We start from the raw sequence: 56,961 nt of genomic DNA, 5'->3' as shown, positions 1-56,961 counted from the left end.
TTTTTCTTGAAGACGATGTTCTTGTCCCGGCCGGGGGAGAAGTTCTTGATGTCCTCAAAATTCACGCCATAGGCATTCCCGACGGCACCCGCCAACATGAGGCCCACCGCCCAGCATGTGACCACACACGTAGCAATACCGCTCATGGACATTCGCTCCATCCGGTTCAAGGTTGGCATACAGATAACAACCTTACCACGAATGACGCATGCCCGCAGACATGTCAATAAAAACGGCCACTACGTAGAAGCGGTCTGACTGGCGACGTATTTGGATGGGATGATTTGCGCTCGCGCCTGCCGAATGGCAACAAGCACAGCACGTTCCTGAAGCGCTTCGCACACGCACCAATAGAAAAAGGGCCTAGATTCTTGTTGAATCTAGGCCCCTAATCTTCTGGTAGCGGGGACCGGATTTGAACCGATGACCTTCGGGTTATGAGCCCGACGAGCTACCGAGCTGCTCCACCCCGCGTCAAGGAAGATTGTTTCTATGTGTTTCCTGTCAGATCGTCAACAACTATTTTCGACATTCTGAAAAAAGTTTCTCAGCTCGCCTTGCTGCCCGTGGGCACCGGGCCGCTGGCCGTCAGCAGCTCCATGCCTTCGGGGGTGCGCACGGCCACGATCATGCCGTGGGAGGTGTGCCCGCGCAGTTCCCGGGGCTTCAGGTTGGCCACCACCACCACCTGCCGGCCAATCAGGGCATCCGGCGCAAAGAACGCCGCAATGCCGGCCACCACCTGCCGGGGGGCCGCTTCGCCCAGATCCACCTGCACCAACAGCAGCTTGTCGGCGTCGGGGTGCTTGTCCACGGCCAGCACCGTGCCCACGCGCAGGTCCAGCTTCTGGAAGTCCTCGAACTCGATCTCGGCCGGCGGCGGGGCGGGTTCCTTTTTCTTGGCGGCCTTCTTGTCCTTGGGGGGGGCCTTGGACGCTGCCGGCGCTGCCTCGGCCGGCTCGGGCGCCGTCGGCGGCTCCACCCGCGGGAAGAGCGTGGAGACAGCGGCCAGGGCCGTGCCGGCAGTCAGGCCATTCCAGCCGCGGACCTCGTCCTGCAGGGGGGGCAGGCGGTCGGGATCGCAGCCCAGCTGGGTCAGGAGCGTCGCGGCGGCGGTGGGCATGACCGGCAGCAGATGGCGGGCCACCTTGCGCAGGGCCTCCAGGAGCACGTAGAGCACGGTATCCAGGCGCTGCTGATCCCCGGCCTTGGCCAGGGCCCAGGGCTTGGCCTGATCCACGAACTTGTTGCAGGCGCGCACCAGCTCCCAGAGGGCTTCCAGGGCCTTGGAGAACTCCATCTGCCCGAAGAGCTGCTGAAAGTTGGTGGCGGCGTTCAGGCCCAGTTCCACCAGGGCGTCATCCTCTTCCGTGAACGGGCCGCACACGGGCACCACGCCGCCGCAGAACTTCTGCGTCATGGAGAGGACGCGATTGCAGCAGTTGCCCAGATCGTTGGCCAGATCCGCATTGATGCGCGCCACCAGGGCCTCTTCGGAGAAGCTGGCGTCGCTGCCGAAATGCATTTCGCGGTAGATGAAGTAGCGGAAGGCATCCAGCCCATACTTGGCGGCCATGTCCAGGGGGGCGACGACGTTGCCCAGGCTCTTGGACATCTTGGTGTCCTGCACCAGCCAGTAGCCATGCACATTCAGATGCCTGTACACGGGCATGCCCGCGGCATGCAGCATGGTGGGCCAGAAAATGGCGTGGGGCTTGAGGATGTCCTTGGCGATGAGATGCTGGGCGGCGTTCCAGTAGCGCATGCGCTCGCCGGCCGGCCATTCCAGGGCCGTGAGGTAGTTCAGCAGCGCATCGAACCAGACGTAGCAGACGTAGTTGGTGTCGAAGGGCAGCTCAATGCCCCAGGTCAGGCGCGATTTTGGCCGGGAGATGCACAGATCCTCCAGCGCGCCGGATTCCAGCAGGCTCAGCACCTCGTTGCGGTAGCGGCGGGGGCGGATGAAGTCCGGATTCTTCTTGATGTGCTCGATGAGCCAGGCCTGATGCCGGCTCATGCGGAAGAACCAGTTCTTTTCCTGGATGAAGGTGGGCGCGGTGAGGTGCTGCGGGCACTTGCCGTCCACCAGTTCCTTTTCCGTATAGAACCGCTCGCAGCCGGTGCAGTAGTGGCCGCCGTATTCGCCGAAATACAGGTCGCCGGCGTCGTGAATCTTCTGCAAAAAAGCCTGCACCACCGCGATGTGCCGCGGCTCCGTGGTGCGGATGAAGGCATCGTTGCTGATGCCGAGCTGCGGCCAGAGGCCCTGGAAGAGACCGCTGATCTCGTCCACGTATTCCCGGGGCGACTGGCCGGCCTTTTCCGCCGCTTCCACGATCTTGTCGCCGTGTTCGTCGGTGCCGGTGAGAAAGTACGTATCCTTGCCCAGGGCGCGCTGATAGCGGGCCATGGCATCCGCCACCAGGGTGGTGTAGGCGTGGCCCAGGTGCGGCCTGGCATTCACATAATAAATGGGTGTGGTAATGTAGAAGCAATCGGCCATGGTGCAATCCGGAGGCAGAAGGTGGACGGAAGGCGGCTGTGCAGACCGTTACGACTCGTTCGATGCCGGGGACGGGGCCTCGCCCGCCCCGCGCTTGTTCCGGGGCTTGCGCTTGCGCCGCCGGTTGCGCGAGGACTTGCGGGGCTGGCCCTCGCCTGCAACATGCTCAGTTGACGGGCTTTCCTCGGGCGGGCCGGCCTGGGCGGCACCGTGCTCCCGCACCTCGGACTCGACGACCGGGAGCGCCTCGGCCTGGGCGGCGGGCAGCGCGTCCCCGGCGTCCTGGGGCACGGCTGCGGCAGCCACCACCGCAGGCAGATGCTCCGCGCGCAGGGCGGGGCGCGTCTCGGCCTGGGGCCGATCCGGCCGGTCTGGGCGGTCTGGGCGGTCTGGGCGGTCTGGGCGGTCTGGCCGGTCTGGGCGGTCTGGCCGGTCCGGCCGGTCTGGCTGTTCCGGCTGGGGCTGCTGCCCCTGCTGCCCCTGGCGACGCTCCTCGCGGGCGCGTTCCTTGCGGGGCTTGTCCGGCCGGGGCCTCTCTGCCCGCTCGGGCCGCTCGGCGCGGTCTGGCCGTGCGGTCTTCTCTCCGCGCTCCGCCCGCTCCTGCCTGACAGCCCTGGCCTGCTCCTGCTGCTGTTGCTGCTGCTGGTTGGGGTCTGGACGTCGGGGGTCCATGGCTTCCCAGTCTTCCAGGGTCACCTCCCGTTCCTCCTCGCCCTCCACATACACGCTCAGGGAGTTGCGGAAGAAGTTGGCCCGCAGCACCTTCACCGACCCCATGCTGGTGAGATATTTCTTGCCGATCTTGGGGCACTGCTTGTGGAAGTGCTCGTAATTCTCCTGCTCGAAGGACAGGCAGCACAGCAGCCGGCCGCACATGCCGGAAATCTTGGTGGGGTTGAGGAACAGATTCTGTTCCTTGGCCATTTTGATGGTCACGGGCGCGAACTTGCGCAGGAACTGCCGGCAGCAGCACACCAGGCCGCAGTTGCCGATGGCGCCGATCATCTGCGTTTCGTGACGCACGCCGATCTGCCGCAGCTCGATGCGGGTGTGGAATTCCTTGACCAGATCCTTGACCAGTTCGCGGAAGTCAATGCGGTTGGGCGCGGTGAAATAGAAGAGGATTTTGGACTGGTCGTGCAGCACTTCCACGTCCACCAGCTTCATCTCAAGGTCATGCTCGCGCACCAGACGGCGGCAGACGTGCCAGGCGTCCCGGCCACGGTCCAGATTCTGGGCGTGACGGTCCAAGTCTGCGGCGTCCGCGATGCGCAGGACGGGCTTGAGCTCCTGGCCGACAAGATCCTTGGCGTAGTCCGGCGGAATCCGGTCGCGGCTGTCCAGGGCCAGCACCACCTGCCCCATGGAAAGCCCCTGCTCGGTCTCCACCACCACATGCTCGCCGGGGCGCAGCTCAAAGCCGGCGGCATTGAAGAAATACAGCTGCCCATGCTCGCGAAATTTGATGCCCAGCACCCGGTTGACCACAGGAGCAGCTCCTGTCGGGGCATCCGAACCTGTCTCCTGCTCGATGGAGAGGGGATCCGGCTCCACGTCTGGCTGGACGTCTGGCTGAATGTCGGGCTGCACGTCTGGCTGGACGTCAGGCGAGACGTCGGGCTGGATGTCTGGCTGAATGTCGGGCTGGACGTCAGGCTGGACGTCAGGCTGGACGTCTGGCTGGACGTCCGATTGCACGTCGGGCGAGACGTCGTCGGCCGCACGCGCATCCGTCGCGTTGGGCGAGGGCTCCGCCTCGGCTGGCAGTGCCTGAGCGGGCGATGCGGGATGCAGGGCCGAATCTGGAATGGGGGTGTGCGTCTCGTCTGGAACCATCTGCCGCGAGTACTGCATTTCCGCCAAAACGGCAAGCCGGCCTGCGCGGGGATGGCCTGCACGGCGTGCATCGTCCCGCTTGCATTTTTTTGCAGCCTGACACAAGAAAGACGCCACGGAGAACTCCCATGCTCAGTCGAGACGACGCCCTGCACCTGCTCAAGGCCCAGGATCCGGATCAGTCCCTGCTCAACCACGCCCAGGCCAGCGAAGCCGTCATGGCCGCCCTGGCTGCGCGTCTGGCTCCCGGCGACGAGGATCTCTGGTCCCGCACCGGGCTGCTGCACGATCTGGATTTTCCCCACACCAAAAGCTCCCCGGCCCAGCACGGTCCCATGGCCGTGCAGTTGCTGGAGAATGCCCTGCCCCCCCACGCCCTGCACGCCATCCTGGCCCACAACCAGGAGCACACCGGGGTGGCCTGCGAAGCGCCCATCGATTACGCCCTGCGCTGCGCCGAATCCGTGACCGGGCTTGTGTTCGCCACAGCGCTGGTCAGGCCCCAGGGTTTCGACGGCATGAAGGCGTCCTCCCTCAAAAAGAAAATGAAGGACAAAGCCTTTGCCGCCAATGTGGACCGGGAGCGCATCCGGGAGTGCGAACGGCTGGGGCTCTCCCTGGATGAGTTCCTGGCCATTTCCATTGATGCCATGCGCGGGGTGGCCTGCCGCGTGGGCATCGGCGTGGACCCCTAGCCATGGAGGCCTGCGTCTTCCTCGCACCGCGTCTGCCCCTGCCGCCTGCCATGGGTCGGCAATCCCCTTTCTGGTTGTTGCCCCTGGCCAATCGCCCCCTGCTGCTGCGCATGCTGGAGGGGCTGACCGCCGGCGGCATCACCCGCTGCCATCTGCTGCATGACCCCGGCGACCTGGAAGCCATCGAGCTGGTGCGCGGCCGTCTGCCTGAGGACCTGACCGTGGAGTGGATGCCCCGCGGCGAAGGCACCCTCATGGAAACCCTGACCCGTCTGCGCGGGCACCTGGGCGAAGATTTTCTGGTACTGCCGTTCCCGCATCTCACGGGTCCGTCCTTGCGGCGGCTCCTGGACGAACACCACCGCCAGCGCAATGCCTGCACTGTGGTGGCCGGAGAGTCCAACCACAAGCCGCCCGCCTCCGCCCCCAAGCTGTTCTGCTGCAACCAGGCCGTGCTTGGCCTGCCGGCCACCCTGGGCTGCGACGACTTCACCTCCCTGGCCAAGGCGCTGGTGGATGCCGGGGCCCGCGTGGGTGTGTGCGAGGCAGGCGTTGCCGTGGCGCCCCTGGAAGGCCTGGTGGATTTTCACAAGTGCGTGCAGCGGATCCTGCGCAAGGAGCTGGAAGGCGCAGATCGTCCCGGTGTGCGGCTGGAAGCCGGCGTGTTCGTGGGCCGGCATTGCACCATTCATCCCACGGCCCGCCTGCGCGCCCCGGTGCTGCTGGGGGATGGCTGCCGCATCGGCCGCGATGCGGAGATCGGCCCGGGGGCCTGTCTGGCTCCGGGCACGGTGGTGGAACGGGCCTCGGCCCTGCGCGACACCGTGGTCCTGGGCGATTGCGTCATCGGGCCTCGGCACCACGTGGACCGGGCCGTCATCCAGGCCGGACTGCTCATCCGCATGCCGGATCTGGCCATGGCCCTGGCGGCAGACCCGCACTTTCTTGGTGCGCAGCCGGCGAATCCGCCCCTGGACATCCTGAACGTCCTGCTGCAGCGCGTGCTGGCTGCGGCGCTGCTGGTCCTGTGTTCGCCCCTGCTGCTGGTCATGTATGCCCTGCATCTGGCCCAGCCCCGCAAGCGGCTCATCTGCATGGCCACCGTATCCGGGGAAGCGCGGGAAGGAGCGGACGGCAAGCTGCGGCTACGGCGCTTCCGCATGCGCACCTTCAGTTCCCAGCGGCTGTTTCTGCGACATTTGCCGTCCCTGTGGGACGTGGTGATGGGCCAGCTGCGGCTGGTGGGCACGGAACCGCTGCCGCCGCGTTCCGCCGGGCTGCTGCGCGAACCCTGGCAGCGGGTGCGCTTCCTGGCCCCGGTGGGCCTGGTGCCGCCCTGGGCCAGGCTGCGGGGCATCCCCCTCACCTTTACCCAAAAGCGCGTCATGGAGCAGGAATACACCCTGTGCCGCACCGTGCGCGGGGATCTGCGCATCCTGTGCGCCGCCCTGCTTCAGGGGCTGCCCCGGCAACCTGAGACAAAACCCGCCGCAAGGCGCGCCACGAATGTGCTCTGCCCGGAACACGGCGTGCAGAGAAGCTCCCGCCTTGGGAGTTTGCTTTGACCGCCCCCAAAAAAACAGGCATATCTGAACTGATGCAAACACGTCACGGTCATATAGAACGCAACACGCGGGAGACGCAGATTGCCCTGCGCCTGGTCCTGGACGGGACCGGCACGGCCAGCGTCTCCACCGGCTGGGGTTTTGCCGATCACATGCTTACCCTGCTCTCCTTCTGGGCCGGGTTCGATCTTGAAATCACCTGCACCGGCGACCTGGAAGTGGACGCCCACCACACCCTTGAGGATGTGGGCATCTGCCTGGGGCAGGCGTTCCTCCAGGCCCTGGGAGACCGCGCCGGCATCCGCCGCGTGGGCCACGCCAAGGTGCCCATGGACGAGGCCATTGCCGATGTGGCGGTGGACCTCTCCGGCCGGCCCTGGCTGGTGTACGAGGACACGCCCCTGCCGCCGGCCATTGCCGGAGAAGAGAAGGATGTCTGGCGCGAATTCTTCAAATCCTTCGCCTTTGCCGGCAAATTCAACCTGCATCTGCATTTCTGTTACGGTCAGAACGGCCATCACCTGCTGGAATCCGCCTGCAAGGGGCTGGGGTTGGCCCTCAAGGAAGCCGTCCGCATCGAGCGCAGCGGCGTCTCCAGCACCAAAGGGAGTCTGGATTGATGGAAACCATCGCCCGCATCCGCACTGTGTGTCTCGTCTGCTGCCTGGGCGCTTTGCTGGCCCTTGGCTGCAAGGCCAAACCTGCCGACCCCGCCGCCGTCGAACCCGCGGCCCAGGCCGCCCCGCTGGCGGAGATGGGCGTGGTCGCCGTGGCGGTGGCGCCGTTCACCCAGGTCTTTTCCGAAACGGAACTGCTGTTCGGCGAGGTGCCTCCCGGCAGCGAAACCGCCCCGGCGGCATCCCTGCACGCCCTGGATACCAACCTGCGCGCCGCCATGCGCAGCCCGGCCCCCAGCGACCGCGTGCCCGTGTGCATGGCCTCCGTCCCCGTCACTGGCACACGCGCCCTGGACCGCTGGGTGCAGATTGGCAGTTGCGCCGGCGTGCGGCACCTGCTGGTGCCCCAGGTGGCCTACTGGGCGGAACGCCACGGCGGCCCCATGGGTTCGGATCGCCCGGCCGGCGTGGTGCTGGACTTCTTTGTGGTGGACGTGCAGGAGCATTCCATCGTCGGGCATTATCGCTATGCCGAATCCCAGGTGCCCCTGTCCGCCAACCTGCTGACCATGGACAAGTTCCTCGCCCGCAAGGGGCAGTTTGTCCTGGCCACGGACCTTGGCCGCGAAGGCGTGCAACAGGCCATGAAGCGGATGGGGCTCTAGACGATGCAACTCTTTCCCGCCATCGATCTCAAGGACGGCCGCTGCGTGCGGCTCAAGCAGGGACTCAAGGATCAGGTCACCGTCTTTTCCGACGATCCCGTGGCCATGGCCCGGCACTGGATCAGCCTGGGCGTCTCCTGGCTGCATCTGGTGGATCTGGATGGCGCCTTTGACGGCGCCCCCCGCAACCGCGGCATCATCGAGGCCATCTGCGCCCTGCCCGGCGCGCCCAGGCTCCAGCTGGGCGGCGGCATCCGCGACCTGGCCACCGCCGCGGCCTATCTGGATGCCGGCGTCACCCGGCTCATCATCGGCACCATGGCCCTCAAGGAACCCGAGGCCTTCAAGGCCCTGTGCCAGGCTTTCCCCGGCAAGATCGGCGTGTCCCTGGATGCCGCAGACGGCCGCCTGAAAACCAAAGGCTGGGTGGAAGACGCCGGCCTGACGGTGATGGACGTCTTGCCCCGGCTGGAAGCCGACGGCGCGGCGTTTGTCATCTATACCGACATCAGCCGCGACGGCATGCACAGCGGCGTGAACTTCCCGGCCATGGCCGCCCTGGTGGACGCCACCTCCCTGCCCGTGCTCGCCGCCGGGGGCGTCTCCACCATGGACGACCTCAAGACCCTGGCCCCCCTGGCCCCGCGCGGGCTGGAAGGCGTCATCTCCGGCCGGGCCATCTACGAAGGCACCCTGGACGTGGCCGAGGCCCTGGCCTGGCTGGCCGCGCACGAATAGAGCAGCGTATCTTTGAAACAAGGACCTTGCGAGAGGGGAAACCTTTTAAAAAAGGTTCTCCCCTCTCGNTTGTAATTATACCAAAAAAATTCTTTGAAGAGGGGGTTCGGGGGAAAACCTTTCTTCAGAAAAGTTTGCCCCCGAGCCCGCCGCCTCACAGCACGCCCAGCACCAGCCCTGCCGCCAATGTCAGCAGCATGATGCCCACCAGCAAACGCACGGCGTCAAGGGTCATCTTTTTCAGCAGCCTGCCACCAAAAAACGCCCCCAGAAAGGCGGACAGGCACGCCGCCGCCAGCAGCCCGGCATTGCCGGACACCATCTCCGTGCCGGCCAGTCCGGCGTAGATCGCCAGCCGGGACACATCCACCACGCAGGCCAGCACCACGCCGGTGGCGATGAAGGCTTCCTTGGTCAATCCTGCCCCCAGCAAAAAGGCGCTGCGGAAGGCCCCCTGGTTGCCGGACAACCCGCCGAAAAAGCCGCTCACCAGCCCGCCCACGGGCAGCCAGGCCGCCGGATACGGCCGGCCCTGCCGCCTGGGCCGCAGCTCCCGCAGGGCAAAATACGCAATGAGCACGCCAAGCAGCAGCTTGACCGGCGTCACGTCCATGGTCCGGCCCACGATGGACCAGACGAACCAGGGCTCCAGATGCGCCAGCCGCACCAGCACCCAGGCCCCGGCCAGACTGGCCAGCACGGCCGGGAAGCCGAATCGCAGCGTCACCTTCCAGTCAGCAGCACGCCCAAACAGGGCCAGCTTGAAAAGATTGTTGGCAAAATGCACCACGGCCGTCAGGGCCACGGCCGTCTCCACGGGAAAAAACAAGGCCATGACCGGCGTGAGGACCGTGCCGAGTCCGAATCCGGAAAACAGTGTCAACCCGGAGACGGCCAGACAGGCAAAACAAATTACCAGATATTCCACGGGATATTCCTTCCATGTCAAGATTCCCTACCATGTTAGCATAGTTGCAAGGCACTTGCCACCACCTCCCCGGGCTCGCCGCGCAAACGCCTTGCACTCCAGCCAATCCATGTGTAAGGGAGTCTCATTTCCAGATGATGACAAGGAGCGCCGCATGCCAGAGTCCGGTGCCCCCGGTACGCCCGATGCCCCTGTCACGGATGCCGGACATGCGCGTCAACCGCGCGTGAGCGTGATCGGCCCAGGCAGTTGCGATGCGGACGTCCACGCCGCCGCGTATGCGCTGGGCCAGGGGTTGGCCCGGCTGGGGGTCGCGGTGGTCACGGGAGGCCTGGGCGGCGTGATGGAAGCCGCCTCGGCCGGGGCGCAATCGCAGGGCGGCCTGACCATCGGCATTCTGCCTGGGACCCGGCTGGAAGACGCCAACGTGTATGTACAAGTTCCTGTGGTGACAGGAATTTCCCACATGCGCAACGTGCTGGTGGTGCTCAACGGGGATGTGATTGTGGCTGTGGAAGGAGGCTGGGGCACACTTTCGGAATTTGCCTTTGCCAGAAAAATGGGTAAGGTGGTTGTGGCCATGGGGAAATGGAGCACGCTCCCGGATGCAATACCCGCGCAGGACCCTGCCTCGGCAGTGGCCGCAGTGCGCAGGCAGCTGGGTGCGATGTTCCCTGACTGGGCGCCGCCGCATGCCTGGTGACGACGAGGAAGGTGACTGGATGGATGTCTTATGGGCGCCGTGGCGTCTTGACTACATCCTTGGTCCAAAACCTGACGCATGCGTCTTCTGTTTGCCGGCGCACAGGAACGAGGACAGGGAGCGGCTGGTGCTGCTGCGTGGGCGGCAGGCCTTCGTCATCATGAACAAATTCCCCTATAACAATGGCCATCTCATGGTGACGCCATATCGCCATGTCATGCGGTTGCAAGACTGCACCCGCGACGAGTGCAACGAGATGATGCAGCTGTTGCAAGGCTGCACCGATATTCTCTGCCAGCACTTCAATCCTCAGGGCGTCAACATCGGCCTCAATCTGGGCGAAGCCGCCGGGGCAGGCATCCGCGAGCATCTGCACTTCCATCTCGTGCCTCGCTGGAACGGCGACTCCTCTTTCATGGCGGTCTTTTCGGAGACTCGGGTCATCCCCGAACATCTCCTCGCGACATATGACAGGCTGACGCCCAACTTCCATCGTCTGGAAAAGGACCTTTTAGAGGAGGACCCCACATGCGGTTCATTCAAATTTTCTTCCTGATCATCCTGATTTTTTTCTTGATGATCATCTACGCCCAGAACATCCAGACCTTGCAGCAGACCATTGCCCTCGGCTATGATCTGCACTGGCATGCCTGGACCACCCCGCCGCTGAAGCTGTATTTCTTCCTGCTGTTCTTCTTTGTGCTGGGCGCCTTCAGCGTGTTCTTCCTGCTGGTGTTCGAAACCCTGCGCTTCAAGGCCCAGGCCAGCCGCTTCAAGAAGCTGGCTGCCAAGCTGGAAGCCGAAGTGAATTCCCTGCGCACCCTGCCTTCCGAAGATGCAGGCATGGGAGCCCAGGGCGAAGAGCAATCCTCCTAGCGGAGCATGCCTATGCGCTGGCGGTGGTGGCGATTTCCTGCGGCAGCCTTGCCGGGCCGGTCCTTGAGGCCAGCCATCGCCACGCCACGGCAGTGGGGTGATCCTTCCGGTGCAGCCGATGATTCGTCGTCGGCTGCACCCTCTGCCAAGCTGCCGTTCCCTCCTCCCGACGATCTGCAGGCTGTGCAGGACGAGCTGGCCCGCATGCTCACCCTGGATCCGGCCGCCATCGAACCCTGCTTTGCCCTGGCCACCCTGCACCGCTCCCAGGGCGAGCCTCAGCGCGCCCTGACCGTGCGCCGACGTCTGGCCCATCGTCCGGGTCTGGACAAAGGCCAACGCGCCCGCCTGCAGTACGAAATTGGCCGCGATCTCCTGCGTCTGGGTGAACTGGGCAAGGCCCTGGAAGCATTCGAAGTCGCGCAGTTGATCCTTCCCCGCAGCCAGGCTGTCCGGCTGGCCCTGGCCGACTGCACCTTGCGTCTGGGCAAGGCCAAGGAGGCCGCCAGACTGTTTGCCGAGGCCGGCCGCAAGGATCTGCAGGCCCATGCCCTGGCCCGGCATGCCCAGGCCCTGCTGCTGGCCGGGGAATGCTCCCATGCCCGCCGCCATGCCTCCCGCGCCGCGGCCCTGGCGCCCACGCTTCCCGAAGGCTGGCTGGTGCTGGTGCGCGAAGCCGCCGTCTCCCGCAACTGGGCACGGCTGGCCCGACAGCTGCGCAAGGGCATGCACGCGGTGACGCCCCGGCTCCGCTTCGCCCTGCTGGAAGCCCTGCTCAACCCGGACACTCCCTGGCACGATTCGGGCAAAGCCCCGGCCCAGCGACCCTGCTGCCTGGGACCGGCCAGTGTTTCAGATCGCGTCCATCCGGCAGACAACCCCCTGCGCGCCCAGGCCGAAGTGGTGCAGCATATCCTGACCACCCCGCCGCCCCCCGGGCAGCCCCCGGTCGCCCAACCTGCGGACGCAGCCCTGTGCCACCTGGCTGCCTGTCTGTGCCGGGCCGGCAATCTGCAGGAAGCCGCCCAGATCTGGCTGGAAAAGGCCCTGGCCCTGGAGCCCACCTTCTGGCGGGCCCGCATGGACCTGACCGCCCTGGCCTTGCCGCGCCAGGAAGTGGAACCGGCCTTCTACGATGCCGCGCACACCCTCTTTTCCCTGCTCACCGCCCAGCCCCGTTTTGCCTGCGCCGCGTGCGGGCATCGGTCCAACACCCTCTTTTTCCAATGCCCCCGCTGCCAGAGCTGGCGGCGCATCCAGTGCTGCCTGCACTGATCACCACCATGCCCTGCCCTGCTCCCGCCTCATGACACAAACTCCTTCGCAGTATCCCGGTAACGTCCCCTCGTCTTCCGCAGCCCCCCCCAAAAAACTCACCCCCATGTTCGAGCAGTACCTCTCCATCAAGGAGCAGTACCCGGACGCCTTGTTGTTTTACCGCATGGGGGACTTCTACGAACTCTTTTTCGAGGACGCCGAAACCGCCGCCCGCGAGCTGTCCATCACCCTCACCAGCCGAAATCCCAACGACGCCTCGCGCATTCCCATGGCCGGCGTGCCCCACCACAGCGCCAAGGACTACCTGGCCCGGCTGCTGGAAAAGGGCTACAAGGTGGCCATCTGCGATCAGGTGGAAGACCCCCGCCAGGCCAAGGGGCTGGTCAAACGCGCCGTCACCCGCGTGCTCACGCCGGCCACGGTGCTGGAGGACGAATCCCTGGACGCCAAGGAAGAAACCTTCCTGGCGGCCCTGTTCTGGAACGATCGCACGGACACCGGCGCCCTGGCCTGGGCCGAGTTCTCCACCGGCGAGTGGACGGGGTTCGAGTCCAAGAAAGAGCAGGAGCTCTGGCAGTGGGTGCACAAGCTGCGCCCCCGGGAGCTGCTCATTGCCGACGGCCCCGCGGCCCTGCACAAGGAAATGCGGGCCTTTCTGGATGAAGGCATCAGCCTCGTGCCCATGCCGGCCAAGGCCTACTTCGACCATGCCGCCGCCGTCGCCCGCCTGCTCAAGGCCCAGCGCGTGACGGACCTTGCCGTGCTGGACCTGACGGACAAGCCCGAGCTCGCGCGCTGCCTGGGCGCAATCCTGGCCTATCTGGAGCACACCCAGCTCCAGGAGGCCACGCACCTGGCTCCCTTTGCCCCGCTGGACCGTTCCCGTCATCTGCTGGTGGACGAGATCACCGAACGCAATCTGGAACTCTTCGTCCGCCTGGACGGCAAAAAGGGTCCCGGCAGTCTGTGGCACGCCATTGACCGCACCATCACCCCCATGGGCGGCCGGCTGCTGCGCCAGCGCATGCGCCAGCCCTGGCGGGAGATGACCCCCATCCTGGACACCCAGGCCATGGTGGCCTTTTTTCATGACCAGGACGGCCTGCGCCAGGAGACGGCCCAGGCCCTCAAGGCCGTGGGCGATCTGGAACGCCTCTCCACCCGCGTCTGCCTGGGGCGGTCCATGCCGCGGGATCTCACGGGCCTGCGCCAGAGCCTGGCCGGCCTGCCGCACCTGCGCGGCCTGCTGACCGCGGCCGCCCCGCCGCCGGCCCTGGCAAAGCTGCTGGACCGCTGGGACGATCTGGGCGACTGCTTCGACCTCCTGCACCGCGCCCTGACGGATTCGCCGCCGCCCACCATCACCGATGGCGGCCTCATCCGCCCGGACTTCCAGCCCGAGCTGACCGAGCTGGCGGACCTGGCCGACCATGGCGAGGAAAAGCTCAAGGCACTGCTGGCCGCAGAACAGGCCGCCCACGCCCTGCCCCGGCTCAAGCTGGGGTACAACCGCGTCTTCGGCCACTATTTCGAGCTCCCCGCCGCCGCCAGCAAGCAGGCGCCGGCCCACTGGGAACGCCGCCAGACCCTGGCCAACTGCGAACGCTACGTCACCGCGGAGCTCAAATCCCTGGAGCAGAAGCTGCTCTCGGCCACGGAGCAACGCAACGCCCTGGAGCACAAGATCTTTCTGGAGATTCGGGACCGCATGGCCCAGGCCCGGCCGCGGCTGCTGTTCATGGCCGACGCCCTGGCCGGCATCGACTACTGGCAAGGCCTGGCCGAGACCGCCCGCCGCTGGGACTGGACCCGCCCCACCCTGCACGATGGCCTGGCCCTGCGCATCATCGCCGGCCGCCATCCCGTGGTGGAGGCCGTGCAAGGCGCGTCCAGCTTCATCCCCAACGATCTGGATCTGGACGACGACCGCCGCATCCTGCTCATCACCGGGCCGAACATGGCCGGCAAGTCCACGGTGTTGCGGCAGACGGCCCTCATCGTCCTGCTGGCCCAGATGGGCGGGTACGTCCCGGCCCGGGAGGCGCGCATCGGTCTGGTGGATCGCGTCTTTTCCCGCGTGGGGGCCTCGGACAATCTGGCCCAGGGCCGCTCCACCTTCATGGTGGAAATGACCGAGACCGCCCGCATCCTGCGGCAGGCCACCCGGCGCAGTCTGGTCATCCTGGACGAGATCGGCCGCGGCACCGCCACCTTCGACGGCCTGGCCCTGGCCTGGGCCGTGGTGGAGGATCTGGCCCGCCGCCAGGGCGGTCTGCGCACCCTCTTCGCCACCCATTATCACGAGCTGACCTCCCTGGAAGGCCGCATCCCCGGCGTGCGCAACTGCAACATCGCGGTCAAGGAATACGGCGGGGAGATCATCTTCCTGCGGCGTCTGGTTCCTGGTCCGGCAGACAAAAGTTACGGCGTGGAGGTGGCCCGCCTGGCCGGCGTGCCGCCGCGGGTGGTGCACCGGGCGCGGGAACTGCTGCAGATTCTGGAAAAACAGGGCGGCGAGGGTCGGGCGCGGTTCGTGGAGCAGATGGCCTGCCCGGCCATGCTGCCGGGCATGGAACCGCCGCCGTTGCCCGGGCCGGCGGCTCCTGCCGTGTCTCCCCAGGCCCTGGAACTGCGCAAGGCGCTGCAGGCGCTGGATGTGGAGCACCTCACCCCTGTGCAGGCCCTGACCCTGCTGCACGACTGGAAACAGCGCTGGGGCAAGCCCGACTGAAGGACGATGCCCGCCAATACGGACGCCCCTCCCCGCGCTCCTGCAGGAGGCGAAGAGGGGCGTTGCTGCCCGCCGACATAATGTGCTCCACTGGTCCGCCGGGTTCCACGCATTTCGGCGGACGGTCTTCCCTGAAGTAACGTGATGATGCCATCACCACTTCAGGGACATCACACTAGAAAGGCAAAGAATTTGAAGACATCAACCAGAACGCCGGCGCCCACAGCCCCACGGGCACCCAGATGATGAGCGACCATGCCAACAGCGTGGCGCTCAGTTTGCCGTAGAACGCCAGCCAGACTTCAAGCGTCAGCACCGTGTATCCCAGACAGGCCATGGCCAGGTAGTTGCTTGGGGCAATCAGCTGTGTGCCGTTGGCCAGCACGGGACCGCCGGTGAAGAACAACACCATGTAAATAAAAGAAATCAACGCCACGGTGAGGCTCACGTTGCCCACGGAACGCAAGTCCTGCAGGCCCGTCAGCAAGGCGAAGGCCACGCAGCAATAAAGCACCCCGTGCGCGAACAACAAGCCTGCTGTGAAGGCATCCTTGAACAGGGCCGCTTGCAACAACGCGCCCACCACCACCAGCACGCCCACAAATGCCGTTGCCGCTCCCGTCCCCTTGGGCTCCCCTTTGCCCAGGTTCAGCAGCGCCACCGGCAGCCACATGACCGAGATCAACACAAGTATTGCCGTTGTCATAATACCCTCCTGTAGTGGGTGATAAAAGAGCGCATGTGCGTGGCGGGCACCCTGGTGCCGGCGCGCCGGCCCCGGGCGCCAGGCGGAATGCCTGTTGATTCCATTTGTCATATCAATTTCTTGTCCAATAGTTCGATTCCCTGTTGTCCCTGGGAGATACGCTGTTTACCATCCCGCAGATTCCCCCGCAGCGTGGGCAAAGCGCCACACTCGCGGGGGTGTTGCGCCCCAAAAAAACGATATCCCCTGCACTTATTCACACCAACACCATGTAATGCATCAATAAATCAAGGCAGTGTCACAATGACGCGCCATGACGCCCATGCAGGCCCATTGTGACACAACCCATTGCACGCCTGCCTCCCGAACCAAATGGACGCAGCATTGCCAGCCGGCTTTACAATCCTGGCCGTTCGGGCTATCGAAAATTCCTTCATCGATTGCTTAAACACCATGCAGGAGATGCGAGATGCATCATTTCGAGTATCGCGACGGCCAGTTGTTTGCCGAGGACGTGCCCGTGGCCCGGCTGGCGGAAGAGTTCGGCACCCCGCTGTACGTGTACAGTGCGGCCACCTTTTCCCGCCATTTCGAGATTTTTGACGCAGCCTTCAACGAGCTGCCGCACCTGACGTGCTACTCGGTGAAAGCGAACTCGAACCTGTCCGTGCTCAATCTGCTGGCCAAAAAAGGCGCCGGCATGGACATCGTCTCCGGCGGGGAGCTGTACCGCGCCCTGGCTGCCGGCGTGCCGGCGGATAAGATCGTCTATTCCGGCGTGGGCAAGCGGCCGGAGGAGATCAAGGAGGCCCTGGAAGCGGGCATCCTTATGTTCAACGTGGAATCCCAGGCAGAGCTGGTCCGCATCAACGAGATCGCCCAGGCCATGGGCACCCGCGCCCGCATCAGCCTGCGCATAAACCCGGATGTGGACCCCCAGACGCACCCCTACATCTCCACGGGCATGAAAAAGAACAAGTTCGGCCTGGACATGGAGACCTCCATGCAGGCCTATGCCCTGGCCAAGAGCCTGCCCGCCCTGGATCCCGTGGGCCTGGACTGCCACATCGGGTCCCAGCTCACATCCATTGAGCCGTTCAAGGAAGCCATGGACAAGCTCATGGCCTTCCACGACCGCCTCACCGGCGAACTGGGCCTGGACATCAAGTACCTGGACCTTGGCGGCGGCCTGGGCATCCAGTACAACGAAGAAGACCCGCCTCATCCGGAGGTGTTTGCGCAGGCCCTGATACCAGTGCTCAAGGAACGCCCCCTCACGGTGATTCTGGAGCCGGGCCGCGTCATCGCCGGCAACAGCGGCCTCCTCATCACCAAGGTGGTGTACACCAAGGACACCCCGAGCAAGCATTTCGTCATTGTGGACGCAGCCATGAACGACCTGACCCGGCCGGCGCTCTACGGGTCCTACCATCGCATCGCCGAGGTGGAGCCCCGGCACCGCACCGCGAGCATTGTGGATGTGGTGGGCCCGATCTGCGAATCCAGCGACTTCCTGGCCCGGGAGCGGACCATGTCTGCCGTGCAGTCCGGTGAACTGCTGGCCGTGTTTTCCGCCGGGGCGTACGGCTTCAGCATGAGTTCGCAGTACAACTCGCGCTGCCGGGCGGCGGAAGTGCTGGTGGATGGCGCCACCGTCACCCTGGCCCGTGCCCGCGAGACGTACGAAGACCTGGTGGCCCTGGAACGAGGCGGCCTGAAATAGGACGCACCCAGCCTTTGATCGCGACACAAACCGGGAACTCAAACTCCCGGTTTGTGTCGTTTTGCAAATGTCTCGACTAAGGGTGTGACATGGACGGGACAGCATTCAAAAAAGCGTTTGGCAAACGGCTGCGATTCTTGCGGGAATTGCGCAGTCTCACCCAGGCCCGGCTTGCCGAGCGCATCGGGGTCACGGAGCAGTACATCAGCATGCTGGAGCGGGGTTTGTCCGCGCCGTCATTTTCCCTGGTGGCGCAGCTCTCCCGCACGCTGGATGCGCACCCCGCGGCGCTGTTTCTGTTTCCCCGGCTTGAGGGCGAAGAGGCCCCGCCCCTGCCCCTGCCCACCCTGCCGGAGAACCTGAGCCGGGTGGCGCATTGGGTGGTGGATCCACAGGGCGTGGAGACCATCTCTGCCGAGCTTGCGTCCTGGCTGCCGGCCCAGCCTGCCGGGGGTGGCCGCGGCAGTCGTGGCGACAAGTCCGCAACGCCCGTCTCCCTCTTTTCCCACGTGCCGCCGGAAGACGCCCGACGCATCCAGGAAGCCCTGCAGGCGGCCGCCGCCGGCAATCCCGCGCCGCTGTTCTCCTTCCGCCTGCTGGCCGACCCGCCCCTGCGCATCCTGGCCTATGCGGTGCAGCAGCCGGACGCGTCCCTGCGCATGGTGCTCATGGACGTCTCGGACCATCTGCGGCTCAAGCAGACCCAGCTGGATCTGCAGGCCGCCGTGGAGGCCCTGGCCGAGGAGCGCACCCGGCAACTGCAGGAAACCGTGGCTCAGCTTGAGGAAGAAGTCCGCCGCCGCCGCGAAAGCGAGGCCGCCCTGGCCGCCGCCGAGGCCCACTGGCGGATCCTCTTCGACCATGCGCCGGTAGGCATCTTCCAGAGCGTGCCCGAGGGCCGCTTCCATGCCGTGAACCATGAAGCCCTGCGCATGTTCGGCTATGATTCGCACGAAGAGATCCTGGCCATGGAGGACATTGGCCGACAATTATATGTCGATCCCTCCCATCGCAGCGAACTCCTGGAGATGCTGCTCCGTCAAGGGGCCATTGACGATTACGCAGTCACCCTCAAGGCCAAGGACGGCCGCACCTTCCGTGCCGCCATCACCGCCCGGCTGCTGCCGCCGGCAGTGTCTGCCGACGGGCACAAGGCGTCCTTCATCGGGTTCGTCAAGGCCCTGCCGTTGGACGACAGCCCTGCGCCGACTGCACTGAAGGCGTAATCCTCAGGCACACCAGCCACACCAGCCGCGCCCAGGCGAGCCCAGACGAGCCCAGACGAGCCTGACGCTACACCAGCGACACGTACTGGGCGTGCTCCACGCCGTCCAGCAACTGAAACGCCGTCAGCCGCAGGCGGATCAGGGCAGTGTCCGGCCGGGAGGCGAACTCCGTCAGCCTGGGATGCCGGGCCAGAAACCGGGCGCGCAGTCCGGCGGCGGCCTCCGGGGGCGTGTCCGCCAGCACAGCAGAGACGGTGAGGGCCTGCACAGCCTCGCGCGCGTGCACCTGTCGTGTGTCCACCAGCAGGCTCACCCTGGGATTCTCCATCAGATTTGCATATTTCCGCGAGTCTTGCGGCGTCGTCAGCAGCAGGTGCCTGCGTTCCGCATCCAGCGCATACGCCATGAGGGAGCAATGCGGCGGCGCGTCCGCCCGGGCAGGGCACGTGGCCAGCACGGCCAGATCCGACGCATCCAGCAAATCCAGACAGCGCCCGATCAGCAGGGCGGCAGGGGCAGAGGACGTGGGCATGGAAGCCTCCTTGTTGGCGTGCATTGTCCCTGCATGCCCGATCCGTGGCGCGCGGGCAAGGCCGCATCGCACCTTTCTTCGCACCTCCGTGCGGCCGGGCATACCCGGCCGGCATTTGCGCATTGCCGGCAAGCGTGCTATGGCTCAACCCTCATTTACAAGAAACTCGTGCGGTACGCGCGCCGGCATCGGCCGCCGCCACTGCAGCCGGATCACACGGACTGCATGCGATCCGCACATCATAGCACCCTAGCCGGAGGAAATTGCATGGGCGCCGTCAGCCAGTTCATGGAGACCAATTACAAACACTTCAACGCCCGGGAAACGTTGGCGGCGGCCAAAGCCTGGAAAGCGCTGCTGGACAAGGGCGGGAAGATGTTCATCACCCTGGCTGGCGCCATGAGCAGCGCGGAGCTGGGCATCTCCCTGGGCCAGATGATCCGCGCCGGCAAGGTGCACGCCATCAGCTGCACGGCGGCCAACCTGGAAGAGGATCTGTTCAACCTCTTCGACAACCACAGCTACGAAGTGGTGCCCAACTGGCGCGAACTGACCGCAGAAATGGAACGCGACCTGCGTGATCGCGGCTTTAACCGCGTGACGGACACCTGCATTCCCGAAACCGTCATGCTCAAGGCCGAGGCCACCCTCCTGGACATCTGGAAGCAGGCGGACAAGAACGGCACCCGCAAATTCATGTGCGAATACTTCTTCGACATGCTGGACCGTCCTGAAATCAAACAGCATTTCGCCATTCCTGCCGAGCATTCCTGGGTCCTGGCGGCCAAGGAAATGCAGGTGCCCATCTTTTCCCCCGGGTTCGAGGACTCCACCCTGGCCAACAAGTTCACGGCCATGGTCATGGACGGTCGGCTGTCTTCCCACAGCCTCATCAAAAGCGGCACGGAAATCATGCACGTGCTGGCCGAATGGTACATGGCCCAGGCCGATGCCGGCACCCCCGTGGGCTTCTTCCAGATCGGCGGCGGCATTGCCGGGGACTTCCCCATCTGCACCGTGCCCATGCTCATCCAGGATCTGCACAAGGACGACACCCCGTTCTGGGCGTACTTCTGCCAGATCAGCGATGCCGTGACCTCCTACGGCGGCTACTCCGGCGCCAACCCCAGCGAGAAAATCACCTGGTACAAGCTGGATGTGGATACGCCGCGGTTCATGATCAACTCGGATGCCACCATCGTCGCCCCGCTGATTTTCGCCTATGTGATGGACTGGTAGTCACCGGCCATCCTCCGCTCTGCAGTTGCACAGACGTCTGCCTGCCCGCCTGGGCGGCAGACGTCTTTTTTTGTCTGGAACCGTTTGACGGCTGCCTGTGATCTGCGTAGTTTTGTCCTTATGTTGCTGCGCTGCGCCATCTGCCTGGCCGTGCTATGGGCATGTGCCATGTTTGCCGTGGACAATTCCGCGCTGCTCGCGTTCGACCGACAAATACTCAAAATATATTATTATATTCGCCCGCCATATTATGTGGAAGACGGGGACGGAGGCGTCCGCGGGCTGACCGCAGACCCCGTGCTCCGGGCTGCGGCGTTGGCGCATGTGCCGCTGCGCTGGGAGGTGTTGCCCCCGGCCCAGCACCTGCCGCACATTCAGGCCAATGCAGGCCCGGCCTGCGCCCTGGGCTGGTTCAAGACCCCGGAACGCGAACACCTTGCCAAGTTTTCGGCAGAAATCTATCGCGATGCCCCCTTCGTGGGGCTGGCCCGCCAAAATGCGCAGGCCTTTGCCGACCAGATGACCCTGGACCAGACTATGTCCAACAGCTCCCTGACCCTGCTGGTGAAGGAAAGCTTTTCCTATGGGGAGCATGTGGATACGCTGATCCGGACGCACAGGCCGCGGCGGGTGAGCACCTTTGAAGAAAACATCGCCATGCTGCACATGATCCAAAACGGACAGGCGGATTACATGCTGCTGGCCCCGGAGGAGGCAGAACACCTCTTCACCCTCGACGCATTTTCCCGCAACGCCTTCCGCATCCTGCACTTTCCAGATGTGCCGCCCGGCAACAGCCGGCATCTGATGTGCACCCGGGCAACGCCGGACAGCCTCCTGGAGCGGCTCAATCTGGGACTTCGGGGCATTCCCTCCCTGCCATGATCCGCCTGCAGCCCAGGCCCTCGAATGGCTTTCCCGGACGCTCCCCCCTTGCGCTGGTTGCGAATTCATGGTCTACACTCAAACAACCCTTTGTCGCAGCAGCCACATTTCTTTTCAGGAGACTCGCATGCTCAGCCCCAAAATGAACGATACCCTCAATGAACAGGTCAAGTGGGAGCTGTATTCCTCGTACCTGTACCTTGGCATGGCCGCCTGGTGCTCCCAAAAGGGTCTGCCCGGCTTTGCCAGCTGGATGCGGATGCAGGCGCAGGAAGAACTCTTCCATGCCTTGAAATTTTACGACTACATCCTTGAACGCGGCGGAGCAACCACGCTGTTCGCCATCGACGCCCCCACGCAGGAATGGGAAACGCCGCTTGCCGTGTTTGAGTATGCCCTGAACCACGAATACAGCGTCACCAAACGCATCAACGATCTCATGGACGTGGCCCATGCAGAGCGGGACCATGCCTGCGCCATCTTCCTGCAGTGGTTTGTCACGGAGCAGGTGGAGGAAGAAGATTCCTTCAACGATATTCTTGCAAAGCTGCGCCTCATTGGCGGCCAGGGCGAGGGGCTCTTCATGATGGACAAGGAGCTTGCCACCCGTCCTGCCCCCACGCCGCCTGCCGCCTGAGACAGGCCCGAAACCCCGGGAGCGCCATGGAACATTTCCTGACAATGCCTCCTGTTCCATGGCCTCCCCAAGCCGCGTGATGCATGCGTTCGCCTGCGCCCGTGCCAGGCAGCGCATTGAACCGGGAGATCGCCCATGACCGCCGACGCCTACGCGCCGTTCCATCAGACCCTGTGCCAGGCCACGGATCTGTGCACCCGGGCCGTGGATTTTTATACCCGGGCCGCCCAGGCCTGCAGCGACAGCAGCATTCGGCACGTGTTCGACCGCATTGCCGAATTCAAGCTGGCCCGCCTGAAAAAATTCGATGCCATGCTCGCCGCGCTGGCCACCCAGGATGCCCCGGCGGCCTGCACGCTGGACGAGGCAGCGCTTGCCCGCGGCGATGCCGTCTTTGCCAAGGCCACGGCCGACTTGCCCAAGACATGCCCCCCCTCCGCCCTGGCGGCCATCGACACCGGGCTGGCGCTGGAGCTGGAAATCAAGGCGTTCTACGAAGCGCAGCTGGGGCAGGCCCAGTTTGCCGAAGAGACCGCCCTGTGGCAGCGGCTGGTCCAGGAATCCAACAGCCAATACATCATGCTAAGCGACTTGCAACGATACTACGACGACTCCATGAGCTGATTGCCCGCGTCCGGCATCCGCTTGTTCACGACTCAGCCGCAGGGAGACGACATGCAGTTGACTGCCGCAACCATCCTCATCGGCGGCGAGGCAGGCCAAGGCCTGGCCACGGTGGGGCACTTGTTGACCAAGACCCTGGTCCGCGCCGGGTACGATGTGGTCGTGACCCAGGATTACCAATCCCGCATCCGTGGCGGGCACAACACCTTCGCCATTCGCACAACCCTGCCCGGCGAGGGTCCGCGGGTGGCCGCCCCCTCGGCATCCGTGGATATCCTGGTGGCGCTGAACCAGGAAACCATCGACCTGCACACGCCGGCCCTCACCCCCGGGGGCGTGCTGCTGATGGGTCAGGCCATGTCCGCGCACGATGTCAATGCCTTGGCCGTGCCGTACAAGGAACTTATCCCCAAGCCAATTTTCGAGAATGTGGCCGCCCTGGGCGTGCTGTGCGGCCTGCTGGGTCTGGACCGCGCCCACCCCGCCCGGCTGGTGACGGAGCAGTTCCAGAAAAAGGGACAAGACGTCATTGACCAAAACCTGGCCGTGCTCGCCAAAAGCCATGACTGGGTGGAACAACAGCCGCATGGCTTTGGCCCCCTGGCCAAGGCCCCTGCCCGCGGCGAACATCTGGCCCTGAACGGCAACGAGGCCGTGGCCCTGGGCGCCATGGCCGCAGGCTGCACGTTCTGCTCCTATTATCCCATGACGCCGGCCACGTCTGTTCCCATGATGCTCGCGGCCCATGCGGAGACTGTGGGCATAGTGGTGGAGCAGGCGGAAGACGAAATCGCCGCCGTCAACATGGTCCTCGGCGCGAGCTATGCCGGCGCCCGGGCCATGACCGCCACCTCCGGCGGTGGCTTTGCCCTGATGGTGGAAGGCGTCTCACTGGCTGGTATGACGGAAACGCCCCTCGTGGTCTTTCTGTCACAGCGCCCCGGCCCGGCCACCGGCCTGCCAACCCGCACCGAACAGGCAGACCTCACCCTCGCCCTGTATGCCGGGCACGGCGAGTTCCCCCGCGCCATCTTCGCCCCGGGCACCATCGAGCAGTGCTTCCACCTGACGGTGCATGCCTTCAACCAGGCGGAAAAGGCCCAGACCGCCATATTTGTCTTGTCCGATCAGTTCCTTGCCGATTCCGTCCGCAATGTGGAGCCGTTCGACCTTGCCGCGCTCCCGCCGGCGGTCCTGCCGGATCGCAGCGACGATGCGCCCGAATCGTACCAGCGGTACGCCGTGACGGAATCCGGCGTCTCGCCGCGCCGCCTGCCCTGCGCGGGGCAGTCGCTTGTGGTGCTCGACTCAGACGAACACACGCCGGACGGGCACATCACCGAAGATTTGGCCGTTCGCGTCACCATGCATGAAAAACGCCTGCGCAAGCATGCGCTGCTGCGTACCGATGCCATCCCGCCCGACTACGACGGCCCCCCCACCCCAGACCTGCTGCTTGCCTGCTGGGGATCCACCCTTGGCGCGGTGCAGGAGGCGGCAGCCCTGCTGCGCGCGGAAGGCCAGGCCGTGGGTGTGCTGCACTTCACGCAGGTCTGGCCCCTGAACCCGGACCACTTTTTGCCGCGCTTTGCCCAGGCAGGCAAGGTCGTCATGGTGGAAGGGAATCATGCCGGGCAACTTGCCAACTGCATTCGAATGGAAACCGGGTTTGCGATGACACAGTGCATCACCAGATATGACGGGTTGCCCTTCACCGCACGCTACATCCTCGACAGACTGTAGGAGCCTGCCATGCTGAACACAGACATCTATGGTGAGTTCGAGACTGCCTGGTGCCCGGGTTGCGGCGACCACGCCATTCTGAAATCGCTCAAGCAGGCGCTGGCCATTCTGGAAATCGAACCGCACCAGTACGTGCATTGCTCCGGCATCGGGCAGGCCGCCAAAACACCGCACTACCTGCGCTGCAACTGCTTCAACGGCCTGCACGGCCGCAGCCTGCCGCCTGCCCAGGCCATCAAGCTGGCCAATCCCGACGCGACGGTGCTGGTCAGCTCCGGGGATGGCTGCTCCTACGGCGAAGGCGGCAATCACTTCCTGGCCGCAATCCGCCGCAATGTGGACATCACCGTTATTGTGCACGACAACCAGATCTACGGGCTCACCAAAGGCCAGGCCAGCCCCACCACATCCGAAGGATCCAAGACCAAAAGCCAGCCCTGGGGCGTGACCAATCAGCCGTTCAACCCCATGGCCGTGGCGGTCGCCATGCGCGCCAACTTCGTGGCGCGGAGCTTTTCCGGCATGATGGAACACCTGACGGACATGATTGTCCAGGCCGTCCGGCACCCGGGCTTCTCCCTGGTCGACGTGCTGCAACCGTGCGTATCCTTCAATAAAATCAACACATTCTCCTGGTATAAGGAGCGCTGCAAACCCATCGACCCAGCCCACGACCCCACCAATTGGGAAGCCGCCATGCAGGTGGCCTCCGTATTCGGACAGACCATCCCCGTGGGTGTGATCTACAAAAACGACAGGCCGCCCCTGGGCGCCCGCTACAAGACCCTTGCCGCAGGACCACTGCACGAACGCACGCCAAACCTCGCGGCAGTGGAGCGCATCATGCAAACATTTGCCTAACAGAGGCAGACACGGTACTGTCCGCGTTCGCAATGCCGGGCCGCAGACCGCACATTCCCGGCGCATGACTGCAACACGACACCCCCATGAATACCGAACACATCACACAACATGTCGTCGGCGTAATCCGCGCCGCCTTTTCCACGGATATGGACGCCCGCACGGAGGCCCTGCGCGAGTTTTTGAGCGTGGTGGCCCCCAAAACCCTGGATAGCCCCATTGAACGCTGGTGTGCGGTCCTTCCTTCGTGCATGCCCTCGCTCTATGAGAAATGGGCCACCATGTTTGCCGAGCGCATGGTGGAGACCATTCCGCACGATCAATTGCAGTACCTGTGCAATGGCGAGCAGGAAAACGACGCCGCCCTGAAGCTCGCCTTCGTGATGTTTATGGAGTCCGCCCGCATGGAACAGCAAATGCCCCTGGATATTGCTGCGGTGGCGACGCAGCAGTGCTCGCCCGAAGAAGAGGTGCTGCTGCAAACCATCTCCCATGCCCTGGCCTCCCGCTTGCGGAGCAAGGACACCGCCTGAGCGGGTGACGCCACGTTTTTTGCGCAACGTGGCGCAAAAGAGATCCTTGACGCCGACACAATCATTGCCACGCAGGGCGCGCCGTGCTGCATGCAACGCGACGACGCGCCCTGCCCTGTTCAATGCAATTCATCAATGCTCAAGGGGCTGCTGCACGCCGGGCACCGCTGGATCCGCTCGCCCGTCAGGCTGGCAACGCACCAGAACAGGACGCGCCACCGGCCCCCCTGCGTTGCAAATTGCACCACGATTTTTTGTCCGCAGCGACAAAACCTCTCTTGCATGACCAACTCCTCGCCGCCCCTCGGGCCGGCTGCGCAATGATGATACGGCTACCGATATTCCCGACAACTCCAAATCATCTTCCCGATGATCCGCACCTGCTCCAGCTCTTCTCCTTGCAACACGATCGGGGCATAGCCCGTGTTGTCAGAACGCAACACCAGCGCCCCGGGGCGACGTTCAATTCGTTTCAGCATGACCGTCTCCTCAACGCCGACTGCGTAGATGGCCCCGGCAATGATGGTCTTCTTGCTTTGATCGATGAGCGCCATGTCGCCTTCCTGAATCAACGGCTCCATGGAATTGCCGAACACATCCATGAGCACCATCATGCCCGGCACACCCTTACGCAACAGCCATGCGCTGCTGAAGGCGTAGTACTCCTCCACGGCGTCATCCACCTCAAAGGAGCCGCCCCCGGCACACAACCTGGCGCGAACCTTTGGGATTTGCACAAAACCCTCCTCCGGGCCAGTGCCTGGCTGATGCGGCTCCCCCGCGCCGGTGGCCAGCCATTGCGGCGACAGCGAATGCTCCTTGGCCAGAATCGCCACCCATGCGTACGGCACTGCCTCGCGCCGCTTGGCCTGGGAAATCGCAGACCTGTTCACGCCGAGGGCCCGGGCCAGATCCTGCTGCGACTGCAACCCCAGGACCTGCGAGGCCCGGATGAAGAAAGATTCAAAGGGGATGTTTTGTTTCATATCCTTTCTGCACTCTTTTGATTAGTTTTATATACATCACGCGCAAAAAACGCAACACATTTCGTGCTTGCCCGACACCCTGCCCTGGCTTACAACAAAGACACTTTTTCACCTGTTATGACCTGGGAATCTCACCATGCAGAGCAGAACCTTACTCAATGAATTCAAATGGATGTTGGATCAGCCGCCCCGGAAATGGCTTGTGACCGGCGTCGCCGGCTTCATTGGATCCAACCTCCTCGAAACACTCCTTTTCCTTGGGCAGCACGTTGTCGGATTGGACAACTTCTCCACCGGCAGCGAGCGAAATCTTGCAGACGTGCGGGAGGCTGTGGGGGAGGATCGCTGGAGATCGTTCACGTTTATACAGGGCGACATCTGCAACGTTGCCGACTGCTCTGCCAGCCTTGCCGGCGTGGACGTGGTGCTGCACCAGGCGGCCCTGGGTTCGGTGCCGCGCTCCATCCAGGACCCCATCACCACCAATCACGCCAATATCACCGGCTTTTTGACGCTGCTGACCACGGCGATGCATCTTGGCGTCCGCCGATTCGTCTATGCCGCCTCAAGCTCGACATATGGCGATTCACCCACACTGCCAAAAGTGGAGCATGTGATCGGCAAGCCCTTGTCGCCCTATGCAGTAACCAAGTATGTGAACGAATTATATGCTGATGTCTTTGCCAAAACCTATGGCATGGAATGCATCGGGCTGCGCTACTTCAATGTCTTTGGACGCCGCCAGAGTCCGGACGGCGCCTATGCCGCAGTCATCCCGCTCTGGTTCAGGGGCCTGCTGCAACATGCGGATATTTTCATCAATGGTGACGGGATGACCTCTCGCGATTTCTGCCATGTGGACAACGCCGTGCAGGCCAACCTGCGTTCCGCCCTGACCGAGAACCCCGACGCGCTGAATCAGGTGTACAATGTTGCCTGCGGCAAGCAGGCCTCATTGAATGAATTGTATGCGCTCATCCAATGCAACGTTGCCGACCACACCCCGGACGCAACGGCCAGGACGCCCACATACAGGGATTTCCGCGCCGGCGATGTCCGGCACTCCCTGGCCGACATCGGCAAGGCCCGCACCCTGCTCGGGTACGAGCCGTACTATACGCTTGAGGAAGGGCTGCGCATCACCGCGCCGTGGTATATCTCCAGGCTTGCGTAGCGCGTACCGCTGCATTCCTGGCAGGCGTTTGCACGGGGGAAGCCTTTCGGAAAGGTTTCCCCTGACAACTGGCCCTCACGCAGCCGGAGAGGAGAGGGAGACCGGCTCGCAGAGGTCCTGCGCCGTGGTGTCACCGGGAGCAAGGGGCAGTTCAATGCGAAAGCAGCTGCCCTGGCCGGGGGTGGAATCCACCGCAATGCTGCCGCCGTGGGCCAACACGGCATGGCGGGTGATGAACAGGCCCAGGCCCGTGCCATTGCTGCCCTTGGTGGAGAAGAACACCTGGAAGAGCTTGTTGCGGGTGGATTCGTCCATGCCGGGGCCGGTATCCTGCACGTCGATGCGCACCCTGCCGTCCACGCGCCGGCAGCGCAGGGTGACCGTGCGGGCGCGGCCATCGTCGGCTGTCGATTGCGAGGCGGCGCACGCCTCAATGGCGTTTTCCAGCAGGTTCACCAGGGCGGCAGCCAACAGCGTGGGATCTGCTGCGAAGGTGGCCGAAGGCTGTGAGGACTCGTCGGACGGTTCCGGCGCGTCCAGCACCAGTTGCACGCCCAGGCGCTCGGCCTTTTCGCGCACCATATTCAGCGTCTCCCGACCGAAGCGACGCAATTCCAATACTTTGCGCTCCGGCTCGCGGCGCTTGGCGCAGAAGAGGATATCCAGAATCAATGTCTTGATGCGACCAGCCACGTCCTTGGTCTGTTCAAAGCCGCGGTGCATGCGGGGCATGTCGTTGCGTTCCAGGCCGGCTTCCATGGCGTACAGCGCGCCATCCAGGGCCGTGAGCAGGCCCTTGACGCCGTGGGAGAGGGACGCCACCACCAGCCCCAGGGAGGCCAGATGCTCGCGGGTGGCGGCCAGCTCGGTCTGCAGGCGCTTGAGTTCGCCCATGTCCACGGCCAGTTCCATCACCAGCACGGTTTCGCCGGTGCTGGTGCGGATGGGCGCGGTGTGGACCACCACGGGAATCTCGTTGCCCTCCTTGCAGAGCAGCACTTCATGCACGCGGCGGGGGGCATCGGAAAAGAAGGTGGCCGGCACGGGCAGGGCGCGTTTTCTGGTCGCCCCGTCCTTGTAGATGGCCCAGCCATCCCGGACCTGGGCGCTCTCGCCGGTGGGATCGCCCAGCCGTTCGCGGTAGCGCTGGTTGACGCTGACGATGCGGCCGTCGCGGTCGTGCAGGGCCACGAAGCAGGGCAGTTCGTCGAGCACGGAGAGGCCGTCCTGCAGATCGGCCGCCACGCCGCTAAACGCCTGGGAAAGACCCTCCACCACCTGCCGGGCGGCGAGCTGGCGTTCCATGGCCACCAGGCGGGAGGCCTGCGACTGCGCCAGGGCCTCCAGGTTGCAGGTGTACTCGTGGAGCTGGCGACGGGTTTCGATGCGTTCCAGGGCGCGGGCCACGGCCACTTCCAGGGCGCCATCGCTCACAGGCTTGGGCAAAAAATCCGCCGCCCCCAACTGCAGGCCCTTGATGGCCAGATCCATATCGCCGTGACCGGTGACGATGATCACTTCCGTTTCCGGAGCCACGGCTTTTATGGCTTCCAGCACTTCCAGCCCGCTTTTGCCGGGCATGCGCACGTCTGTCACCACGATGGCCGGCGGAGGAGGCGCGGCTGTCCCCTGGGCGGTGACGGACGCAAAATGCGCCAAGGCCTGATCGCCGTCGGCGGCCTCAATCACCAAAAAGCCCATGTCCCGCAGGGTCAGGCCCAGCACCTTGCGGACGCCGGCTTCGTCGTCCACCAGCAGAATGGATTCGCTGGCCGTCTGACACTGCTGCATCCGTGCTCCTCCGGGAGATTTCCCGTTTGCGACTGATGGGGTCATCCTGCCAGAAGACGGGCCAGGGCGTCCAGCAATCCTTGGGGGGTTGGCGGTTTGTGCACATGCAGCACGGGTGCGCCACATTCGGCAAGGGGCCGGCCCAGGCCGGCCTCCACCAGCGCCACGGCATGGCGGAAGGCCGGCTCCGAGACGGCGGAAAGGACCAGTACGGGAATACGCGCCAGGGTTGGGTCCATTTTGAGCCCCTGGAGCATTTTGAGCCCGCCCTGCTCCGGCATCATCAGGTCCAGGGAGATGCAGTCCGGCTGCATCTCCCTGGCTTTTTCCAATCCTTGCGCACCGTCTCTGGCTGTGGCGGTTTCGTGGCCGGCCGAGCGGAAGACGGCGCTCACGAACACCCGCAGATGCGCTTCGTCGTCCACCACCAGCACGTTGGCCATGCGCTTAGGCCTCTTCGGTTTCCGGCCGGTGCCCGTAGGGGGAGACGTCCACCTTGTCCGGATGGTTCACGCTGACCACCGGGCAGTTGGAGCGCAGCACCACCTGTTCCAGGGTGGACCCCATGAGGGCCTGTTCCGGGTCCACGTCCTTGCTGTGGTGGGCCATGGCGATGAGGTCAGCCTTGGCTTCCCGGGCGTACTTCAGGATTTCCACGTACGGCTCGCCTTCCCAGATCTGGATGACGTAGTTGTCGAAGCCTTCCATCTTGCTGATGTACTTGTCTTCGATCTTCTTCTTGGCGGCTTCGAGCTTCTTTTCCACATAGGCCTGATCCGGGGCCACGGCGCCGCCTTCCTTGCCCACGTCCAGGGCGTGGAAGAGGTGCAGACGGCAGCCGATGTCTGCGGCCACGTTGCGGGCAAAGGTAAAGGCATGGCCGGACTGCTTGGAGAAATCCACGCCCACCACGATGTTGGCGAAGTAGCTCCAGCAGGTGATACACGGACGGCTGACCACCAGCACCGGGCAGCGGGCCGTGCGGGCCACACGCTGCATGGTGGAGCCGGCCACGGCGCGGTGGCGGGTGGCGCCCACGTCGTCCGCGCGGGTGTGCGCGCCCATGATGATGAGATCCGCGCCAATCTTGCGGGCCGTGCGCAGCACTTCCATGGCCGGATCGCCCACCACGGCTTCCAGGGTGCAGCCGGGATGGTCCTTCATCAGGGCTTCGTACGTGGTTTCCATCTCCTCCTTCACCAGGTCCACGTAGTTCTGGTCCTGGGCCTCGGTTTCGCTGCCGGTGCGCACGTCCGTGGCAAAGGTGGAGAACCCGCGGGTGGGGATGCCGAAAACGTGGAAGACCGTCAGTTCGGACTTGTTCTTCTTGGACAGTTCAAAGGCCACCTTGGCGGCATCGTCGCAGGTGGGGGACGCAGTGGTGGCGAACAAAATCTTCTCGAACATATATTACCTCCTGAGGGCGCATTCCGCTGAAGCGCCGTGGAACGAAAGCTGCCAGGCCACGGCTTCGATCAGCTCGAACAGGGTGAAGACCGTTTCGAAGACGAACTCTGCAAAGCGGTCGCCCAGGACCATGTGCCGGCAACGGCCCAGGCGGAACGGCGCGTCCCACAGGGACGCCGGGGGAATGTGCTTGATGGGGACCTCCTGGCTGGGGGTATCGTTGTGGACGCCGATGAGCGACGTGTACATATCCAATCGGGCCGGGCCGGGATGGCCCACCAATTCCACAGTGCGCACCAGCTCCAGCCGATCGCAATCCGGCGGCATGGGGCCTTTGCCCTGGGCTGCAGCCTGGAGCAGGGCCGGGAGAAACTGGCTGAGCCGCACAAAATCCGTATGCAGCTGAATCATCCTGAACCAACTGCCCAGGGTGAAGCCCTCTTCCAGGGTCACGGCCTCGCCCAGCAGGATCAGAGGATCCTGGGCAAAGGGGCGGCCATCCACCAGCAGGCAGCCATCGGGGGTGATGTCTACTCGCTGCATGATGCACACCTCCCCGTTCCGGCCAGCCCTGCGGGGGCGGCTTCCGTGACAAAATAGCCCTTGGCGCTGGCGGCAGGCAGGCACAGGGCAAAGGTGGCGCCGTCGGGGCCGGCGTTTTCCAGCTCGATGGTGCCGCCGTGGGCCTCCACAATGCGCTTGGTGGCCATCAGCCCCACGCCGGTGCCCGTGGCCTTGCCCGTGGCGAAGGCGGCGAAGAGCCGCTCCCGGGCCTCTTCCATCACGCCGGGGCCGGTATCCGAGATGCGGTAGCAGATGAAGCGCCCTTGCCGGCTGGTGGTGAGCCGCACTTCCCGCACGCAGGCTTCCACGGGGCGCACGCCCTTGAAGGGGATGGCCGCGGCCTCGATGGCGTTGCCCACCAGATTCATGAGGCACTGGTGAATGGCCTTGGCGTCCATGAGGATGGGCTCGCGACCGGCGCCGGCCTCCACCGTCAGCTCCACGCCGGCCTCCAGGGCCTTGTGGCGCAGCAGGGAGGCCACTTCCAGGGCCGGCTGGTCTGGGTCGCACGGGGCGCGCTGGGGGACGCGTTCCGAGCCCATCTGCAGCAAGTCCTGCATCAGGTGCCTGATGGCGGCCACATTGTCCTTGAGCATGGCGAAGCCCTGTTCCTGCATGGCGTCGTCGCCCTTGCGGCCGGACTCCATCAGAAAGATGGCGCCTTCCAGTCCGGAGGCGATGTTCTTGATGGCATGGGCCAGGGATGCCGCAGTCTGCCCCACGGCGGCAAACCGCTCCACGGCGGCCAGTTCCCGGCTTTTTTCCAGGGCCAGGCGCTCCAGGTGTTCGGTGTATTGCCGCAGCTGCCGGCGCATGGCCAGGTGTTCCCGGGCGCGGGTGAGGGCGATATCCAGCACGTCCTCGTTGATGGGTTTGGTTACAAAATCCGTGGCTTCGCGTTTGATGGACTGGATGGCCAGATCCAGATCCCCGTGCCCGGTGAGCATGACGACTTCGATGTCCGGATTGTTGGCCTTGATGCGCGTGAGCAGCTCGATGCCGTCCATGCCCGGCATTTTGATGTCCGTCAGCACGATGGCCGGGCGCACGACTTCCAGCTGCGCCAGGGCATCTTCCCCGGAAGTGGCCAGGTGCACTTCGTAGCCGGCATCGCGCAGGATCAGGGACAACACCTTGCGGATGCCTTCTTCATCATCCACCAGCAGGATGGTTTTTTCCGACGACAACTCAACCATTGGACGACTCCTCCGGGAGGGCGCAGGCTGTGGCTTCGGGGGATGGCAGAATCACCAGGAACGTGGAGCCTTCCGGCCCGGAACGCTCCAGGAAGATCTCCCCGCCGCAGTCCTGGACAATCCCGTAACTGATGGACAACCCCAGCCCGGTGCCTTTGCCTGTGGCCTTGGTTGTGAAAAAAGGCTCAAATATCCGGCCCTGCACGCCCGCGGGCACGCCGCCACCGGTGTCTGACACGCGAATATGCACCCACCCGTGGCAGTCCCTGGCGACAATGGATATCAGTTTTTCTTCGCCAGAGCCAGACTCGCGCAGGGTGCGGGATTTTTCCCCCTGGAACTTTTCTTCGATGGCGTCCCGGGCATTCATGAGCATGTTCACGAACACCTGCTCCAGCCGGCCGGCATCGCCCATCACCTTGGGCACGTTGGGAGACACGTCCAGCTCCACCTTGATCTGCCGCAGGGCCAGTTGCTGGCGGAACATCTCCAGGGAGCGCAAGAGCACCTCGCCCACGTCCACTTCCATGAGCTCCATTTCCGGACGACGGCCGAATTCCCGCAAATGATTGATGATGCGCGAGGCGCGGTCCACGTGGCTGTCCATCTCCTGGGAGAGGTCGGCCAGCACGTCCGGGGCCACGGTCTCGCCGCGGCGAATCTTCTTCAAAAAGTAGGAGGCTGCGCCCTTGATGACCGTCAGCGGCTGATTGAGCTCGTGGGCCACGCCGGCCGCCATCTCGCCCAGGGTGGCCATCTTGCCGGCATGCACCAGTTGCTGTTCCGCCTCCAGCCGGCGGGTGATGTCCGTGACGGTGATGAGCAGCACGTGGGTTCCGCCAATCTCCACCGGCGTGGCCAGCATGGCCACGTACAGGGTACGGCCGTCCGGCACCAGCTGCGGCGCGCGATCTATGGATTTGCACACGCGCAAATCCGCTGCCATGCGCCCGCGGGAGTCCGGCAGAAAAAAGTCCGGGAAATAGCGGCCCAGCATGTCCTTGCGCGGAATGCCGTACACGGTTTCGGCGCTCTTGTTGCAATCCAGCACGGTCAGGCCGGTCAGATCCAGCAGGAACACCGGGCTGGGGATGGTGCGGTAAATGGCCTGGTATTTTTCCTCCAGGCGCTTGGCCTCGCGTTCCAGCTCCTTGCGGGCGGTGATGTCCAGGCTCATTTCCATGGCCGCCACCACCTCGCCCTTCTCATCGCGCAGGGGGGCCGTGGTCACCAGCCAGTGGCGCAGGTTGCCCTGGGAATCCAGCCCGCTTTCCTCGCTGGTGGCCGAGCGGCCGGTCTGGAAGGTGGTTTCCACCGGGCAGACAGGGCACTTTTCGCTGCGGCCCTTGTATGCCTTGTAGCAGGGCTGGCCGGGGCGGGGATGAAAATGCTCCTTGAATTCCCTGTTGTAGCGCAACAGGCGAAAATTGCGGTCTTGCACGGTGATAAAACACGGGACATTGGCAAAGAGGTTCTGGTATTCGTCGCGCTGACGATTCAGATCCTTCTGCTTTTCCACAATGGCCGCGCCCATGTCTGCCACGGCCTGCGCCAGCTGACCGATCTCGTCGCGCTGCCTGGTCACCGGCACCGGGGGTTCCTCCCCACGGGCAATGCCGCGGGTGGTCTGGATGAGCGCCCGGATGGGCCGGTTGACGTACTGGCCCATGAAAAACAGCAACAGACCGGAAACTGCCAGGAACACGCCGGCGGAAAACAGCAGCATGCGCCGGCCCAGGGCCTGCACCTCCTCGTCCGAAGTCCCCTGGGAGAGGACGATGTCTATGGCGCCGAGGATTTTGGTGTCCGCAGGATGAAAGTGGCACCCCTCGCTGCAGCCCGGCTCGTTCTCAATGGGCGTGAGCATGCCGATGCTGCGGCCGGTTTCGTCCTCTGCCATCCGCGTGCGCTCCATCACGCTCAGGATGGTGCGCGGCGTGGCCGAGGCGTGGCAGGGAGCGCAGGCAGGCTCCCGCATGCCGGCCACGGTATCCACCTCTTCGGGCTTGTTGGAAAACTTGATGGCGCCGTCCTTGTTGTACACGCGCACGGCCAGAATTTCGGGTTGGCGGGCAATGTTGGCCACAATCTGGGAGATGTCGTCCCGGGAATTGAGCATCATGGCATAATGCAGCCCGAGCTTCACAGTGGTGGAGAGCCGTTCCGCGCCATCCAGGGCCGCCCGGTTGCCAAGCTCCTGCTGGTTGATCATGGCCGCCCACGTCAGCAAGGCCACACTGCCCAGCAGCAACACGCCATTGGCCACCACTAGCTTGCCGGCCAGGCTGTGGCTGATGGACGAAAACATGGACCCTGACGTAACCCCGGACATGGGCGCTCCTGCTCCTGGCTGTACACGGATGGAACGATTCTGGAATGCAGAACTCCGTGCAAACGCATGAGCACGTTGTGTGCCAGCACCACCAGATAAGCAACGGCGCGGATTTTGGCAATGTGGGATCAGGACGCGCCTGCAAGTGGGCGCATTTCGCGCCCGAAGTGACATTTTCTACTGGTTCCAACCCACGCCAGTATGTATTAGGACAGTGTGTTGCAGTACATCTTGCCAATTCCGTGCTGGGCGTATTATTCGCCCTACGGGGCCGGCAGCGAATGAGAGGGAGCCTGTATGACCCTTCCCAAACACATCTCGTGCGATGCCGTCATGAATTCCATTGCCGACGGCGTGTTTACCGTTGATCTGGATTGGAACATCACCTTTTTCAACCGCGCGGCGGAGCGCATCACCGGGGTATCGACCCTGGAAGCCATGGGCCGCAAGTGCTGGGAAGTATTCCACTCCAGCATTTGCGACGGTGCATGCGCCATTCGCGAATGCCTGGAGACGGAACGCAGCCTGTGCAATAAATCCATATACATTGTGAAGCCGGACGGCTCCAAGCTCTCGGTATCCATCAGTGCTGCACCGCTGCGCGACGCCACCGGGCAGGTGGTGGGCGGCGTGGAGACTTTTCGGGACATCACGGCCATTCAGCTCATGCGCCAGAAGCTGGAGGGCCGCTACACCCTGGATGACATTGTCACCAAGTCCCAGGCACTGATACGCATTCTGCAAATCCTGCCCCAGATTGCCGAAAGCGAGGCCTCGGTGCTGCTGCTGGGAGAATCCGGCACGGGCAAGGAGCTTTTCGCCAGGGCCATCCACAATCTTTCCGCACGCAAGCAGGGGCCGTTCGTGGCCGTGAACTGCGGGGCGCTGCCGGAAAATCTCCTGGAATCCGAGCTGTTCGGCTACAAGGCCGGCGCATTCACCGACGCCAAGACCGACAAACCCGGCCGCTTTCAGCTGGCTGGCACAGGCACCATCTTTCTGGATGAAATCGGGGATATGCCCCTGCAACTGCAGGTGAAGATCCTGCGGGTGCTGCAGGAGCGCAGCTTCGAGCCCCTGGGCTCCACCAAAAGCCTGCGCACGGAAGCGCGCGTTATCGCCGCCACAAACAAGGAACTGCAACGCATGGTGGACACGGGACGCTTTCGTGACGATCTGTTCTACCGCCTGAATGTGGTGCAGATACGCCTGCCGTCCCTGGCCGAGCGCCCTGAAGACATCCCGTTGCTGATCTCCCACTTCGTCAACCGCAACAATTGCATCAAGGGGATGGACATCCATGGCGTGTCAGAAGATGTCTATCAGCTGTTGATGCGCCATCGCTTCCCAGGCAACGTGCGTGAGCTGGAGAACATCATCGAATATGCATTCATCCTGTGCCGCAAAGGGTACATCCAGGTGGACCACCTCCCGGAATACCTGCTGCCGCCAGATTCGCACCACTTTTCCCTCAAGCCGGATGGAAAGTTGAAATCCATTAAATATCAGGCAGCTATGGAAGCATTGCAACGCAACGGCGGCAAGAAAATGGCCACCTGCCGGGAGCTTGGCATCTCAAAAGACACCCTGCGGCGCATCCTGCGCACTGGTGCTGACGCATAACTCGCCCACTACTTTTGCAACATGGCGCGTTTTGCGCCCAATTCGTGCGCCGTCTCCACCTGGAACGGCGCTTTTTTCTGCGGGCTTCCGCATTCTCCCTTGCTTGCCGGGCTGCTGGTACGCCGTGTGCTCTGCCGCAATCAAGGCCATCAACCTGCCGCAGCGGGAACAGCAAGCGTTCAAGGAGTAGATCATGCCCCAAAGCGATGCCTGGGATTTTGAAACAGGCGCGCGCAGTCTGTGCGATTTGCACGCCTGCGCCCGTGATTACAATTGGCTGGAGGAACCGTACTTCTCCCCGGATGGGGAGCGTGTGGCCATGGCTGCCGTCTCCGATGATGGCGCCACGGCGTGCGTCAACGGGCAAGCCTGGGAAAACGTGTTCGAGAAACTCTGGATGCCCAGGTTCCTCCCCGACGGCCGACTCATGGCCTTTGTCCAGACTGACGGTGAATGGACAGCGGCTGTGGACGACGCCCCCTGGGAAAACACCTTCGCCTTTGTGTGGAATCCCATGTGGAGCCAGGACGGCAGCCGTCTGGCCATCTGCATCCAGCAGGACGGCGAATACGGCATCGCCGTGGACGACGCCCCCTGGGAAACCCTGTATGAAAACGCCAACCAGTTTGTTCTGAGTCGCGACGGCGCACACAGCGCTGCCGTGGTGCAGACCATCTCCCTGGGGCAGGCGGACATCGAAGGCTACCAGAAAGGCGTCTTCTCCGTGGCGGTGGACGGCGAGCCCTGGGGCTCGAATTTCGTCAACTGCTGGGGCCCGGCCTTCGACGCCGCCGGCGAGCGCGTGGCCGCAGCGGCCCGGTTCTCGCTGTATGACTATGGCATCATAGAAGAAGGTCGCCCCTGGACCACCACGTATCAGTGTGTGTGGGAACCGTTCTTCGATCCCAACACCGGCGAAGTGCTGGCCCCGGTGCGCACCGGCGGCAAGTGGGGGCTGGCGCATCGTGGCGGCTTCCGCTGGGAGCCCACCTTCCATCAGCTCTGGCAGCCCGCCTATTCCCGTGACGGCCGCACCCTGGCCGCCATTGTGGCGCCGAAATTCGGCGAATTCACCGTGGCGGTGAACGGCACGCCCTGGAACCAGACGTGGCCCGTGGTGACGGATCTGGTGCTCAGCCCCACTGGCCGGGCAGCCTGTCTGGCCAACGAGAGCAACACCCGCTTCCGCGTGGTGGTGGACGGCACGGCCTGGACTGGCCGCTACGACATGGCCTGGCCGCCGGTGTTTTCGCCGGATGGCAAGCGCGTGGCCGCGGCGGTGGAAAAGCACGGCCGCCAGACCATCGTCCTGGACGACAAAGTGTACAAGGAATGGTTCGACAAGGTCTGGCCTCCGGTCTTTGACCCCAGCGGGGAAAAAGTGCTCATCCGGGCGGTTTCCGGCGGCGCATGCCTGCGCATCGTGGATCACATTTCGTCCTTCAAAGCGTAGGGCACGGTCCAAGGGAGGATTCCATGGAACAGTTGTATGCATTGGCTGTCGGCCCCCTGGCATGGGCGGCGGCGGCGATTTTTGTATTCGGCTCCCTGTACCGTCTTGTCCGCATGTACAATCTGGCCAAGGAAAAAGACGGGCAGGCCCTGGCGTACATGAGCTGGAAGTTCGGTCTGCGGTCCCTGGCGCACTGGTTCACGCCCTTCGGCTCGCTGGGGTGGAAAGAAAACCCGTTGGAAACCATCGCCACCTTTGTCTTCCACATCGGGCTCATTCTGCTGCCGCTGGTGGTGCTGGGCCATGTGGTGCTGGTGGAACAGTTCCACGGCTTCTCGTGGTGGTCGCCACCAGAAATGGTGACGGACATCGTGGCCATGGTGGTGGTGGTGTGCTGCGCGTTTTTCGCCCTGCGCCGGCTCATGAAGCCGGAGGTGCGGTTTGTCACCAGCGGGCAGGACTGGCTGGTGCTCATCATCGCGTGCCTGCCGTTCCTCACCGGCGTGCTGGCGTATCATCACGTGGGGCCGAATCTGGTCATGACCACGCTGCACATCCTGTCCGGCGAGCTGATGCTCGTCGCCATCCCGTTCACCAGGCTCTCGCACATGCTCTTTGGGCTCTTCAGCCGGGCGTACACGGGCAGCGAATTCGGCGGCGTTCGTCACGCCAACGACTGGTAATATAAGGAGTTCAGACAATGAGCACCATTGCCGACAGGCTCATAGACGACGCCGGGATCCAACGCGGGCTCAACCGCCTGGAGCAATCCCGCATCCGCTCCATCATCAAGGGTGTGCTGGCCAGCGAAACCGGGGCGCGCCTGAAGACCTACGCCGAAACCTGCATGCGCTGCGGCTTGTGCGCCAAGGCCTGCCATTACTATATGTCGCACGATGGCGACCCCAGCTACTCCCCCGTGGGCAAGGTCCGTCAGACCATGTGGGAGATCCTCAAGGCCGACGGCGACGTCAGCAAACAGCAACTGCAGCAGTTCGCGCAGATCGCCTATACGGAATGCAACCTGTGCCGCCGCTGCATGCATTACTGCCCCTTGGGCATCGATACGGCATACATCATCAGCGTGGTGCGCCGCATCTGTCACAAGCTGGGCGTAACCCCGCAGTACATCCAGGATACCGCCCACTCCCACGCCGCCACCCTGAACCAGATGTGGGTCAAGGATGACGAGTGGATCGACTCCCTGATGTGGCAGGAGGACGAAGCCCGGGAAGAATTCCCCACGCTGCGCATCCCCCTGGAAAAGGAAGGCGCGGACTTCATGTACTCCGTCATTGCGCCGGAGCCCAAGTTCCGCACCCAGCTCATCTACCAGGCCGCGGCCATCTTCAATGCCGCCGGTCTGGACTGGACCATGCCCGCCACCCCAGGCTGGGACAACTCCAACATGGCCATGTTCAGCGGCGATGCCGAAGTCATGTCCCGTGTGGAACGCGCCCATTACGAAACCGCGCAGCGCCTGCGGGTCAAGCGCATTGTCATGGGTGAATGCGGACACGCCTTCCGCGCCGTGTGCGACGTGGCCAACCGCTGGCTGGGCTGGAAAGTGCCTCCCGTGCCAGTGGTGCACTCCGTGGAATTCTTCTGGGACCTGCTGGAAAGCGGCAAGATCCGCATGGCCAGCAAGCATCCCGGCACCGTGACCATCCACGACCCCTGCAACATCATCCGCGGCCGTGGCCTCATGGACAAGCTGCGCGATGTGGTCCACCACATTTGCGAAGACGTGGTGGAAATGACCCCCAACCGCGAACACAACTACTGCTGCTGCGCCGGCGGCGGCGTCATCAACTGCGGCCCGCCATTCAAGAAGGTCCGCGTCATCGGCAACAAGATCAAAGCCGAGCAGCTCAAGGCCACGGGCGTGCACACGCTCATTGCCCCCTGTCACAACTGCCATGGCGGCCTGGAAGACATCATCAAGCACTTTGAGCTTGACATGCACATCTACTTCCTGGGCGACATCATCTACAAGCACATGGAACGGCCGGCCGATGCCGGGGGAGGGGAATAGCCATGCGTCGCACCACATCCCCGTTGCTGTTGTTCCTGCTGGGTCTGAGCCTGCTGGTCTGGGTGTTGCCGGCGTTTTCGCAGTCCGACATGGTGGTCGTGAACCGCGATCCCTTCCCCAAGGCCCAGCGGCCGGCGGCCAAGTTCGAGCATGACGCCCACAACGAAAAGGCCAAGCTCGAAGACTGCGGCGCCTGCCACCACGGCGAGACCGACGGCAAGATGGACCCTGCCAACACCTCCGAAGGCACCCCCTGCGCCGACTGCCACGCCGCCAACCCCGCCGCGGACCCCAAGCTGCAGCACAAAACGCCCCTGCGCCGCGCCTACCACCTGCAGTGCGTGGGCTGCCATGAAAAAACAGGCAAGGGTCCCCTCGCCTGCGGCCAGTGCCACGCCCCAACCGCCCAGGAGTAACGGAGTACGCCATGCCCAAGAAGATCATGGTCGTCGATGACGACCCGGCCATCGTGGAGTTCCTGACCTCCCTGTTCAAGGACAACGGCTACGAAACCTGCTCCGCCTCCGACGGCAGCCTGGCCCTTGAGGTGCTGGAGCGCGAAAAGCCGGATCTCCTCACCCTGGATCTGGAAATGCCCGAGGAATGGGGGCCACGGTTCTACCGCAAGTTCTCCCAGAAGCCGGAGTTCAAGGAACTGCCGGTCATCGTCATCAGCGGGCTCTCCGGCATCCACCTGGCCATCCGCAAGGCTGTGGCCACGGTGAACAAGCCCTTCGATCCCAAGCAGGTGCTTGAAATCGTCAAAAACACCATCGGCAGCTAGTGCAATGTCTCCGAAACAGGGTGATGTTTCCATCATCCTGTTTCGGGGAGAACCGTCCGCAACAATACGTGGTTCTGGCGGACTCACGGAGCAAGGGTGAGGCAGGGGAGCATGCGCGTATGCCTGGCGACATATGGGGACAGAATGGCCTCGTTGCTGGAAAACGCCTCGGAGTTGCGGTTCTATGAATCACGCGCCGGGGAACTGGACTCCCGCGGGTTCATTCCCATGCCCAGGGGAGGCCCCAGCGCCCTGGCGGAAACCCTCCACGCCGCGGGCATCCGGTCCCTGGTCTGCGGGGCGGTGGCGGAAAGCTATGCCGAACACCTGCAGCGCGCCGGGATCCGGCTCTCGCCATGGATCGCCGGCAACGTGGACCACGTGCTGGAAGCCTGGCTTGCCAACACGCTGGAAAAACTAACCATGCCGGGACGGCGACGGAAGTAGCCCCCACAAGGGCACACATGCCAATGCATTCGGGGGAAGTCATCCAGAACAGATGGCTTCCCCCGATCACATTGCGAGCGAGAAAACCTTTTTGCAAAAGGTTTTCCCCCGAGAAGTCCCTTCAACGATACCTTGCCCTAATCGTCGAAGTCGCCTTCAGGGCCCTTGTCGGACTCGATGGTCTTGGCCCTGGCGCGGATCTTGTCCTCGGTCCACTCTGCCGGATCCTCAATGACGCCCACCTTGGGGCCGAGATCGTAGGAATTGGCAGCCAGAATGGCGTCGATGGCCAGGGGTGCGGTGTCCTTGGCGTTGAACACGTCCACCAGGAGCTCTTCCACAAAGCCGGCCACGGCCTCGGCCATGCGGTCGCGCACGTCCTTGGGCAGGCCCAGCATGCGGCACTCGAAGGGCAGGTTCAGCTTTTTGTAGTCCCCGGCGCTCAGACCCTTGGCATCGGCGTAGGCCACCAGTTCGGTCCACAGATCCTCGGTCACACCCTTGCCGGGTTCCTTGATCAGGCGCTTGGCTTCGTCCAGCACGGCGTTGCCGTACTCATTCACCTGCACGCCCCAGGAGAGCATCTGCAGGGCCGTGGCCACGTTGGCCTTGGTGGTGGCCGTCTTGGCGGCGATTTCCCGCAGCTTGGCCGAGCTGTTGCCCGAGGTGCCGTGCTGCGCGCCGGAGAGCTTGTACGGGGCCAGGGCGGCATGGATTTCCGCCGTCAGCTCCACCTGAATGCCGGCTTCCGAGGCCTCGATGCCGTGGGTGGTGCCGTTGTTCAGGGCGATCCAATCCGGATGAATGCCGTGAGCGTTCAGCCCCTGGATCAAAAAGAGCGCTTCCTGCGGGGTGGAGAGGCCGGCTTTGCCTTTGATCTCGCCAACTTCTGTTTCGTAGCCAGCCCAGGTGGGCACGTAATCCTTCAGGAGGATGTTGGCCAGGAGGTTTTCGTCATCGGGCAGGTGGGAGGCGTCGATGGCGATGGAGGTGACGCCGGCTTCGAACAGCGTGGGGATCTCCACCTTGGCCTTTTCCAGATCGGCCGGGTTCTTGATGCCATAATGGTCCGTGTGCACGGCCACGGGCACGGTGATGCCCAGTTCGTTGCACATGGCGTCCACCTGACGGGCCAGGTTCCACATGGTGGTGGCGCAGTACTGGGCGGCGCCGCCTTCGCTCTTGGCGATTTCCAGAATCACCGCGGCGTTGGCGCGTTGGGCGGCCAGGAGCGTGCCGCGGATGACAAAGTGGCTGCGCCCGTTGGCGGCAATGGTCATGGCGTGGCCCTTGGCGAGCATGGCCCGGTCCACAACTTTGCCGCTGACAAGAAGCGCGCGGGAATGGGGGAACAGCGCCTGCACGTTGGGCGGGCGGCCCACTTTCAGGGCGGTGTCGAACTGCGGATGCGGCGGCTGACCAAAAGCGGGCATGAGGCCGTCCTCCTTGCGGGGATAGAGTGGCTGGATATGATGGCGTGTTGTTGACGGAACAACACCATAAGCATACCCCCATCCGCGCAGAACGGCAATGCCCGGCAACACCGCCGTACAGGCAAACCCTGCGCGGGCAAACCCTACGCGGGCAAACCCAGGGTTGTGCCTTGACCGTCTCCCGCCCCACAACGTACACCATGGCAAACTCCCCTTCCAACAGTCCAGCCCCCCCGGCGAGCGTTGCATGACGATCAAGTCCCGTCTCATCCTGCTGCTTTCCACCGTGCTGGTGGCGGCCTTTGCGGCCACCAGTCTGGTCAACTACGCCGTCTCCCGCTCCGCGGCGCTCAAGGAGCTCACCACGTCGGCCCTGCCCTTGACACGGGACACCATCTATTCGGAAATCCTGAAAAGTCTGATGCAGCCCCTGCACGTCTCCTCCCTCATGGCCAACGACAACTTTTTGAAGGAATGGACACAGCGCGGCGAGCAGGACGAAGGCCAGGTGCAGCGCTTTCTGGATGGCATCCACAAAAAATACGGCTACTTCAGCACATTTTTCGTCTCGGCGAAAACGTCGCGCTATTATCACTACAACGGCGTGCTGAAGACCGTTTCCAAGGAAGATGCCCACGACGTCTGGTACTACACCTTCGCCAACTCGGGCATGGAATACGACCTGGACGTGGACGCCAACCAAGCCGCCAACAACACCCTGACCATCTTCATCAACTTCCGGGTCCAGGACACCGCCGGCCGCCTGCTGGGCGTGACCGGCGTGGGTCTGGAGCTGAAGGCTGTGGCAGACATCATCCGCACCACCCAGGCCACGTACCTGCGCCGCATCTATCTGGTGGACCCCCGGGGCGTGATCCAGGCCCACATGGATACCAGTCTGGTGGAGCAGGTGAACATCCACGACCAACCCGGCATCGGCAAGGTGGCGCGGATGATCCTCGACGCCGGCAAGGACCATGTGGACCTGAGCTACGAAAACGAGGACGGCGTCACCCAGCTCACGTCCCGTTACATCCCGGAACTCAACTGGTTTCTCATTGTCGAACAGAACGAGCGCGATGTGCTGGGCGCCGCCCGCAAAAACCTCATGACCACCCTGGGCGTGGGCGCGGCAGCGTCCCTCATCATCATCGTCATCGTGGTCCTGGCCGTGAACTACTTCCAGGGCCGGCTGGAATTCCTCGCCATGCACGACGAGCTCACCGGCTGCCTGAACCGCCGCTCCCTGGATCACTTCTTCCAGCGCGCCGTCTCCCGCCACGGCAGGCAGGGACGCGACTTTGCCGCCGTGGCCATGGACGTGGACCGCTTCAAGGAAATCAACGACAAATTCGGCCACCTCACCGGGGACGAAGCCCTCAAGGCCGTGGCCAACATCGTCCGCGCCAACATCCGCCCCATGGACGCCCTGTTCCGCTTTGGCGGGGACGAATTCCTGCTGCTGGCCGAATGCACGGCCGGGGAAGCCGCCGCCCTGGTGGAACGGCTGCAGCACTCCCTGCACACGCGTTCCTCCAGCCTGCCCTGTGGCCCCCTGCGCGTGAGTTGCGGAGTGGCCATGTATGCCCCCGGCATGACCCTGGACACCCTGCTGGCCCAGGCAGACGCCGCCATGTACGCCGAAAAGGAACAGGGCAAAAACGCCTGCTGACATGCTCCAGACTGTTTGTTGTTTAAAACGCCCCTTGCCCGGAACCGCGGACAGGGGGCGTTTTAAACTGATTCCCTCTTGTTTCGTAGCCTTTTATGCTCTAAGTTGAGACAACTGTCACCATGCCATCTGGGACGGGCAGCCGTTCAACATCCTGTCACACCTTTCCCGTAAGAAAGGCAGTGCCGGGAACGTGTGCGGCGTGCCCTCCTCCATCCACCCTCAACCCCAGGATGCTGCAATGTTCAACCATCTGAAAATGCGCAACAAGATTTTGCTGCCGGTCAGCCTGGCGGCCATCCTCGTCTTGCTGGCCATCCTGCTGGTGGTACGAATGCAGATTCAGGAGCAATCCACGGCCGACACCCGGCAGTTGGCCCATGAAATCAGCGCACGGTACGCCAATCTGGTCAAAAGCGACCTGGATGCCGCCATCGCCGCCGGCAAGGCCCTGGCCGCCGGCGTGACCAACGAACGCGCCCGCCCCCAGCCGGACCGCACCGTGGTGGCCAGCCTGCTGCATCGCACGCTGGAGAGCTTCCCGACCATCTTCGGCGCCTGGACCGCCTGGGACCCCAACGCCTTCGACGGCCGCGACGCCGAGTTCATCAAGGCCAATGCCCTGCATGAGGAATCCGGCCGCTTCCTGCCCTATGTCATCCGCGGCACCCAGGGCCTTGAGGAGACCTTCGCCACCCCCGTGCTCGCCACCAGCCGCGATCCCGGCGAAAAATGGTACTGGACCCCCCTGCAGACGGGCAAACTCTTCCTCACCGAACCCACGGTGTACGAGGTGGCAGGCCAGGATCGCATGATGATCAGCGTGTGCGTGCCCATGCTCCAGCAGGGCAAGGGCGTGACCGGGGTGGACCTGAGCCTGGAAAACCTCCAGGCCATGGCTGCACGCATTTCCATTTTCGAGACTGGCTACGGCATGCTGCTCTCCAATACCGGCATGATCGTGGCCCACCCTGACAAGAGCTTCATCGGCAAAAATGCCAAGGATTTCGTCCCTGCGGAACACAAGGCAGGCTTCGAAAAGGCCCTGGCCCAGGGTGCCGCCTTCCAATACGACCAGCTGTCGGCAGTCGCCAACCAATCCATGCTGTACAGCATCACCCCCATCACCCTGGAAGGGGCAGAGGGAGCCTGGAGCTTTCTGATCACCCTGCCCCAGGCCAGGATGCTGGAAAGCGTCCATGCCACGCAACGCCTGCTGCTGCTGCTGAGCCTGGGCGGGCTGGCGCTGCTGATGGTGCTGGTTTTCGGCGTGACGCGGCTCATCGTCACCCCCGTGAACCGCATCATGCGTGCGGCCCAGGCCGTGGCCGCCGGCGATCTGGACCGGCCCATCGACATCCACCAGCGCGATGAAATCGGCGTGCTGGCCGATGCCTTGCGGGAGATGGTGGAATCCCTCAAATCCAAAATCGCCATGGCCAACGCCAAGACCATGGAAGCGGAAGAACACGCCGCCACGGCCCAGACCGCCATGAGCCAGGCCGAGGCAGCCCTTGCCACTGCCGAACAGGCCCGGCGCGAAGGCATGCTGGCCGCCGCAGCCCGCCTGGAAGGCGCTGCCACGGTCATCCACTCCGCCTCCGGGGAACTGGCCGGTCAGGTGGGGGAATCCAGCCGGGGCACCGAGGAACAGGCCCGCCGCCTGGGCGAAACCGCCACGGCCATGGAAGAAATGAACGCCACCGTGCTGGAGGTGGCCCGCAATGCCGGGCAGGCCGCGGACACCGTGGACCACGCCAAGCGCGAAGCCACCGCCGGCGCCCAGGTGGTGGCCCAGGTGGTGCAAAGCATTGAACAGGTGCTGGCCCAGGCCAAGGGGCTGACCCGCGACATGCACGCCCTGGGCAAGCAGGCCGAGGAAATCAGTCAGGTGATGGTGGTGATTAACGACATTGCCGACCAGACCAACCTGCTGGCCCTGAACGCCGCCATCGAAGCCGCCAGAGCCGGCGACGCCGGCCGAGGCTTTGCCGTGGTGGCTGACGAGGTGCGCAAGCTCGCCGAAAAAACCATGCACGCCACCAGGGAAGTCGGCGCCGCCATTGCCGCCATCCAGCAGGGAGCCAACACCAATATCGCCAACTTCGACGCCGCCTCCCGGCTCATCGACGAGGCCACCACCAAGGCCGGCCGCTCCGGCAGCGCCCTGGAGCAGATCGTCAGTCTGGTAGATGCCGCCACGGATCAGGTGCGCTCCATCGCCGCCGCCGCCGAGGAACAGTCCGCCGCCAGCGACGAGATCACCAGGAACATCGACGACATCAACCGCATCTCCTCCATCGTGGCCCAGGCCATGCGCCAGTCCTCCGGGGTCGTGGACCAGCTGGCCGAGCAGGCCCAGGTGCTGCGCAGCCTCATTCACAGTCTCCAGGCCGAAGGGGACGGCAAGACGCGCTAGGGCAAGGTATCTTTGAAAGGAGTTCTCGGGGGAAAACCTTTCTCAAGAAAGGTTCTTCCCCCGAACCCCCTTTCCAAAGACTTTTATTGTGATTCAAGGTCACTATCAAAGTTTTGGAAGGGGAGAGCGCGAGAGGGGAGAACCTGTTGCAAAAGGTTTCCCCTCTCGCAACGTCCTTTTTCAAAATAAAAATGCCCTCACTGCATCCCGAAAGAACAGCCTGCCAGGAATATCAGAACACCCCGAGCAGCAGGCCAGGGCGGTACGGGTCCACGGACCACGCCAGCTCCGCCTGCCGGTACGCGGAGGTTGCCATCTTACGCAGGTACGACGCCGGCGCGGACGAGGATCCCAACGCCAGGGGCGCAGCGGCAGAGGCCGCGCTGTTGTCCTGACGCGATGTCCCGGCCAGGGCCTGCCGCATGGCGAACGCCGCGCTTGCGGCCTGATCGGCCTGCGTTTCCAGACCGTTCAGGGCATCCAGGGCTGTCTGCGTGGCGTCACGGGTCGTGGGGGACCCGTCGAACAGCGAGATTTGCAGCTTGCCCAGCTTGAGACGGAAGGACGTGCCGGCAGTGTCCGGGGTGACAGTGTCCGGGGTGACAGTGTCCGGGGTGGCGGAACGCCCGTTCTCCTGCGCAGCGTTTTTGGAGGGAACCTCCTGAACACGCGCGGCGGGGGCAGGGCGCGAAACGGTCATCAGTTGCTGCTGATAGGCGGCCAGTCCTGCGCGGACGGCGGAAGCGGCGTCTACCATGCCTTTCCTCCTTGGCTCCGGGCTGCATCCCGATATCCTGCATGCGACGGACGCAGACAGGATTAACCTTTCTTTACAGTAGGCATTTCCGGGGTCAAACGCAAGCCGCCCTTGCCAAACTTTGCGTTGTGCCATTATATGTTCCCATTCTCTCGCCAGGAGCCCCCATGCAGCAGACGCCTTGCACCATCGTCAAAAAAGAGCGGCTGATTCCTGGGCAGACGAGCAAGCTGGTCATCTCGTGCCCCCACATCGCCAAGAAGGCGCAACCCGGCAACTTCGTCATCCTGCGCGTCAGCGCACAAGGCGAACGCATTCCCCTGACCATTGCCGACGCCGACCCCGAGGCCGGGACCATCACCATGGTCTATCTGGTTATGGGCAAAAGCACGGCCCACCTGGAGACCCTGGAGGAAGGCGACGCCCTGCACGACCTCTGCGGCCCCCTGGGCCAGGCCACGCACATTGAACAGGTGGGCACCGTGATCTGCGTGGGTGGCGGCACCGGCATCGCGGCCATGCACCACATCGCCAAGGGCCACCAACGCGCCGGCAACCACACCGTGGCCATCATCGGCGCACGCAGCAAGAACCTGCTACTCTTTGAACACGAGCTGAAAAGTTTTTGCGATGAAGTGCTCATCGCCACGGACGACGGCTCCTACGGCCACAAGGGCTTCGTCACCCAGGTGCTGGAAGAACGGCTCAAGACCGACAAGACCGTGAAGGAAGTCGTGGCCATCGGCCCGGTGCCCATGATGGAAGCCGTGTCCAAAACCACCAAACCATTCGGCGTAAAGACCACCGTGAGCCTGAACTCCATCATGGTGGACGGCATCGGCATGTGCGGCGCCTGCCGCGTGAGCGTGGGCGGGCAGGTGAAGTTCGCCTGCGTGGACGGCCCGGAATTCGACGGCCATCAGGTGGATTTCGGCGAGCTCCGCCAGCGGCTTGCGGCCTTCAAACCCCAGGAAGCCCTCTCCTTTGAGGCATTCAAAGAGCGCCATGGCAAGTAGCGAGTCCTCCCCCAAGAAAGGCAAGTCCCCCACTCCGCGCGTGCCCATGCCTACGCAGGAGCCCCTGGCGCGCATCAAAAACTTTGCCGAGGTGGCCCTGGGCTATGCAGAAGACCAGGCGCTCATCGAAGCCTCGCGCTGCATCCAATGCAAAAAGCCCCTGTGCGTGCAAGGCTGCCCCGTGGAAGTGCCCATCCGGGACTTCATCGCCCACCTGCAAAAGAACGACGTGCAGAAGGCGTACGAAGTCATCAAGTCCACCAACAGCCTGCCTGCAGTCTGCGGCCGCGTCTGCCCGCAGGAAACGCAGTGCGAAGGCAACTGCATCCTGGGCAAGAAGGGCGAGCCCGTGGCCATCGGCCGTCTGGAACGCTATGTGGCAGACACGTACATGGCCCTCTCCGCCTGCGATCAGATTACCGGCAAGCCCGAGTGTCCCCTGATCAATGAGGATCTGAAGGTGGCCTGCATCGGTTCCGGCCCCTCCAGCCTCACGGCCGCCGGCTACCTGGCTGCCCGCGGCATCAAGGTGACGGTGTTCGAGGCCCTGCACGAGGTGGGCGGAGTGCTCATTTACGGCATCCCCGAGTTCCGCCTGCCCAAGGGCATTGTGGCGGCGGAGGTGGCAGCCCTCAAGGAGCAGCAGGTGGATCTGCTGCCCAACTGGGTGGGCGGCAAGACCTTCACCATCAAGGAATTGTTCGACGAAGGCTACAAGGCCGTGTTCATCGGCGTGGGGGCGGGCCTGCCCAAGTTCCTGGGCATCCCCGGTGAAAACCTCATCGGCGTGTTCTCGGCCAATGAGTACCTGACCCGCGCCAACCTCGGCCGCGCCTACGACTTCCCCCACTGGGACACCCCCACCTTCCCCGGCCGCCGCGTGGCCGTGCTGGGCGGGGGCAACGTGGCCATGGACGCCGCACGCACCGCCCTGCGCCTGGGCGCGGAAGAAGTGCGCATCGTCTACCGCCGCACCCAGGGCGAAATGCCCGCCCGCCACGAAGAGCTGGAACATGCGGTGGAAGAAGGCGTGATCCTGGAAATCCTCTCCGCCCCCGTGGAATTCAAGGGCGATTCCCAGGGCCGGCTGACATCCATGGTCATCCAGAAAATGGAACTGGGCGAACCCGATGCCTCGGGCCGACGCTCCCCGGTGCCCATCGAGGGCGCGTTCCAGGAGCTCGCCTGCGACATGGCCGTCATCGCCGTGGGCGCGGGACCCAACCCCATCCTGCTGGACTCCACCCCCGAGCTCAAGCGCACCCGCCGCGGCTACATCGACGCCAACCAGGACACCGGCGAAACGAGCATGCCCATGGTCTTTGCCGGGGGCGACATCGTCACCGGCGCAGCCACGGTCATCTCGGCCATGGGAGCCGGCCGCCGGGCTGCCAAGGAAATCGCCCGCCGGCTCCTGGGCGAAGACGCCGCCTGAGGCGACAACACCCATCAGCGCGCAGGGGGAAGCCATTCCAGAGAGCGGCATCCCCCTGCCCTGTGCTCCCTTCCATCTTTCGACGCGCCATGCAGGATCATCGCCATGCCTTCCCATGACCTCCTCATCATCGGCGGCGGGCCCGCTGGCCATGTGGCCGCCAGGGACGCCGCAGCCCGGGGCCTGTCTGTGGCCCTGGCCGAACGGCATCTGCTGGGCGGCACCTGTCTGAACGTGGGCTGCATCCCCACCAAGGTCCTGCTGGGAGCCACCAATGCCGTGGCGGAACTGAAAGCCCAGCAGAAACGCAGGCTGTGCAGCGGCGAGATTTCTTTTGATCTCAAGGCCCTGATGCAGCGCAAGGACCGTCTGGTGGCCGGCTCCCGGCAGGCCGTGGAAAAGGAACTGGCCGGCCTGGGCGTCACGCTCTTCACGGGCGCCGCGAGCTTTACCGGACCAACATCCGCCCTGATCCGGACTGCTGACGGCGACACGCCCGTGGACTTCCGCCACGCCATCCTGGCCACAGGCACACGGCCGGCAGACTTCCCCGGCCTGACCGCCGACGGCTGCCGCGTGCTGGACTCCGACGCCCTGCTCTCCCTGCAGACCGTCCCGCAATCCATCCTCATCCTGGGCGGCGGCGCCATCGGCCTGGAGCTTGGCGAATGGCTCTCGCGGCTGGGCACAGCCATCATCATGGTGGAAGCCGCGGATCGTCTGGCCCCCTTCGAGGATCCAGAAGTCAGCGCCCAGCTCAAAACCGCCCTGAGCCGCGACGGCTGGAAGATCCATCTTGGCAAAAAAGCCGTTTCCTTGCAGACTGTTGGCGACATTGCCCGCTGCGAGTTGGAGGACGGCACGGTGCTGGAGGCCGATCTGGCCCTCACCGCCCTGGGCCGTCGCCCCAACACCGACGGCATCGGGCTGGAGGCAGCCCGCATCGCCACCGATGGCCGGGGCTTCGTCCAGATCGACGACCACCTGCGCGCCTCGGCCACGGTATATGCCGTGGGCGACGTCAACGGCCGCGCCCTGTGGGCCCACGCCGCCATGCACCAGGCCCGCCATGCCGTGCGCAGCATACTGGCGGCGTCCTCCGCGCCGTACCCGTTCCCGAGCATGCCGGGTTGCATCTATGGCACCCATGAGGTGATGCGCGTGGGTGCGTCGGCCCGGGAACTCGCCGCAGCCGGCAGGCCGGTGTCCATCTCCCGCTCGCTCCTGGCGGCCAACCCCCTGGCCCAGGCCCATGGCGCCTCTGCCGGACTGGTCAAATGCGTGTGGGACGGCGAACAACTGGCCGGCGTAACCGCGATGGGCTGGAATGTGTCCCATCTGGTGACCCTGGCCCAGGCCCTGATAACGCAGCAAACAACCCGCAACGAGTTGGACTCGTTAATCTTTGCCCATCCGACACTGGATGAGAGCCTGGAGGCCGCCCTGATGCATGCCCCGCGAGAAAGATTTGGCGAGGCATGAAGAGCGCTTGAAATATCCGGGGGATTTGCTACAGGTTTAAGTCGTGGGCGATGAGAGATGACCAAAGATTAATGCAGGCCCCCTTTCCTGCACCCTGTCGTCTTCCATGCGCGTAGCAGTTCAGGCGAGTTGGGCGGTTCTTTCTTTTTTTTCCTTCGGATGGTTTACAAAATTTTAGGAACTCGTGTAAGACAGTTCTCATGCAGTGACGAGTGGAGAACCCTCTGCAGCCAGGGGCTGCCGGGGGGGTATGGGGAAACCATCCGCCAACAGTTTTGTGGAGGTACGGGTTATGATGCGTAGAAAGGGTTCTTTCCTTAGCATGTTGCTGATGGTCGCCTGTGTGCTCGCCATCGCCATGCCGGCTGAGGCGAAGTGGAAGAAAGTCCCCAAAGTGGACAACTTCATTTTCTTCCAGGACCATTCCGGGTCCATGGCCATGCACATGAAGAAAATCAAGGGCGACACCAAGATCGTCATGTCCAAGCAGGTCATGACGGCCATGAACGACGCCATTCCTGAACTGGGCTACAACGCCGGTCTGGTGACCTTCGCGCCTTTCAAGGAATACGTGAAGATGGGCGGCTACGACAAGTCCGCCATGAGCGCCGGCATCGATAAGATCAAGACCGAATACCCCATCTTCCAGCGCCTGACCCCCATGGGCCCCGGCCTGATGGAACTGCGCCCGGTGCTTGACACCTTGTCTGGCAAAACCGCCATCTTCCTGCTGTCCGACGGCGTCCACAACAAGGGCATCGACCCTGTTGCCGAAGCCACGGCCATCTACAACACCTACCCCAACGTGTGCTTCCACGTGGTTTCCTTCGCGGATACCGAATACGGCAAGTCCGTGCTGGAAGCCATTGCCGCCCTGAACGACTGCTCCTGCGGCGTGGTTGACGGCGCCCAGCTGCGCACCGACGCCACCGCCATGGAAAACTTCATCAAGTGCGCCCTGTACGACTTGGTGAACGTGTGCGACGGCGAAGTGATCATGTTCCGCTCCATCCAGTTCGATTTCGACAAGTCGAACATCAAGAAGGAAATGATGCCCGTCCTGGATGAAGCCGCTTCCCTCATCAAGGAAAACGACTGCAGCTACGAAGTTGCCGGCCACACCTGCAACATCGGCACCGAAAAGTACAACCAGGGCCTGTCCGAACGCCGCGCCGCCTCCGTGGTGAAGTACCTCACCGGCAAGGGCGTGGACGCTTCCAAGCTCCGCGCTGTGGGTTACGGCGAACTGCAGCCCAAGCATGACAACAAGACCCGCGAAGGCCGCCGCCTGAACCGTCGCGTGGAAATCCGCGTGCTGCCTCAGTAGGTTATACTGATCTGAACGCAGACACACAGTCTCATCTCGGCGGCGCGTCTAGACGCGCCGCCGTTTTTTTATGTATACTCCCGCCCAACGCAGCCCTGCCATGTGCGGCCGGGCCGACGCCCGGAACGTGCCACCGCCCGTTCTGATCTCTTTGGCCTCGCAGGCATGCAGCCGTCCTTATTCCGGGGCATACAACTGCGGCACCCTGTTCAGTTTTTTACCGCGTCACCGCATGGGATACGCCATGTCTCACAAGCCATCCCGTCCATCGTTCCCTGTATTGCTCGCAACTCTCTGTGTTGCCTGCACACTGCTTGCCACCAGCCCGGCCGGGGCTGCCCAGGCCCCTCGCGCGCGCAGCCTCACCCTGCCGGAAGGCACCGTGACCAAGTGGACCATCGCCGTGCAACCATCCCTGCAGGCCATCCCCTTCAGCTGCGAACTCGCCATGCCTGGCCCCTGGCTGCCCCGTTTCGCCATGGTGATGCAGCCAATACCGCTCGCCGATGCCAGCATGCTCCAGGCGCAGCAGTATCTGCCCTTGCCTGCAGCGCCCTCCTATACCCCCACCCAGGCAGAGCGATGGATTGCCGACGCCCTGAAACGCACCAGGCGCAGACTGGCCCAGGAAGAAGAACGCCTGCTTGCCGCAAAGAAAAAGGAAGAGGAGGCCGAGAAGGCCCGCGCCAATGCGGCGTACGTCCCGCCAACCTCGCCGCCGACGGCCGGCTCTCCTCCGGCCATGCCCCTGAGCACCGGCACACTGCTGCAGGCTCCCGTGACCCAGGCCCCTGCCACGACCGCAACCGGAGCCAGGCAACCCGCGGCCTCCGTCACCGCGGGCACACTGCTGCAGGCTCCCGTGACCAAAACGCCCGACGCGAAGCCAGCCGAAACCAAGGCCCCCGCAACCGCGGCAGCGCCTGCGCCTGCCTCCCCTCAGGCAGCCATTGCCAAGAATCTCGCGGCCCAGATTCCGACACCGCCCGCCGCTCCGGCCAAGCCGTCCGGTCCGGCCGGGACCATGCATGCCGGTTCCCTGCTGGGGGCAACCGTCAACAAGACGCCCGAAGCCAAAGCCTCAAAGGCTGCCGCCGCACCGCAGGCGCCCGCACAACAGCCGGCCAAGGCTCCCGGCAAGGAAGTGGCCGCCCTGACGCCACCGCCGTCTCCCACTGCCCCGGCGACCCCGCCGAAGAGCATTGTGCCCAAGGCTGCCACGTCCCGAAACACCACGCAGGATCCGACCGTCCTCGCCACACCCGAGGGCAAGCACGCCCACGATTCCTTCCGCCAGTTCTGCTCGCAGTTCGTCCAGAAGGTGGGCTCCAGTTACGACAAGGGCACCATCACCAACATCAAGGTGGAAAAGCGCGACGGCAAATACGTGGCGCGCTACGTGAATCTGGACCAAAACTCCGTGCATCTGCTGGTCAAAACCTCTGGATACGACCACACCCCCTTTGTGGGCGTGCTGCAGTATTCCGAGCAGTTGTTCGAGGCTGAAGGCGACACCGCCCAGGCGGCAAAAGCAGGGGCGTTCAAGATGATCAACAGCGTCACCGTGCGGGAGCTCTTCCGCTATGCCAACAAAAAGTGGCAGTTCTAAGGGGTTGCTTTTTGAATCCTATTCTCATTAATTTGTCGCCATGTCCTGTCACTGCCTTGACGCAGCCTGCGGCATTGGCTAGAAAACATGAATGATGGCCCGGCCTTTGGCACCCTGCCTGGCCGGGCATCGGTTTCACCCAGTATTACCTTAAGGAGCAAGCCACACATGAGCTGCCACCCCTACGAAGAAGAAAATTGCTATTGCGACGAAGGCGCCCGCATTGGCGCCCCCGTCTACCCGTTCAGCCTGGACGCCTACGATCCCAAGGAAGGCTTTTTCGCCACGGTCAGCCTGGACGCCCTGAAAGAACAGAAGAAGTGGTGCGTGCTGTTCTTCTACCCGGCGGACTTCACCTTCGTCTGCCCCACGGAACTGGCCGACCTGGCCACCAAGCACGACGCCCTGACCCGCATGGGCTGCGAGGTGATTTCCGTTTCCACGGACACCAAATTCGCGCATCTGGCCTGGCGGCAGTCCGAAACCATGCTCGCGGACGTGACCTTCAAGATGGCTGCTGATCCCACGGGCGAAATCTCCCGGTATTTCGGCGTCTACGATGAAGAAACCGGCCTGGCCCTGCGCGGCACCTTCATCATCAACCCCGAAGGCGTGCTGGTAAGCAGCGAGATCAACTTCTACAACGTCGGCCGCAATGCCGAGGAGCTGGTCCGCAAGATGGAAGCCAACATCTACTTGCTGGACCACCCCGCCGAGGCCTGCCCGGCCAAGTGGGTGCCCGGCGCCAAGACCCTCACCCCCTCCGAAAAGCTGGTGGGCAAGGTGGGCGAGGCCCTGAAATAGCCTGACGGCGTGTTCAGCGTGCGCACCGCCAAGGCCGGGGGGAAGTCTTCTCCCCGGCCTTTCTCTTTTATTTCAAGGAACTGTCACCAAACACACCTCGGCCCTTGACGATGCTTTCCACAGGCTGATAGGAGTTGCAAACCCGCCAAGGGCAAACTTCACAAGGGCAAACCGCCGCGCGGCCCAGATGCCGCCATGTTCACCGTGCCTGCCTCTTCTTTCAACGAACTTTGGGACCTGCTGCCCGAGGACCTTGCCGCGCAGCTCGCGTTTGTGCTTGCCTCGGGAGGCCTGGGACTGTTTCTCGCGGGTCTGGCCGGCACGGTACTGCTCATGGTGCTGCTCTTCAAGCGCCGGTGGCTGTTGACGCTGGCCCGGCGTCGGTGGCTGGCGCGGCAGGAGCGCCTGCGCGCCCGGGGTCGCAGTCGGCGGGAGGCCCTGCTGCTGGCCCGGCAGCGTCGCAATCTTAACGAACTGGCCGCCCTGGCCAGGGAGCAGCTGCACCGCCGGCGGGACTCCCTTTCCCTGGGCTTGTACCATCAGACGCAGGAATGCATCCGCCATGCTGTCCGCACCCTGCAGTTCGACCGGCTGCACGCCTTGTACGAGCTGCTGCACGATGCAGAGGCAGACCATTCCCGCGTGCTCCAGGCTTTTTTCCAGCAGGAGGCGCAATCGTGATGCAGGACACCAACCCAGACACCACCCCGGACGCCACCCCGGACGCCACCCCGGACGCTGGGCAGGCCGCCACCCCAGATACTGGGCGCGACACTGGGCGCGACAACATCGGCGGGTACATCGCCCGCATCATCTACACCCTGAAGACGGAATCCGCCGCGTGGAAGAAGACCCACCTGCCGGAACTGGACAAGCTGCGGCACGATCGCGCCCTGGCCGAGCTGCAGCTCAAGCACCGGTTGGCGCAGCTGGACATCCGCCTGCAGGAGGAATGCACGCGCATCCGCATGGAAGAGGAGCGCCAGACGGCGCAGTTTCAGGAATTCCTGGACAGCATCGACGAGATGAAGGCCAACATGCTGACGTCCTACGCGTCCATGCCCAAGCCCATTGCCCTGATGATCCATCACCATGCCGCAGAGCTGCTCAAGGAAGCCTGGTTCAGCCAGGACACCCGCGAACGCCTGCGCAACCAGACGCGGTTCACCGCCCTCATGCTGACCATCACCGAGGACCTCTCCCAGCTGCAGGCAGACACGCCGCACAGCGCCTTGCCGGAAAAGACCCTGGCCTTCATCCGGGAGCACACCGCGTGCCTGCCGGAAGCCGGCTAAGGCATGTTGTGTCTGAACAGAGTTCTCGGGGGAAAACCTTTCTGAAGAAAGGTTCTTCCCCCGAACCCCCTTTCCA

General features: G+C 63.8%; 52 protein-coding genes and 1 tRNA gene (1 of these 53 cut by a window edge). 37 read left to right on the top strand and 16 right to left on the bottom strand.

Annotated elements, in window-relative coordinates:
* From DGI_RS08125 to ricT, 4 genes are all read right to left on the bottom strand, one after another.
* On the bottom strand, positions 1-146 hold the beginning of the coding sequence (locus tag DGI_RS08125) for a hypothetical protein (RefSeq protein WP_021760421.1). The gene continues 772 nt to the left of window position 1, outside the view; the window shows 146 of its 918 coding nt (coding positions 1-146); the start codon lies at positions 144-146; its stop codon lies off the left edge, out of view.
* Between the two features lie 251 nt (positions 147-397).
* A tRNA-Met gene (locus tag DGI_RS08120) sits at positions 398-474 on the bottom strand.
* A 73-nt stretch (positions 475-547) separates the two neighbouring features.
* Positions 548-2,503, bottom strand: coding sequence for a methionine--tRNA ligase (gene metG, locus DGI_RS08115; protein ID WP_021760420.1), 1,956 nt, complete (start codon positions 2,501-2,503; stop codon positions 548-550).
* Positions 2,504-2,551: 48 nt separating this feature from the next.
* Entirely contained in the window at positions 2,552-4,339 is a 1,788-nt protein-coding gene (ricT, locus tag DGI_RS08110; protein ID WP_051286489.1) for a regulatory iron-sulfur-containing complex subunit RicT, read from the bottom strand.
* 128 nt (positions 4,340-4,467) lie between these two features.
* Here ricT and DGI_RS08105 point away from each other — a divergent pair, with 128 nt between their 5' ends.
* Genes DGI_RS08105 through hisA form a run of 5 tightly spaced genes read left to right on the top strand, consistent with a single transcriptional unit; the run spans position 4,468 to position 8,619 of the window.
* Positions 4,468-5,034, top strand: coding sequence for a metal-dependent phosphohydrolase (locus DGI_RS08105; protein WP_021760418.1), 567 nt, complete (start codon positions 4,468-4,470; stop codon positions 5,032-5,034).
* A 2-nt stretch (positions 5,035-5,036) separates the two neighbouring features.
* Positions 5,037-6,599, top strand: coding sequence for a nucleotidyltransferase family protein (locus DGI_RS08100; RefSeq protein WP_021760417.1), 1,563 nt, complete (start codon positions 5,037-5,039; stop codon positions 6,597-6,599).
* A 32-nt stretch (positions 6,600-6,631) separates the two neighbouring features.
* Positions 6,632-7,219 carry an imidazoleglycerol-phosphate dehydratase HisB gene (gene hisB / locus DGI_RS08095; protein WP_021760415.1) on the top strand — a complete coding sequence of 196 codons (588 nt, stop codon included), beginning with the start codon at positions 6,632-6,634 and terminating at the stop codon, positions 7,217-7,219.
* Entirely contained in the window at positions 7,219-7,881 is a 663-nt protein-coding gene (locus tag DGI_RS17115) for a hypothetical protein (protein ID WP_051286487.1), read from the top strand. Before hisB ends, DGI_RS17115 begins: the two co-directional genes overlap by 1 nt.
* Positions 7,882-7,884: 3 nt before the next feature.
* Positions 7,885-8,619, top strand: a complete 735-nt coding sequence (hisA, locus tag DGI_RS08085) for a 1-(5-phosphoribosyl)-5-[(5-phosphoribosylamino)methylideneamino]imidazole-4-carboxamide isomerase (protein WP_021760411.1) — start codon at positions 7,885-7,887, stop codon at positions 8,617-8,619.
* A gap of 154 nt (positions 8,620-8,773) precedes the next feature.
* On the opposite strand, the gene DGI_RS08080 is transcribed toward hisA, so the two are convergent.
* A complete protein-coding gene (locus DGI_RS08080; RefSeq protein WP_021760409.1) occupies positions 8,774-9,547 on the bottom strand; it encodes a sulfite exporter TauE/SafE family protein in 774 nt (257 codons plus the stop codon).
* Positions 9,548-9,701: 154 nt separating this feature from the next.
* On the opposite strand from DGI_RS08080, the gene DGI_RS08075 reads away from it, so the two are divergent.
* Genes DGI_RS08075 through mutS form a run of 5 tightly spaced genes read left to right on the top strand, consistent with a single transcriptional unit; the run spans position 9,702 to position 15,135 of the window.
* On the top strand, positions 9,702-10,250 hold the full coding sequence (locus tag DGI_RS08075; RefSeq protein ID WP_081696826.1) for a TIGR00725 family protein: 549 nt from the start codon (positions 9,702-9,704) through the stop codon (positions 10,248-10,250).
* A gap of 19 nt (positions 10,251-10,269) precedes the next feature.
* Entirely contained in the window at positions 10,270-10,806 is a 537-nt protein-coding gene (locus tag DGI_RS08070) for an HIT family protein (RefSeq protein WP_051286484.1), read from the top strand.
* Positions 10,779-11,126: a lipopolysaccharide assembly protein LapA domain-containing protein gene (locus DGI_RS08065; protein ID WP_051286483.1), complete on the top strand. Its 348-nt coding sequence runs from the start codon at positions 10,779-10,781 to the stop codon at positions 11,124-11,126. The genes DGI_RS08070 and DGI_RS08065 overlap by 28 nt, the downstream gene beginning before the upstream one ends.
* 6 nt (positions 11,127-11,132) lie before the next feature.
* A complete protein-coding gene (locus tag DGI_RS08060; RefSeq protein ID WP_144284146.1) occupies positions 11,133-12,401 on the top strand; it encodes a tetratricopeptide repeat protein in 1,269 nt (422 codons plus the stop codon).
* Positions 12,402-12,432: 31 nt separating this feature from the next.
* Entirely contained in the window at positions 12,433-15,135 is a 2,703-nt protein-coding gene (gene mutS / locus DGI_RS08055) for a DNA mismatch repair protein MutS (protein WP_407656293.1), read from the top strand.
* Positions 15,136-15,310: 175 nt separating this feature from the next.
* Here the strand turns inward: mutS and DGI_RS08050 are convergent, their stop codons facing one another.
* Positions 15,311-15,841 carry a hypothetical protein gene (locus tag DGI_RS08050; RefSeq protein WP_021760402.1) on the bottom strand — a complete coding sequence of 177 codons (531 nt, stop codon included), beginning with the start codon at positions 15,839-15,841 and terminating at the stop codon, positions 15,311-15,313.
* Positions 15,842-16,310: 469 nt separating this feature from the next.
* Between DGI_RS08050 and lysA the strand changes: the two genes are divergently transcribed.
* Both lysA and DGI_RS08040 read left to right on the top strand, forming a co-directional pair.
* Positions 16,311-17,564, top strand: coding sequence for a diaminopimelate decarboxylase (gene lysA / locus DGI_RS08045; protein ID WP_021760400.1), 1,254 nt, complete (start codon positions 16,311-16,313; stop codon positions 17,562-17,564).
* 89 nt (positions 17,565-17,653) lie between these two features.
* The gene (locus DGI_RS08040) at positions 17,654-18,790 is read left to right on the top strand and encodes a helix-turn-helix domain-containing protein (RefSeq protein WP_021760398.1); all 1,137 of its coding nucleotides are present in this window, start codon (positions 17,654-17,656) and stop codon (positions 18,788-18,790) included.
* A gap of 67 nt (positions 18,791-18,857) precedes the next feature.
* Here the strand turns inward: DGI_RS08040 and DGI_RS08035 are convergent, their stop codons facing one another.
* Positions 18,858-19,322: a pyridoxamine 5'-phosphate oxidase family protein gene (locus DGI_RS08035; RefSeq protein ID WP_158407302.1), complete on the bottom strand. Its 465-nt coding sequence runs from the start codon at positions 19,320-19,322 to the stop codon at positions 18,858-18,860.
* A 267-nt stretch (positions 19,323-19,589) separates the two neighbouring features.
* On the opposite strand from DGI_RS08035, the gene DGI_RS08030 reads away from it, so the two are divergent.
* From DGI_RS08030 to DGI_RS08000, 7 genes are all read left to right on the top strand, one after another.
* Positions 19,590-20,561 (top strand): deoxyhypusine synthase family protein, encoded by a 972-nt coding sequence (locus tag DGI_RS08030; RefSeq protein WP_021760395.1) that lies wholly within the window; start codon positions 19,590-19,592, stop codon positions 20,559-20,561.
* 168 nt (positions 20,562-20,729) lie between these two features.
* On the top strand, positions 20,730-21,446 hold the full coding sequence (locus DGI_RS08025) for a transporter substrate-binding domain-containing protein (protein WP_027193076.1): 717 nt from the start codon (positions 20,730-20,732) through the stop codon (positions 21,444-21,446).
* A 127-nt stretch (positions 21,447-21,573) separates the two neighbouring features.
* Positions 21,574-22,083 (top strand): ferritin, encoded by a 510-nt coding sequence (locus DGI_RS08020; RefSeq protein ID WP_021760392.1) that lies wholly within the window; start codon positions 21,574-21,576, stop codon positions 22,081-22,083.
* Positions 22,084-22,218: 135 nt separating this feature from the next.
* Positions 22,219-22,707, top strand: coding sequence for a ferritin family protein (locus tag DGI_RS08015; protein WP_021760391.1), 489 nt, complete (start codon positions 22,219-22,221; stop codon positions 22,705-22,707).
* 51 nt (positions 22,708-22,758) lie between these two features.
* Positions 22,759-24,450 (top strand): 2-oxoacid:acceptor oxidoreductase subunit alpha, encoded by a 1,692-nt coding sequence (locus tag DGI_RS08010; protein WP_021760390.1) that lies wholly within the window; start codon positions 22,759-22,761, stop codon positions 24,448-24,450.
* Positions 24,451-24,459: 9 nt separating this feature from the next.
* A complete protein-coding gene (locus DGI_RS08005; protein WP_021760389.1) occupies positions 24,460-25,311 on the top strand; it encodes a 2-oxoacid:ferredoxin oxidoreductase subunit beta in 852 nt (283 codons plus the stop codon).
* Positions 25,312-25,397: 86 nt separating this feature from the next.
* Positions 25,398-25,844, top strand: a complete 447-nt coding sequence (locus tag DGI_RS08000) for a hypothetical protein (protein ID WP_021760388.1) — start codon at positions 25,398-25,400, stop codon at positions 25,842-25,844.
* Positions 25,845-26,176: 332 nt separating this feature from the next.
* Here DGI_RS08000 and DGI_RS07995 read toward each other — a convergent pair whose 3' ends face one another.
* Entirely contained in the window at positions 26,177-26,830 is a 654-nt protein-coding gene (locus DGI_RS07995) for a LexA family transcriptional regulator (RefSeq protein WP_021760387.1), read from the bottom strand.
* A 172-nt stretch (positions 26,831-27,002) separates the two neighbouring features.
* Between DGI_RS07995 and DGI_RS07990 the strand changes: the two genes are divergently transcribed.
* Positions 27,003-28,004, top strand: a complete 1,002-nt coding sequence (locus tag DGI_RS07990) for an NAD-dependent epimerase/dehydratase family protein (RefSeq protein ID WP_027193075.1) — start codon at positions 27,003-27,005, stop codon at positions 28,002-28,004.
* A gap of 75 nt (positions 28,005-28,079) precedes the next feature.
* Here the strand turns inward: DGI_RS07990 and DGI_RS07985 are convergent, their stop codons facing one another.
* From DGI_RS07985 to DGI_RS07960, 6 genes are read right to left on the bottom strand one after another with little or no spacing between them, the layout of a single operon-like run.
* The gene (locus DGI_RS07985) at positions 28,080-29,795 is read right to left on the bottom strand and encodes a hybrid sensor histidine kinase/response regulator (RefSeq protein WP_021760385.1); all 1,716 of its coding nucleotides are present in this window, start codon (positions 29,793-29,795) and stop codon (positions 28,080-28,082) included.
* Between the two features lie 41 nt (positions 29,796-29,836).
* Positions 29,837-30,238, bottom strand: coding sequence for a response regulator transcription factor (locus tag DGI_RS07980; protein ID WP_021760384.1), 402 nt, complete (start codon positions 30,236-30,238; stop codon positions 29,837-29,839).
* A 4-nt stretch (positions 30,239-30,242) separates the two neighbouring features.
* A complete protein-coding gene (locus DGI_RS07975) occupies positions 30,243-31,202 on the bottom strand; it encodes a universal stress protein (RefSeq protein WP_021760383.1) in 960 nt (319 codons plus the stop codon).
* A gap of 3 nt (positions 31,203-31,205) precedes the next feature.
* Positions 31,206-31,745, bottom strand: a complete 540-nt coding sequence (locus DGI_RS17110) for a hypothetical protein (protein WP_021760382.1) — start codon at positions 31,743-31,745, stop codon at positions 31,206-31,208.
* Complete coding sequence (locus DGI_RS07965) at positions 31,733-32,962, bottom strand: hybrid sensor histidine kinase/response regulator (RefSeq protein WP_051286481.1); 1,230 nt, start codon at positions 32,960-32,962, stop codon at positions 31,733-31,735. Before DGI_RS07965 ends, DGI_RS17110 begins: the two co-directional genes overlap by 13 nt.
* Entirely contained in the window at positions 32,955-35,294 is a 2,340-nt protein-coding gene (locus DGI_RS07960; RefSeq protein ID WP_235619935.1) for a PAS domain-containing protein, read from the bottom strand. The genes DGI_RS07965 and DGI_RS07960 overlap by 8 nt, the downstream gene beginning before the upstream one ends.
* 297 nt (positions 35,295-35,591) lie before the next feature.
* Between DGI_RS07960 and DGI_RS07955 the strand changes: the two genes are divergently transcribed.
* From DGI_RS07955 to DGI_RS07925, 7 genes are all read left to right on the top strand, one after another.
* Positions 35,592-36,917 carry a sigma-54 interaction domain-containing protein gene (locus DGI_RS07955; protein WP_021760379.1) on the top strand — a complete coding sequence of 442 codons (1,326 nt, stop codon included), beginning with the start codon at positions 35,592-35,594 and terminating at the stop codon, positions 36,915-36,917.
* A 193-nt stretch (positions 36,918-37,110) separates the two neighbouring features.
* Positions 37,111-38,370: an electron transfer complex subunit TmcD gene (tmcD, locus tag DGI_RS07950; RefSeq protein WP_021760378.1), complete on the top strand. Its 1,260-nt coding sequence runs from the start codon at positions 37,111-37,113 to the stop codon at positions 38,368-38,370.
* A gap of 23 nt (positions 38,371-38,393) precedes the next feature.
* Complete coding sequence (gene tmcC, locus DGI_RS07945; protein WP_021760377.1) at positions 38,394-39,053, top strand: TmcC family electron transfer complex membrane anchor subunit; 660 nt, start codon at positions 38,394-38,396, stop codon at positions 39,051-39,053.
* A gap of 17 nt (positions 39,054-39,070) precedes the next feature.
* Positions 39,071-40,405 carry an electron transfer complex ferredoxin TmcB gene (gene tmcB, locus DGI_RS07940; RefSeq protein WP_021760376.1) on the top strand — a complete coding sequence of 445 codons (1,335 nt, stop codon included), beginning with the start codon at positions 39,071-39,073 and terminating at the stop codon, positions 40,403-40,405.
* 2 nt (positions 40,406-40,407) lie between these two features.
* On the top strand, positions 40,408-40,821 hold the full coding sequence (gene tmcA, locus DGI_RS07935; RefSeq protein WP_021760375.1) for an acidic tetraheme cytochrome c3 TmcA: 414 nt from the start codon (positions 40,408-40,410) through the stop codon (positions 40,819-40,821).
* An 11-nt stretch (positions 40,822-40,832) separates the two neighbouring features.
* Positions 40,833-41,189, top strand: a complete 357-nt coding sequence (gene divK, locus DGI_RS07930) for a DVU0259 family response regulator domain-containing protein (RefSeq protein WP_021760374.1) — start codon at positions 40,833-40,835, stop codon at positions 41,187-41,189.
* Positions 41,190-41,300: 111 nt separating this feature from the next.
* On the top strand, positions 41,301-41,636 hold the full coding sequence (locus DGI_RS07925) for a NifB/NifX family molybdenum-iron cluster-binding protein (RefSeq protein WP_021760373.1): 336 nt from the start codon (positions 41,301-41,303) through the stop codon (positions 41,634-41,636).
* Positions 41,637-41,773: 137 nt separating this feature from the next.
* Here DGI_RS07925 and DGI_RS07920 read toward each other — a convergent pair whose 3' ends face one another.
* Complete coding sequence (locus tag DGI_RS07920) at positions 41,774-43,069, bottom strand: class II fructose-bisphosphate aldolase (RefSeq protein ID WP_021760372.1); 1,296 nt, start codon at positions 43,067-43,069, stop codon at positions 41,774-41,776.
* Positions 43,070-43,316: 247 nt separating this feature from the next.
* Between DGI_RS07920 and DGI_RS07915 the strand changes: the two genes are divergently transcribed.
* The gene (locus tag DGI_RS07915) at positions 43,317-44,741 is read left to right on the top strand and encodes a sensor domain-containing diguanylate cyclase (RefSeq protein ID WP_021760371.1); all 1,425 of its coding nucleotides are present in this window, start codon (positions 43,317-43,319) and stop codon (positions 44,739-44,741) included.
* A gap of 241 nt (positions 44,742-44,982) precedes the next feature.
* Positions 44,983-47,160, top strand: coding sequence for a methyl-accepting chemotaxis protein (locus tag DGI_RS07910; protein WP_021760370.1), 2,178 nt, complete (start codon positions 44,983-44,985; stop codon positions 47,158-47,160).
* Positions 47,161-47,392: 232 nt separating this feature from the next.
* Here the strand turns inward: DGI_RS07910 and DGI_RS07905 are convergent, their stop codons facing one another.
* Positions 47,393-47,917 carry a hypothetical protein gene (locus tag DGI_RS07905; protein ID WP_027193074.1) on the bottom strand — a complete coding sequence of 175 codons (525 nt, stop codon included), beginning with the start codon at positions 47,915-47,917 and terminating at the stop codon, positions 47,393-47,395.
* A gap of 167 nt (positions 47,918-48,084) precedes the next feature.
* On the opposite strand from DGI_RS07905, the gene DGI_RS07900 reads away from it, so the two are divergent.
* The 8 genes from DGI_RS07900 (at position 48,085) to DGI_RS07865 (ending at position 56,885) form a co-directional block, all read left to right on the top strand.
* Complete coding sequence (locus DGI_RS07900) at positions 48,085-48,933, top strand: sulfide/dihydroorotate dehydrogenase-like FAD/NAD-binding protein (RefSeq protein ID WP_021760368.1); 849 nt, start codon at positions 48,085-48,087, stop codon at positions 48,931-48,933.
* Positions 48,923-50,368, top strand: a complete 1,446-nt coding sequence (gltA, locus tag DGI_RS07895) for an NADPH-dependent glutamate synthase (protein WP_021760367.1) — start codon at positions 48,923-48,925, stop codon at positions 50,366-50,368. Before DGI_RS07900 ends, gltA begins: the two co-directional genes overlap by 11 nt.
* A gap of 105 nt (positions 50,369-50,473) precedes the next feature.
* Positions 50,474-51,850: a dihydrolipoyl dehydrogenase family protein gene (locus DGI_RS07890; protein WP_021760366.1), complete on the top strand. Its 1,377-nt coding sequence runs from the start codon at positions 50,474-50,476 to the stop codon at positions 51,848-51,850.
* A 322-nt stretch (positions 51,851-52,172) separates the two neighbouring features.
* A complete protein-coding gene (locus DGI_RS07885; RefSeq protein ID WP_051286475.1) occupies positions 52,173-53,177 on the top strand; it encodes an OmpA family protein in 1,005 nt (334 codons plus the stop codon).
* A 382-nt stretch (positions 53,178-53,559) separates the two neighbouring features.
* Positions 53,560-54,786, top strand: a complete 1,227-nt coding sequence (locus DGI_RS07880; RefSeq protein ID WP_027193072.1) for a hypothetical protein — start codon at positions 53,560-53,562, stop codon at positions 54,784-54,786.
* A gap of 168 nt (positions 54,787-54,954) precedes the next feature.
* A complete protein-coding gene (locus tag DGI_RS07875) occupies positions 54,955-55,590 on the top strand; it encodes a peroxiredoxin (protein ID WP_021760363.1) in 636 nt (211 codons plus the stop codon).
* A 195-nt stretch (positions 55,591-55,785) separates the two neighbouring features.
* A complete protein-coding gene (locus DGI_RS07870) occupies positions 55,786-56,271 on the top strand; it encodes a hypothetical protein (RefSeq protein WP_027193071.1) in 486 nt (161 codons plus the stop codon).
* Positions 56,271-56,885 carry a hypothetical protein gene (locus tag DGI_RS07865; RefSeq protein WP_235619936.1) on the top strand — a complete coding sequence of 205 codons (615 nt, stop codon included), beginning with the start codon at positions 56,271-56,273 and terminating at the stop codon, positions 56,883-56,885. The genes DGI_RS07870 and DGI_RS07865 overlap by 1 nt, the downstream gene beginning before the upstream one ends.
* Positions 56,886-56,961 lie beyond the last annotated feature (76 nt).

Source organism: Megalodesulfovibrio gigas DSM 1382 = ATCC 19364 (assembly GCF_000468495.1).
Classification (GTDB): domain Bacteria; phylum Desulfobacterota; class Desulfovibrionia; order Desulfovibrionales; family Desulfovibrionaceae; genus Megalodesulfovibrio; species Megalodesulfovibrio gigas.
This window is presented reverse-complemented; position numbering and strand designations above follow the sequence as displayed.

Bases quoted from the DNA above. Each gene is read 5' to 3' on its own strand.
- metG (WP_021760420.1), bottom strand. From the start codon at position 2,503: ATGGCCGATTGCTTCTACATTACCACACCCATTTATTATGTGAATGCC.
- ricT (WP_051286489.1), bottom strand. From the start codon at position 4,339: ATGGTTCCAGACGAGACGCACACCCCCATTCCAGATTCGGCCCTGCAT.
- DGI_RS08105 (WP_021760418.1), top strand. From the start codon at position 4,468: ATGCTCAGTCGAGACGACGCCCTGCACCTGCTCAAGGCCCAGGATCCG.
- DGI_RS08100 (WP_021760417.1), top strand. From the start codon at position 5,037: ATGGAGGCCTGCGTCTTCCTCGCACCGCGTCTGCCCCTGCCGCCTGCC.
- hisB (WP_021760415.1), top strand. From the start codon at position 6,632: ATGCAAACACGTCACGGTCATATAGAACGCAACACGCGGGAGACGCAG.
- DGI_RS17115 (WP_051286487.1), top strand. From the start codon at position 7,219: ATGGAAACCATCGCCCGCATCCGCACTGTGTGTCTCGTCTGCTGCCTG.
- hisA (WP_021760411.1), top strand. From the start codon at position 7,885: ATGCAACTCTTTCCCGCCATCGATCTCAAGGACGGCCGCTGCGTGCGG.
- DGI_RS08075 (WP_081696826.1), top strand. From the start codon at position 9,702: ATGCCAGAGTCCGGTGCCCCCGGTACGCCCGATGCCCCTGTCACGGAT.
- DGI_RS08070 (WP_051286484.1), top strand. From the start codon at position 10,270: ATGGATGTCTTATGGGCGCCGTGGCGTCTTGACTACATCCTTGGTCCA.
- DGI_RS08065 (WP_051286483.1), top strand. From the start codon at position 10,779: ATGCGGTTCATTCAAATTTTCTTCCTGATCATCCTGATTTTTTTCTTG.
- DGI_RS08060 (WP_144284146.1), top strand. From the start codon at position 11,133: ATGCCTATGCGCTGGCGGTGGTGGCGATTTCCTGCGGCAGCCTTGCCG.
- mutS (WP_407656293.1), top strand. From the start codon at position 12,433: ATGACACAAACTCCTTCGCAGTATCCCGGTAACGTCCCCTCGTCTTCC.
- DGI_RS08050 (WP_021760402.1), bottom strand. From the start codon at position 15,841: ATGACAACGGCAATACTTGTGTTGATCTCGGTCATGTGGCTGCCGGTG.
- lysA (WP_021760400.1), top strand. From the start codon at position 16,311: ATGCATCATTTCGAGTATCGCGACGGCCAGTTGTTTGCCGAGGACGTG.
- DGI_RS08040 (WP_021760398.1), top strand. From the start codon at position 17,654: ATGGACGGGACAGCATTCAAAAAAGCGTTTGGCAAACGGCTGCGATTC.
- DGI_RS08035 (WP_158407302.1), bottom strand. From the start codon at position 19,322: ATGCCCACGTCCTCTGCCCCTGCCGCCCTGCTGATCGGGCGCTGTCTG.
- DGI_RS08030 (WP_021760395.1), top strand. From the start codon at position 19,590: ATGGGCGCCGTCAGCCAGTTCATGGAGACCAATTACAAACACTTCAAC.
- DGI_RS08025 (WP_027193076.1), top strand. From the start codon at position 20,730: ATGTTTGCCGTGGACAATTCCGCGCTGCTCGCGTTCGACCGACAAATA.
- DGI_RS08020 (WP_021760392.1), top strand. From the start codon at position 21,574: ATGCTCAGCCCCAAAATGAACGATACCCTCAATGAACAGGTCAAGTGG.
- DGI_RS08015 (WP_021760391.1), top strand. From the start codon at position 22,219: ATGACCGCCGACGCCTACGCGCCGTTCCATCAGACCCTGTGCCAGGCC.
- DGI_RS08010 (WP_021760390.1), top strand. From the start codon at position 22,759: ATGCAGTTGACTGCCGCAACCATCCTCATCGGCGGCGAGGCAGGCCAA.
- DGI_RS08005 (WP_021760389.1), top strand. From the start codon at position 24,460: ATGCTGAACACAGACATCTATGGTGAGTTCGAGACTGCCTGGTGCCCG.
- DGI_RS08000 (WP_021760388.1), top strand. From the start codon at position 25,398: ATGAATACCGAACACATCACACAACATGTCGTCGGCGTAATCCGCGCC.
- DGI_RS07995 (WP_021760387.1), bottom strand. From the start codon at position 26,830: ATGAAACAAAACATCCCCTTTGAATCTTTCTTCATCCGGGCCTCGCAG.
- DGI_RS07990 (WP_027193075.1), top strand. From the start codon at position 27,003: ATGTTGGATCAGCCGCCCCGGAAATGGCTTGTGACCGGCGTCGCCGGC.
- DGI_RS07985 (WP_021760385.1), bottom strand. From the start codon at position 29,795: ATGCAGCAGTGTCAGACGGCCAGCGAATCCATTCTGCTGGTGGACGAC.
- DGI_RS07980 (WP_021760384.1), bottom strand. From the start codon at position 30,238: ATGGCCAACGTGCTGGTGGTGGACGACGAAGCGCATCTGCGGGTGTTC.
- DGI_RS07975 (WP_021760383.1), bottom strand. From the start codon at position 31,202: ATGTTCGAGAAGATTTTGTTCGCCACCACTGCGTCCCCCACCTGCGAC.
- DGI_RS17110 (WP_021760382.1), bottom strand. From the start codon at position 31,745: ATGCAGCGAGTAGACATCACCCCCGATGGCTGCCTGCTGGTGGATGGC.
- DGI_RS07965 (WP_051286481.1), bottom strand. From the start codon at position 32,962: ATGGTTGAGTTGTCGTCGGAAAAAACCATCCTGCTGGTGGATGATGAA.
- DGI_RS07960 (WP_235619935.1), bottom strand. From the start codon at position 35,294: ATGTCCGGGGTTACGTCAGGGTCCATGTTTTCGTCCATCAGCCACAGC.
- DGI_RS07955 (WP_021760379.1), top strand. From the start codon at position 35,592: ATGACCCTTCCCAAACACATCTCGTGCGATGCCGTCATGAATTCCATT.
- tmcD (WP_021760378.1), top strand. From the start codon at position 37,111: ATGCCCCAAAGCGATGCCTGGGATTTTGAAACAGGCGCGCGCAGTCTG.
- tmcC (WP_021760377.1), top strand. From the start codon at position 38,394: ATGGAACAGTTGTATGCATTGGCTGTCGGCCCCCTGGCATGGGCGGCG.
- tmcB (WP_021760376.1), top strand. From the start codon at position 39,071: ATGAGCACCATTGCCGACAGGCTCATAGACGACGCCGGGATCCAACGC.
- tmcA (WP_021760375.1), top strand. From the start codon at position 40,408: ATGCGTCGCACCACATCCCCGTTGCTGTTGTTCCTGCTGGGTCTGAGC.
- divK (WP_021760374.1), top strand. From the start codon at position 40,833: ATGCCCAAGAAGATCATGGTCGTCGATGACGACCCGGCCATCGTGGAG.
- DGI_RS07925 (WP_021760373.1), top strand. From the start codon at position 41,301: ATGCGCGTATGCCTGGCGACATATGGGGACAGAATGGCCTCGTTGCTG.
- DGI_RS07920 (WP_021760372.1), bottom strand. From the start codon at position 43,069: ATGCCCGCTTTTGGTCAGCCGCCGCATCCGCAGTTCGACACCGCCCTG.
- DGI_RS07915 (WP_021760371.1), top strand. From the start codon at position 43,317: ATGACGATCAAGTCCCGTCTCATCCTGCTGCTTTCCACCGTGCTGGTG.
- DGI_RS07910 (WP_021760370.1), top strand. From the start codon at position 44,983: ATGTTCAACCATCTGAAAATGCGCAACAAGATTTTGCTGCCGGTCAGC.
- DGI_RS07905 (WP_027193074.1), bottom strand. From the start codon at position 47,917: ATGGTAGACGCCGCTTCCGCCGTCCGCGCAGGACTGGCCGCCTATCAG.
- DGI_RS07900 (WP_021760368.1), top strand. From the start codon at position 48,085: ATGCAGCAGACGCCTTGCACCATCGTCAAAAAAGAGCGGCTGATTCCT.
- gltA (WP_021760367.1), top strand. From the start codon at position 48,923: ATGGCAAGTAGCGAGTCCTCCCCCAAGAAAGGCAAGTCCCCCACTCCG.
- DGI_RS07890 (WP_021760366.1), top strand. From the start codon at position 50,474: ATGCCTTCCCATGACCTCCTCATCATCGGCGGCGGGCCCGCTGGCCAT.
- DGI_RS07885 (WP_051286475.1), top strand. From the start codon at position 52,173: ATGTTGCTGATGGTCGCCTGTGTGCTCGCCATCGCCATGCCGGCTGAG.
- DGI_RS07875 (WP_021760363.1), top strand. From the start codon at position 54,955: ATGAGCTGCCACCCCTACGAAGAAGAAAATTGCTATTGCGACGAAGGC.
- DGI_RS07870 (WP_027193071.1), top strand. From the start codon at position 55,786: ATGTTCACCGTGCCTGCCTCTTCTTTCAACGAACTTTGGGACCTGCTG.
- DGI_RS07865 (WP_235619936.1), top strand. From the start codon at position 56,271: ATGCAGGACACCAACCCAGACACCACCCCGGACGCCACCCCGGACGCC.